Here is a 55,727-nt window from a genome sequence, read left to right on the forward strand (position 1 = left end):
CCATCCGCGAGCGCCTTTCCGAAGTGCGCTACGAGATCCGCGGAGAACTGGCCCGGCGAGCGCGGGAGCTGGAGGCGCAGGGCCGCAAGCTGATCAAGCTCAACATCGGCAACCCGGGCAACTTCGGTTTCCGCGCACCCGAGCACCTGCAGCGCGCGATCGCCGACGACATGGGCCGCACCGACCCGTACACCCACCAGCAGGGCCTGCCGGTGGCGCGTGAAGCCATCGCCGATTACTACGCCCGCCGCGGCGCACCGGATGCACACCCGGACCGCGTGTTCGTCGGCAACGGTGTCAGCGAGCTGATCGACCTGTCGCTGCGCGCACTGCTCAATCCGGGCGATGAGGTGCTGGTGCCGTCGCCGGACTACCCGCTGTGGTCGGCCTCCACCATCCTCAACGATGGCCGACCGGTGTACTACCGCTGCGCCGCCGAAAACAGCTTCCAGCCGGACCCGAGCGAGATCGAGACACTGGTGTCGTCACGCACCCGCGCCATCGTGCTGATCAACCCGAACAACCCCAGCGGCGCCAGCTACCCGCGTGAACTGCTGGAGCGCGTGGTCGAGATCGCACGACGCCACAACCTGCTGTTGCTGGTCGATGAGATCTACGACCAGATCCTGTACGACGATGCGGTGTTCCAGCCGGTCGCGCCGCTGGCCGGCGACCATCCGTGCCTGACCTTCAGCGGCCTGAGCAAGGTGCACCGTGCCTGCGGCTGGCGCGTGGGCTGGGCCCACCTCAGCGGCGACGACGCGCGCCTGGGCGACTTCCGCGCCGCGCTGGACCTGCTGGGCGCGCTGCGCCTGTGCGCCAACGTACCGGGCCAGTACGCCATCGAGGCCGCAGTGAACGGCCCGGACACCATCTCCGAACTGTGCACCCCGGGTGGCCGCCTGTATGAAACCCGCCGTGCGGTGATCGACGCCTGCGAAGCCAGCGAGCACCTGTCGCTGGTCGCGCCGGCCGGTGCGCTGTATGCGTTCCCGGCCGTGGTCGGTGCCGCTGCCAAGGGCTTTGACGACCACAACTTCGCGCTGGACCTGATGAACAACGAAGGCGTGCTGGTGGTACCGGGTTCCAGCTTCAACGTGCCCTACCGCCATCATTTCCGCGTGACCCTGTTGCCGGAAGCCTCGGTGATGCGCGATGTGTTCGCCCGCATCGACCGCGTGCTGGCCCGGCGTGCCGAGGACGCGACCAAGGTCGTGCCGCTGAAGCCGCGCCGTTCGGTGGCCTGAGCGGTGGCGCTGTCCTACCTGGCGCTGGGCGACTCGTACACCGTCGGAGAAGCCGTTGCCGTCGAAGGCCGCTGGCCGCACCAGCTGGCCGCCGCCCTGCGTGCGCAGGAGGTGGCGCTGGCCGACCCTCAGACCATCGCCACCACCGGCTGGACCACCGACGAGCTGGACGCCGGCATCGATGCGGCCGCACCCCAGGGTCCGTTCGATTTCGTCAGCCTGCTGATCGGCGTCAACAACCAGTACCGCGGCCGTCCGCTGGACGAGTACCGCGTACAGTTCCAGGCCCTGCTGCAGCGGGCGATCGGCTTTGCCGGGGGCCGCCCCGGGCGTGTGCTGGTGCTGTCCTTCCCCGACTGGGGCGCGACGCCGTTCGGTGCCGGCAGCGGCCGCGACCTGGCCACCATCGAGATCGAGACCGACGAGTTCAACGCAGCGGCCGAGGTGATCAGCACCCAGCAGGACGTGGCCTTCGTCGACATCACCGACATCAGCCGTGAGCAGAGTGACAACCCGGCAATGATCGCCGAAGACGGCCTGCACCCGTCGGCGCGGATGTACGCACTGTGGAGCGCGCGCGCGCTGCCGGTCGCCGCACACCTGCTCGGTGGCACGGACTGACACGATGGATGGTACGCCACGGAACGGCCCGCCCCTGCCCTGCACACCGCTGACCGCCCCGCAGGCCCGCGCGATCGCCGAAGCGTTCCGCCCGGCACGGGCCTGGGGCAGCCGCCGCGACTACTACTACACCCGCGGCAAGCTCGGCAGCGACCCGCTGTATGACGGCGTGCTGCAGCATCTGCCCGACGACGGGCAACCCCTGCTGGACCTGGGGTGCGGGCTGGGCCTGTTCGCCCACGTGCTGCGCCAGCGCAGCGGCACCCACCCCTACCTCGGCGTGGACGTGGATGCCGGCAAGATCACCCGTGCCCAGCGTGCCGCCGCCGGCCTGCACGCTGTGCGCTTCGACTGCCTGGACGTGCAGGCGCCACTGCCGGCGCAGCCTGGACACGTCCTGTTGCTGGATGTGCTGCAGTACCTGGACGCGGGCCCACAACTGGCATTGCTGCGTGCGGCCAGCGCGCGGGTGGCCGCCGGCGGCCGCCTGCTGCTGCGCACGCCGCTGGCCACCGGCGATGGTCGCGACCGCACCACGCGGGTGGCGGACCGGTTGGCCTGGCTGGTCGGCTGGATGGGCACGCGGCCGCGCCACTACCCCGACCCGCACGTGCTGCAAGCGACACTGGCCGAGGCCGGATTGCAGGTGACGGCGCCGCGTCCCCTGCATGGGCGCACGCCATTCAACAGCTGGTTGCTGGTGGCCGAACGCCCCGCGCTGTAGAGCCGCGCTGCGACGTTTTTCCGGTGCTTCACACCGCCGCCCGAGCATCGGCTCGGGCGCTACAGCAGCGCCCCCTTGTAGAGCCGAGCCCATGCCCGGCTGCTCTACATCACCAGGGCCGGCGTTACGGGACCGGCAGCCGCGCTTTCAGCCCGCGCTCGTCCAGTGCCTGCAGCACGCCCTCGATGATCGCCAGGTTGTGGCCGTGGGCGGCCCCCTCATGCAGCAGCACGATGGCCCCCGGGCGCAGATCCGGCAGCAGGCGGTCGAGCACCCCCTGCGCCGTGCAACCGATGCCGTCGAAGCCGCGCGCGCTCCAGCCGACCCGGACCAGGCCCAGCCGCTGCAGTACCGGCGCCACGAACGGATTGGTCATGCCCACCACCGAGCGATACCAGCGCACCGGGCGACCGCTTACCGCCTGCAGCGCGTGCTGGCAGCCCTCGATCTCGGCGCGCATCGCCGCCGGGCCCAGCCGCCAGAAGCGCGCCTGCGGGTGGCTGTGGCTGTGGTTGCCCAGGTCGTGGCCGCGACGCAGGATCTCCTGCACCAGCTCCGGCTGCGCCAGCGCGCGCTCGCCCACCAGGAAAAAGGTGGCATGGGCCTGGTGGCGGTCCAGCAGGTCGAGCACGGCACGGGTTTCCGGGCCAGGACCGTCATCAATGGTCAACCAGACGCTGTTGCCGACATCCGGCAACCGGCTCAGCACCGGCGCATAGAAGCGACTGTTGGGCAGGAACACCGGCACCATGAACAGTGCGTGGCTGGCCACCATCAGCGGCAGCCCCCAGTGCCAGCCCGCCAGGGCCCAGACCAGGATCACCAGCAGCTGCGACGCCACCAGCCAGGGCAGCCAGCGCCAGGGCCGGGTCGGGATGCGATGCAATGTTCCTGCGTTGCTCATCCCCCATGATGCCATGAGGGGTAGAATTGATGGTTCGAATTCCCGGAACCCCGACGTCCATGTCCCTCGATCCTGCCCTGCGTTCGCGCATCGAATCCATCCTCAACGCCAACCGCGTCGTGCTGTTCATGAAGGGCCAGCCGTCGATGCCGCAGTGCGGTTTCTCGGCCAAGGCCGTGGGCGCCCTGCAGGACCTGGGCGTCGAGTTCGCCCACGTCAACGTGCTGGCCGACCAGGAAATCCGTGAAGGCATCAAGGCCTATGGCGACTGGCCGACCATCCCGCAGCTGTACATCGACGGCGAACTGGTCGGCGGCAGCGACATCGTGCTGCAGATGGCCGCCAGCGGCGAGCTGAGCAGCGTGCTGGGGCTGCCGGCACCGGACCGTACCCCGCCGAGCATCACCGTCACCCCGGCCGCCGTGGAAATGCTCAAGGGCGCGCTGGCCGATGCCCCGGGCGCGGCCCTGCAGCTGTCCATCGACGCCGGTTTCCAGCCGAACTTCCAGCTGGCCCCGCACGACGAAGGCGCCATCGCTGCCGAGTCCAATGGCCTGCGCGTGCAGTTCGACCTGGCCAGCGCCCGTCGCGCCAACGGCATCACCATCGACTGGGTGGACGACATCCGCGGCAAGGGCCTGGCCATCGACAATCCGAACGCGCCCAAGCCGGTGCAGGAAATCAGCGTGCGCGATGCCGACGACCTGGTGCGTGCCGGCAACATCACCCTGGTGGACGTGCGCCCGGCCGACGAACGTGAGATCGCCGCCGTGGGCGTGCCGTTCAAGACCTTCGACGGCAACGGCCGCGCCGCGCTGGAAGCCCTGCCGAAGGACACCGCACTGGCCTTCATGTGCCACCACGGTGGCCGCAGCGCGCAGGCCGCCGAGCAGTTCCGCGCCCTGGGCTTCACCAAGGTGTTCAACGTGACCGGCGGCATCAACGCCTGGTCGGAAGACGTCGACAACGGCGTGCCGAAGTACTGATTGACGGCGCGGGGTCAGCGCCCTTTCCTGCGGGAAGCGGATCTGGCCCCCGAAAAAAAAGGGGACGGAGGGGATTAAGTCGTTTGTGGCATAAACGACTTAATCCCCTCCGTCCCCTTTTTCAGCCGGCGAATCCGCCTTCGGCCAGGTAGTCCAGTTCCTCCGGCGAGGGAATGCGCCCCAGCACGGCGTTGCGGTGCGGGAAACGGCCGAAGCGGCGGATGATGTCGCGGTGCAGCTCGGCGTACTGCAGGTATTCCTTGTCGCCCAGCACATCGAACATCGCCACCGAACGGTCCTGGTCCAACGGGTCCTCGGAGTGCTCGAACGGCAGGTAGATGAAGGCGCGCAGCTTCGGCACCAGCTGCAGGTCCAGGCCTTCCTCGATGGCGCGCATGGCGTAGTGCCGGGCCAGGCCATCGGTAGCATAGGAATGGGCAGTACCGCGGAAGCAGTTGCGCGGGAACTGGTCCAGCAGCAGCATCAGCGCCAGTGCGCCCTCGGCACTGCCCAGCCAGTGTTCACGCCCACGCGAAGCGGCGGCGAAATGCTCATCCAGGAACAACTGGCGGAACTGCGCGTCGAACGCATCGTCGCGGGCGAACCACTTCGCAGGGCCCGCTTCTTTCCAGAAATCCACCACTTGCGCGGCAACGTCCATCACCTACTCCCCAGGGCCGGCGCGCCGCGCCAGGCCATCATCATCATTCGTCGAAGCGCAGGTGGCGGACCGACTTGCCGTTGCGCCGGATAAGCTTAAGCGCCTCGATACCGATCTGGATATGATTTTCCACGAACTGGGAGCTGACCTTGGCATCGGAGGCCTCGGTCTTGACCCCGTCGGGGATCATCGGCTGGTCCGAGACCAGCAGCAGCGCGCCACTGGGAATGTGGTTGGCGAAACCGGCTGCGAACACGGTGGCGGTTTCCATGTCGATTGCCATGCAGCGCATCGCCCGCAGCCGCTCCTTGAAGGCCTCGTCGTGCTCCCAGACCCGGCGGTTGGTGGTGTAGACGGTGCCGGTCCAGTAGTCGTGGCCGAGGTCGCGGATCATGGTCGAGACTGCACGCTGCAGCGCAAACGCCGGCAAGGCTGGCACTTCCGGCGGCAGGTAGTCGCCCGACGTACCCTCGCCGCGGATCGCCGCGATCGGCAGCACCAGGTCACCCAGCTGGTTCTTGCGCTTGAGGCCACCGCACTTGCCCAGGAACAGTACCGCCTTGGGCATCACTGCCGACAGCAGGTCCATGATGATCGCGGCATTGGGGCTGCCCATGCCGAAGTTGATCATGGTGATGCCGTCGATGGTGGCACTGGCCATCGGCCGGTCCAGGCCGATGATGGGCGCACCGGTCAGCTCGGAAAAGGTGTGCAGGTAGCCGCCGAAGTTGGTCAGCAGGATGTGCTGGCCGAACTGGTCCAGCGGCACGCCGGTGTAGCGCGGCAGCCAGTTGTCGACGATTTCCTGCTTGCTCTTCATGGGCGGTCCGGTACGGCGTGGGGGCCGCCATTGTAGGCGTGCACGGGCCAGCCCACACCTGGGCCGGCAACGAAGAAGGGCGGCCCTGCGGCCGCCCTCCTGGTTTCCCTGCGGTAACCGGCGGCTCAGAAGCGCACCGACCAGCGCAGGTTGGCACTGTGGTCACGGCTTTCGTCGCCATACTGGCCGCTATAGCCCAGCTCCAGCTGCTGGCGTGCGGTCAACCATGCCGACAGCCCCAGTTCGGCCACCACCGTCCTGTCAGCCATCGGGGCACCGCTGACCACGAAGCTGTCGCTGCCGGTGGCAAAGGCGAAGCGGGCCGCCGGGTCGCGATCCCCGCTCGCATGGCGGTACCCGACGCCACCGCGCAGGTGCAGCCAGCTGTCCTGCTGGAACGAAGCCTTCAGGCCCTTGTCAAAACGCAGGCCGGCCGTGGCCACGGTGATACGGAGATCGTCCACCTCACCCTGCAGTGCAGCCGCACCGCCGCGCTCGTTGACGCGCTTCATGTCCACTTCCACACGTGCGAGCTGCAGGTAAGGTTCCAGCCCCGCCTCGCGGCCGCCGAAGCGATAGCTCGCCTCGACGAACGCCTGGCGGGTGCGGCCGTCATAGCGTGCCGCCAGCGTATCGCTGTAACCGGAGAAGGCCAGCTCGCGGGTGCTCTTCACCTCATGCTCGCTCCAGGCCAGGCCACCCCGCAGGCCGAAGGCGCCCCAGTCGTGACTGGCATAGGCCCCCAGGTGCGTATTGTCGACCTTGGCACGCGCACGGCGTCCTTCCTGCTGCTTGGCATCGGTACGGCCGGTACCGGCCAGCATGCCGACCTGCCAGCCGTTGATCTCGCGGTCCACGCCTACCAGCAGGCCGCTGCTGTTGGCTTCGGTGCGTGCGGTGTTGCCATTGCCGTCCAGCGTGGTGCTGCCACCGATGGCCTGTACCCAGACACCCGTGGCGGCGTCGCCGTCTGCTCCCGGCGCGCGTGCACCGACGCGGCGCGACAGTGCGGCATCACGCACGTAGCGGCTGCCCTCGACCAGGGCCATCGCGGTGGCCGCATGCAGCTCGCCGCTGAGGCCGTCCAGTGCAGCGCCTACCTGTTGAGGGAACAGCAGGGTCAGTGGGCGCGGCAGGCCCTGGTTGACCGCCAGCCGGTCGGCCACAGTGGCCACCGCGCGCTGGTTGTCGGTACTGGCGGCACTGGCGAGCGGATTGCCACGGGTGACTTCAATGCGCGCGCCACCGGTGCCATAGGACAGCCCGAATTTCAGGAACGGCGAGAACGCACTGAAGTCGGTGGTGGCGAACTGGCCACGGATTCCGCCGTCGGCACGGATGAAGTTGAACTGCTCACCCAGGTAATAGGTGCCTGCTTCCGGCAGGGCGATCAGGGTGCCGCCCAGGGTGGCGGTACCGGTGACGCGCAACTGGTCACTGTGCCCGCCCGGGGCCAGCTCGGCCTGGTACACACCGGTGGCGGTCTGCACGTAGTCGCCGTTGATGGTCAGCGTGCCGATCGAGTTGCCCGGTGCAACGATACCGGCCACGGTGGTATCGCCCAGCTGGCCGATGCCCTTCAGCGTGCCGTTCGGGCCAACGAGGGTGTGACCACCGCTCTGCGTGCCGTTGAACGACAGCACGCCACCGTTGACGGTCAGATCGGAGCCTGCGAGTACCCCGCCTGCATTCACACGACTGTTGCCCAGGCTGGTCAACGCGCTGTTTTCCAGCCTTCCGTTCAATTCGAACGTCCCCTGCGCGGCCACCGAGGTGTGGGCGCCGCGCTGCACACCGTCGAAGATGACCACGCCACCGTTGACGTTCAGGTCGGAGCCATCCAGCACACCGCGTGCGTTGATATGGCTGGAGCCCCCCTGACTGTTCAGCGCAGTGTTCTTCAACCTGCCATTGAGCAGGAAGCTACCGCCGGCCACGTCCACCGCTCCGGTGAGCGTATTGACGCCATCCAGTTCCAGCACGCCCTCGCGCACCAGCGCACCGTTGAAGCTGTTGTCGCCGCTCAAGCGCAGCCAGCCGATGCCGCTCTTGGTCAGCTTGCCGGGGCCGCCGATGTCGTTGGTCCAGTTGTCCCAGGCATCGCCCTCCCACACTTTCAGGCCACCGGCACGCTGGTTCATCACCACGTTGGTGTCCACGCGCAGCGAACCGTAACCCTCGATGGCCTTGGCCAGGTTCAACAGGCCCCAACCGTAGATGTCGTCGATGCCGGGCGCGCCCAGATCGGTGGTCGTGGTCAGCAGCACATCGCGCACCTGCGCGCTGTCCAGATAGGGGAAGCGTTCAAACAGCAGGCCCAGCGCGCCGGTGACGTGGGGCGCGGCCATGGAGGTTCCACTCAGCAGCGCATAGCCATAGGTAGGCACGCGCTGCTGGATGTCCAGGCTGACATTGCCGTTGGCGTCGATGCCGACGCTGCCGGCCAGGCTGGAATCATCACCATAGGCGGTCGATACGATGTCCGAACCCGGTGCGGCAAGGCACCAGTTGGCACTCAGGCCGCACTTGTTGGAGCGATTGCTCAGGGTCAGGTTGGTACCGACGTTGACCACGCTCAACCAGTACGGCTCGATGTCGGCGAATGCGCGCGGCAGCGTGGCGTAGAGGCCGGCGATGGGGCTCTGCGCAGGCGTCGGAATGAGCGAACTGGTATTGCCGGCCGCCCACACCTGGATCATCCCGCGCGCACGCGATCCGTCGGCAAAGGTGTTCAGGTACTGGCGGTCGTCCGGGTCGTTGTAGATCGCGTCCATGTCCGTCGCTGTCGTCGGTTCCGTGACCAGGCCCCAGCTATGGTTGATGGCACGCACGCCCTGCGCGTTCATCTGGGCATACAGGTCCTGGAAGGCGCTGACTTTCGGGCCGATCGCGCCCAGCGTCACGACCGAGTAGCCAGTCGCCGTACGCTGCCACTCGCGGATGCTGTCGGAGAACAGCCGGCCAACGGTCAGGTCCGAACCGAAGGACACACCGTGCATGCCGCTTCCGTCCCGGTTCGCCGCGATGGTGCCGGCAACGTGCGTACCATGGATCTCGAACTGCATCCCCGGCTGCACATAGGGGCCCGACTCGATGATCCTGCGGATGTTGTCGGGCACGTTGGCGTTGTACCCGACATAGCTGATCTGGACGTCATCGCCATCACTGGCGAAGCAGGCCGCCGGCCCACGCACTGCGGTGGTGTTGGTGCAGCGCGTGCCGTCAGCCATCAGATCGGCGATGCGGACGCTGCGGTTGTCCTTGCCGGCGAATTCCGGATGGTCCAGACCCGTGCCACTGTCGAACACGCCCAGGCGGATGCCGGCACCGGTCAGCCCGCGCGCATAGGCCACGTCGGCATTGATCGCAGCCAGGCCCCAGTCCAGTTCGAATTCACTGGTGCGCCAGCTCGCAGCATCGCCGGGCCTGCCCATGACCGGCTCCGCGGAAGCACCGACGCTGGGAGCCAGCGCCGCCACCGGAATCGCTACCGAGGGAGCGATCATCGCGGGAGCGGAGGCGCTCACTCCGCCTTGCGCGGCGAACGCCGACTGCAGGCTGCGCTGCAGCTGGTAACGGGCCAGGGCGTCGTCACTGTCCTGGGCCAGGACCGGCAGTGCGGTGGCCACCAGCAAGGAACCGACAATGGCCGACGCCAGCGGCGAGGGCAGGAAGGAACGGCGCGAAACGGTCGAACGGCGGAGCTTTGCAGCAGTCATCGGTTGCGTCCTTGATTCCATGAAAGGTACGGGGCCCGGCTCCGTCGTTGGAGCAGGTGCGTAAGCTGGTGATACAGGTCAGCGCAAGACGTAATCAGCCCATCGCTTCATCCAACGTTAATATTTCCTTCACAAATCCTCCATCAGAAAATTCCTACCCCCCCCCACGCCCCTGTCCAAGGTCACTTGGCAAGCCACATCGGCCCCGGCTAGCGTCCGTGGATTCATGTTTCTGGTGAGGGGAACTGCATGGCATCGACGTTGTTGCGCACCGGGGTGGCACTGGCGCTGCTTTCATTGAGCACGGCACCGGCGGTGGGCGCCTCGCGCTTCGTCGCCGATCCCTACCCCAGCACCTACCAGGCACACCCCGATGCACCGGTGCTGATCCAGAACGCGACCGTGCTGACCGGCACCGGCCAGCGCCTGGACAACGCCGACGTGCTGCTGCGCGAGGGCCGCATCGTTGCCGTCGGCCGCCAGTTGCAGGCCGATGCTGGTGTCACCCGCATCGATGCGCAGGGCAAGTGGGTCACACCGGGCCTGATCGACGTGCACTCGCACCTGGGCGTGTACCCCAGCCCGGGCGTCGGCGCGCACAGCGACGGCAACGAGATGACCGCGCCGGTCACCGCCAACGTCTGGGCCGAGCACTCGGTGTGGCCACAGGACCCGGGTTTCGCCACCGCACTGGCCGGCGGCGTGACCAGCATGCAGGTGCTGCCGGGCTCGGCCAACCTGGTCGGTGGTCGTGGTGTGACCCTGAAGAACGTCCCCGCCATCACCTACCAGGCGATGAAGTTCCCCGGCGCGCCGTGGGGGCTGAAAATGGCCTGCGGCGAGAACCCGAAGCGGGTCTACGGCGGAGGCAAGGGCGTCGCTCCGGCCACGCGGATGGGCAACGTTGCCGGTTACCGCGCCGCCTTCATCGATGCCGCCGACTACATCGCCAAGAACAAACCGAAGCCGGCCAAGCGCAAGGGCTGGTTCGGCAGCGACAAGGGCGACAGCGCCGGTGATGCCGGCGGCAAGCGCGATCTCAAGCTGGACACGCTGGCCGGTGCGATCGAGGGCGACATCCGCGTGCATATCCACTGCTACCGCGCCGACGAGATGGCCACCATGCTCGACCTGGCCAAGGAATTCGGCTTCAAGGTGGCCGCCTTCCACCACGGCGTGGAGGCCTACAAGCTGGCCGACCGGCTGGCCGCCGACGGCGTCTGCGGCGCGCTGTGGGCCGACTGGTGGGGCTTCAAGATGGAAGCCTTCGACGGCATTCCGGAGAACATCGCACTGGTCGATCGGCCGAAGAACAGCTGCGCCATCGTCCATTCCGACTCCCCCGAAGGCATCCAGCGCCTGAACCAGGAAGCGGCCAAGGTGATCGCCGCCGCGCGCCGCGCACGCATGCCGGAGATCCCCCCCGAACACGCCATCACCTGGATGACCGCCAACGCCGCCAGGGCGCTGGGGATTGAAGGCCAGACCGGCACCCTGGAGGCCGGCAAGATGGCCGACGTGGTGGTGTGGAACGGCAACCCCTTCAGCTCGTACGCGCTGGCCGAGCAGGTCTTCATCGACGGCCGCCGCCTGTACGACCGCAGCGCACCTGCGGCCACGCCACGTTCCGACTTCCAGCTTGGCCAGGAGGTGCACTGATGGGCGCGTTGAACAAGCGTCGCCGGGCATGGCTCGGCGCTACGGTCATGGTGCTGGCCTGCCTCTCCGCATCCGTGCAGGCGCAGGACCTGCTGGTGCGCAACGCGACCGTACACACGGCCAGCGCGCGCGGCAGCCTGCAGCACGCCGATGTGCTGGTGCAGGGCGGGATCATCCGCGCCGTCGGCAGCGGGCTGTCCGCCCCGGCCGGGGCCAGCGTGGTCGAGGCCGATGGCCGCCCGCTGACACCGGCGCTGTTCGGGGGCATCACCGAGATCGGCATCGAAGAGGTCTCCGGTGAAGCGAGCACGGTCGACAGCACGTTGAAGATCGGCGAACAACCGTTGCGCCCCGAGTTCGATGTCACCCTGGCGTACAACCCGGCCTCGGTGCTGATCCCGGTGGCGCGCCTGGACGGCATCGGCTTCACCGCCCTGGGGGCGGCCACCGGTGGCGGCTTCGTTGCAGGCCAGGGTGGCGTGATGCGGCTGGACGGCAGCGCCGATCCCCTCGGGCCGCGCGCGCTGTTCCTGCGCCTGGGATCGGCCGCAGTGGAGCTGACCGGGCATTCGCGTGCGGCGCAATGGATGCTGCTGCAGCAGATGGTGGACGAGGCACGCGGCCAGGTCGCCGCGGACTCGCCGCATGCGCTGCTGACCCCGGCCGGGCGCCGCACGCTGGGCCGCTACCTGGCCGGCCAGGGCCGCATTGTGGTGGAGGTGGACCGCGCGGCGGACATCCGCCAGCTGCTGCGCTGGGCCGCCCGCGAGAAAGTGAAGATCGCCATCGCCGGTGGCAGCGAAGCCTGGCAGCTGGCGCCGGAGCTGGCCGCCGCACAGGTACCGGTGTTCGTCGATGTGCTGTCCAACCTGCCGGCGAGCTTCGACCAGATCGGTGCAACCCTGGAAAATGCGGCACGCCTGCAGCGTTCCGGCGTGGCGGTCTCGTTCGTGCAGCGAGGCGACGCCTCGCACAACGCCCGCAAGATGCGCCAGCTGGCCGGCAATGCCGTGGCCAACGGTTTGCCCTGGGCCGACGGCCTGGCCGGCCTGACCCGGGTGCCGGCGCAGGCGTTCGGCGTGGCCGACCAGATCGGCAGCATCGAGCCGGGCAAGCGTGCCGACCTGGTGCTGTGGGAGGGCGACCCGCTGGACGTGGCGCACTATGCCGAACAGGTCTGGCTGGGCGGCCGGGCGATGCCGATGCGCTCGCGCCAGACCGAACTGCGCGACCGCTACCTGCAGCGCAACGCGCAGCCCTGACCTCCAGTTATCCAAGGAAACCCGCATGGCCACCCTGCGCTGGTACTTCGACTTCGTCTCGCCCTATTCCTACCTGCACTGGCAGAAGCTGAAGCAGCTGCCCCAGTTCGCACGGATCCAGACCGTGCCGATCGCCTTCGGTGCCGTGCTGCATCACCTGGGCAACCTCGGGCCGGCCGAGATTCCGGCCAAGCGCCGCTTCATGTACCGCCAGCTGCTGTGGACTGCGCAGGCCGAAGGAACACCGCTGCGGTTCCCGCCGGGCCACCCGTTCAACCCGTTGTCTGCCCTGCGGCTGTGCCTGGCCGCCGGTGGCAGCGTGCAGGCGGTAGACGTGCTGTTCGACTGGATCTGGCGCGACGGCAATGCCGCCGATAGCGCCGAGGCCCTGCGCGAACCGGCTGCGCGGCTGGGGATCGAGGATGTCGCCAGCGCCACCGCGGCCCCCGCGGTCAAGGAGCAGCTGCGGAGGAACACCGAGGCCGCCATTGCTGCCGGCGTGTTCGGCGTACCGACCCTGGCCATCGATGACGAACTGTTCTGGGGCAACGACGCCCATCCGTTGATGGCCGCCGTGCTGGCCGATCCCGCCCTGCTGCAGCAGCCCGAATGGCAGCGCCTGGCCGAACTTCCGGTGGCCGTGCAGCGCAGTCGCTGAACAGGGCCTGGCGCGCTTCCCTCGCGCGCCACGCCAGAATTTGAGATAGATTTCACGTTTCCGAACCTACAACCGCCCTGGAGGGGGAGCCGCGGATGCGCATCGGAATCGTCGTCGACTCGGCCTGCGACCTGCCGCAGGACTTCATTGCCGAGCACAACATCGTGCTGCTGCCGATCACCGTACGAATCGGTGAAGCGGTTCTGGCCGATCATCGCGATGAGCAGGCCACGCTGAGTTTCCTGCATGCACACGTGGCCGAGCACGGTGCCGAGGCGGAGACCATCCCCTTCAGTGTCAACCAGATCCGCGACCTGTTCCTGCAGCAGCTGGTGATCGATTACGACCACGTGTTCTGCATGACCATCACCAAGACCCGCAGCCCGATCCACGACAATGCGCTGCAGGCCAGCTTCGCCATCCTCAACGATTACAAGCCGGTGCGGCAGGCAGCGGGCTACAACTCGCCGTTCGCCCTGCGCGTGCTCGATACCCAGAACCTGTTCGCTGCGCAGGCCGTGACCGCAGTGGAGGCGGTTCGCCTGCGTGACAGTGGTGCCAGCGTGCAGCAGATCCGCGAACGGCTGGAAGAACTGGCCGGCAATGTGCACGGCTACATGATCACCCGCGACCTGTACTACATGCGCGCGCGTGCACGACACAAGGGTGACCGCAGCGTCGGCCTGCTCAGCGCCGCACTGGGCAGCGCGCTGGACATCAAGCCGGTGCTGCACGGCTACCGTGGCCAGACCGGGCCGGTGGCCAAGATCAAGGGCTTCGACAGTGCCGTGCAGAAGCTGTTCGCGGTGGTCAGCCAGCGCGTGCGTGCCGGGCTGATGACGCCGACGGTATGCGTCAGCTACGGCGGTGAGCTGGATGAGCTGCGCAGCCTGCCCGGCTACGCACAGATGAAGGAGGTCTGCGCCGGCCATGGCGTGACCGTGTACGAATCGGTGATGAGCCTGACCGGCATGGTCAATGTCGGCAAGGGCGCGGTCACGGTGGGTTTCGCCGATGGGCCACATCGGTTCGAGTGATGCCCCGACGCGGCGCGAATCTGCACACCGATTCCACCGTGGTTGTGCCAGCCTTGCCGCACTTCAAGGAGAACTTCATGCCTGCGCAGTACCACATCAGCCTGCCCGATCCGTCCAAGGCCCGCGGCAACGACCCTGACCTGTCCTTCCATTCGCAGGGCGCCGCCGGTTTCGCCGAAGAGCTGCAGGACGCCCTGCGCAGCGGCACGCTGTTCGAGCGCTGGAAAGCCAAGCAACCCGACCCGGATGCGGTGGAACCGCAGTGGGGCGTGACCGATCCGGACGCCACCGTGACCGGCGAGCAGAAGGACCTGCGCATCAACCTGGTCGCCACCACCCGTATCGACAGTGACGTGTTCAAGCAGCGCCTGCGCCTGCTGGCCGGCCACCACTGGGAACTGCGCGACGTGCGTTGAGGCCACGTCGTGGTAGTGCCGGCCGCTGGCCGGCAACCGAGGAGATGCCGGCCACCGGCCGGCACTACCCAGTGTGATGTCCCTGGACGGGCGGCACGCCATGGGCTGGTCCGCTCAACAGTCCATGGTGCCGTGCGCGTTGCCCTCGTCATCCAGCACGCGCGCATGCAGGACCACCCGGTTGCGGCCGGCACGCTTGGCGGCATACAGGCCGGCATCGGCGTCTGCCAGCAACTGATCGGCACTGGCCAGCGCCGGCGGATGCAGGTAACCCACGCCGACGCTGATGCTGACCGGGCCTTCCGGCAATGGCAGCGCTTCGACCGCTTCGCGCAGGCGCTCGGCCAGCGCCAGCACGCCCGACAGTGGGCTTCCAGGCACGATGACAGCGAATTCTTCACCGCCATAACGCGCAACGCTGTCACTGCCGCGACCTGCGACGCCCTTCAGCACCCCGGCCACCGCCTGCAGGCAACGATCACCGGCCGGATGGCCGTGCCGGTCGTTGAAGGCCTTGAAGTGGTCGATATCCACCAGCAGCAGGCCCAGCTCGGTGCCGCTGCGCCGCGCGCGATTCCACTCGGAGGTCAGCCGCGCGTCGAACTCGCGGCGATTGGCCACGCCGGTGAGGCCATCCTGCCGCGCCAGTTGATCCAGCGCCGCCTGACGCTCCAGCAGATCGGTCTGCAGCAGGACGCTGCGCAGGCCGAAACCAAGGGTGGCTACGACGAAGCCCGCGACGGCCAACGGCCGCGCATGATCGACCACCAGCGTGCCGACCACCAGCAGCAGCAACGGCAGGATGATCGGACCGGCGGCCTGCACCGTCCTCGCCAGCCGCGGGTGTGCCGTGGTGCCTGTGTCCGGCGCCGTGTCCAGCGCCATGCAGGCGATCAGCAGAAAAGGTACGTCGATCAGCAGGTCGTTGAACGCACCGAATGCATCATCGGAGGTGTAGTGGTTGATGTAGTAGGCCACCAGCAGATAGGCCAGCGCGTACAACGCCAGTGCACGGAAGAACCTGCGCCGTTCGGGCACGTCGCCGGCCAGCCATCGCACCACGGCGAACGCGGCGATACACAGGTTCTGGATGTCGAACATGCGCTGCATGTTGGACATGGCATGGGCGTCGACCTCGACACGGGCGGCGAACGATGCGGTGTGCACGAAAAACAGCACACCCAGCAGCGCCGCCATCGCCGCATCGATCAGGCTGATGCTCGGGCGCTCGCGGCGTGCCCGGGCCAGGATGAACACCAGCGGCACGCCATACAGCACGTACAACAACAGGCTGACGCGTGGGGTGAAGTCAGCCCGGCCGGCGCCCAGCGCATCCACCATGTTGAACGTCATGCCACCGGCCCACAGCAGCAGTGCCATCGCGGTAGAACGCCAGCCCAGAGCGGCGCGGTCACGTTGCGCCCGCACCAGGCACGCGGCGGCGGCCAGCAGCGGTGCGCCGGTCAGGAACAGGAAAGAGCCCACGCCCGCCGGGCTCGGCCAGAACGCCACGGCCAGCCCATGGCAGAGCACGTACAGCAGCGCCAGCACTACCGGCATGCATCCCCCCGATCCGCAAGGCCGTCTGAGCGCACGATAGCGCGCCGGCACGCCACAGCGGCGTGATCCACTGCGGCAAAACGACACTCCGCGTGCATCACCATGGTAGTGCCGGCCGCTGGCCGGCAACCCGCAGCCCTGTGATCCCCTGGGATTGCCGGCCAGCGGCCGGCACTACCGGAAAGCCCTCAGGCGTGCAGGGCGCGAGCGTGGTGGGCGACGTGCTCGCCGATGAAGCTGGCGATGAAATAGTAGCTGTGGTCGTAGCCCGGCTGCAGGCGCAGGGTCAGCGGATGGCCGGCTGCGGCGCAGGCCTCCTGCAGGCGCTGCGGCTGCAGCTGGGTCTGCAGGAACTCGTCCGCCTCGCCCTGGTCGACCAGCAACGGCAGGCGCTCGCTGGCCGTCGCCAGCAACGCACACGCGTCCCACTGCGCCCAGTCGGCTGGGTTGTCGCCCAGATAAGCCGTGAACGCCTTCTGCCCCCACGGTACGTGGCTGGGCGCGACGATCGGCGAGAACGCCGACACACTGCGGTAGCGCCCCGGGTTGCGCAGCGCGATCACCAGCGCACCATGGCCACCCATCGAGTGGCCGCTGATGCCACGCGCCCCGGTGACCGGGAAGTTCGCCTCGATCAGCGCCGGCAGTTCCTGCGCCACATAGTCATGCATGCGGTAGTGCTTCGCCCACGGTGCACGGGTGGCGTTGAGGTAGAACCCCGCCCCCTTGCCGAGGTCATAGCCCTCGGCATCGGCCACGTCATCACCGCGCGGGCTGGTATCCGGCGCGACGATGATTACGCCGTGCTCGGCTGCATAGCGCTGCGCACCGGCCTTGGTGATGAAATTCTGCTCGGTGCAGGTCAGCCCGCTCAGCCAATACAGCACCGGCAGCTTCTGCGTTTCCGCCTGCGGCGGCAGGTACACGGCGAACTGCATGTCGCAGCCCAGCGTGGTCGAACGATGGCGGTAAACATCCTGCCAACCGCCGAAACAGGCGCGGTGTTCAATACGTTCCATGGAACTCTCCTGCGTGCCGGCGTCAGCCGTCACGTGTGTTGATCAACTCATCCAGCTGCGACAGCAGGCGCAGCAGCGGTTCGACACCAGGCTGGCCGTCCAGGTTGCGGTACGCTGCGACCGCCACGTCACTGCGCGGTGGCCATTGGCCATCGGCGCGGGCTTCGTGCAGGCGCGGCAGGAACACCTGCGCCAGCCAGTGCTCGAACGGCATTTCATCAATGCCGAAGGGTGAGTCCACTGCGCGCGGCGGACCCACGACGCCTTCGACCCAACCCAGCACGCGCAACGCCTGCTCGATCGGATCAACCAGGGCCGCGCGCGGATCTTCCGCACGCGGCCTGCGCAAGGCATCGAACCAGCCCACGCTGCGGCTCAGTAATGGACCACCGAACGGATCGACTTGCCTTCATGCATCAGGTCGAAGGCATCGTTGATCTTGTCCAGGCCCATGGTGTGGGTGACGAACGGGGCCAGTTCGATGTCGCCCTTCATCGCGTCCTCGACCATGCCCGGCAGCTGGCTGCGGCCCTTCACGCCACCGAAGGCAGTGCCCATCCACTTGCGGCCGGTCACCAGCTGGAACGGGCGGGTGGAGATCTCCTGCCCGGCACCGGCCACGCCGATCACCACGCTCTGGCCCCAGCCACGGTGCGCGCATTCCAGCGCCGCACGCATCACGTTGACGTTGCCGATGCACTCGAAGCTGTGGTCCACGCCCCAGGTGGTCATTTCAACGATGACCTGCTGGATCGGCTTGTCGAAGTCCTTCGGGTTGATGCAGTCGGTGGCGCCGAATTCGCGCGCCAGTTCGAACTTGGACGGATTGGTGTCCACCGCGATGATGCGGCCGGCCTTGGCCTGGCGCGCACCCTGGATCACCGCCAGGCCGATGCCACCCAGGCCGAACACCGCCACGCTGTCACCTTCCTGCACCTTGGCGGTGTTGTGCACCGCGCCGATGCCGGTGGTGACACCGCAGCCGAGCAGGCAGACGTGTTCCGGGTTGGCGTCCGGGTTGATCTTCGCCAGCGAGACTTCGGCAACGACGGTGTACTCACTGAAGGTCGAGCAGCCCATGTAGTGGTACAGCGGCTCGCCGTTGTAGCTGAAGCGGCTGGTGCCGTCGGGCATCACGCCCTTGCCCTGGGTGGCGCGCACGGCCACGCACAGGTTGGTCTTGCCGCTCTTGCAGAACAGGCATTCGCCACACTCGGCGGTATACAGCGGAATCACGTGGTCGCCCGGCTTGACGCTGGTCACGCCCTCGCCCACTTCCACCACGATGCCCGCACCTTCATGGCCCAGCACCACCGGGAACAGGCCTTCCGGGTCATCGCCGGACAGGGTGAACGCATCGGTGTGGCAGACACCGGTATGGGTGATTTTCACCAGCACTTCGCCCTTCTTCGGCGGGGCGACGTCGATCTCGACGATCTGCAGCGGCTGGCCGGGACCAAAGGCGACGGCGGCACGGGACTTCATGATGGCTTCTCCAGGGACAGGCAATGACAGGATGGGCGGCGCCATGTTGCGCCGTCGTTTATTTCAGGTACGAGCGGATCAACGCGCTCATGTCGCGCACGCGTTCGGCGCGTTGCTCGTCGGAGGCGGCGGGCTGGCCGAATTCCTCGCGCAGATGGGCCTCCATCACCTCGGACATCAGGCCGTTGACCGCGCCACGAATGGCGGCGATCTGCTGCAGCACCGGCCCGCAGTCGGCGCCGGCTTCCAGCGCGCGGTCAAGCGCATCGCACTGGCCGCGGATGCGGCGCACGCGGACCAGGACCTTCTTCTTCTCTTCGGGGGAGTGCGGCATGGCGAACCACCCAGGAACTATACTGGGGGATAGTATACAAGCAGCCAGCAGGAACTCAATCGTGGCCAGCTCAGTCGAACAATCCCTCACCCGCCAACCGCGCCAGCTCATCCACCACGTAGCGCACCTTCGGCCGCAGGTGGCGGGTTGGCGGCCACAGCGCATGGATGTCGATATGCCGCTGCATGTGCGCATCCAGCACCGAGTGCAGCGCGCCGGATTCCAGGTGCCGGCGCACCAGTGACTCCGGCATCTGGCAGATGCCCAGCCCAGCAATGGCGCCGTCGATCACTGCATCGCCGTCGTTGAGCTGGTAGGCCGCATTCGGGATGAACGTTCCTTCGGCATCATCACTGCCAATCCGCCACGCCACCGGTTGCCCGTGGCGGAAGCCGACGATGCTGCGGTGCTGTGCCAGTTCCTCCACGGTCGCAGGCACACCATGCGCCTGCAGGTACTCCGGCGATGCGCAGGTGACCAGGCGCTGGCGACCCAGCCGGCGCGCGACCAGGTGCTCTGCGTGGTGCAGCCCGCCGAAGCGGATCAGCAGGTCGATGCCCTCTTCGACCGGATCGACGAAGTGATCGGTGAAGGTCATCGTCAGCTGCAGGTCCGGGTACTGCCGGCACAGGCGCAACAGCACCGGCAGCACCACCAGCCGCCCGAACGAGGATGGCATGTCGATGCGCAGCCGTCCGCTGGGCAGGCCGGCCGACCCCAGGCAGGCCTCGGCGGCGGAGATTTCTTCCAGCGCCGCCGCACACGATGCGTAGTACGCTTCGCCGTCGGTGGTCAGCGCGATGCGCCGCGTGGTGCGGTGAAACAGGCGCACGCCCAGCCGCGCTTCCAGCCGGGCGATGGCCTTGCCCACCGCCGAGCGCGAGATGCCCAGCGCGTCGGCAGCCTCGGTGAAGCTGCCTGAGCGGGCCGTGGTAACGAACGTGACCAGGCCATTCAATGATTCCAGCGGCAGCATCTATCGCGCTCCATTGGGGACAAATCGTCCCGCATCTAGGGAGATCGAAGCGCTTTATGCGCCTGCATGTCAACTCCATCCTGTGTGCATCGCGCCGCTGGCGCCTCCCCCCGCACCGAGATGACCGACATGACCGCCGCCCTGTTCCGCCCCTTCGATCTGGCAGGCACCGCCCTGCGCAACCGCATCGTGATGGCCCCGATGACCCGCGCCCGCAACCCCGGCGCGGTGGCCAATGCGCTCACCGCGCAGTACTACCAGCAACGCGCCAGCGCTGGCCTGATCATCAGTGAAGGCACCCCGGTCTCGCCGCAGGGCCAGGGGTACATCGACGTGCCGGGCATCTGGTCGGCCGAGCAGGTGGCGGGCTGGAAGCAGGTGACCGAGGCCGTCCATGCCGCACAGGGCACGATCTTCGCCCAGCTCTGGCACGTCGGCCGCATGTCGCATTCCTCGCTGCAGCCCGACGGTGGCCAACCGGTAAGCGCCGGTACCCGGCCGGTCGCCAGTGCACCGAAGAACACTTCGTTCGTCTATCTGGACGACGGCAGCCGCGGCCACGCCGATCCCACCCCGGCACGTGCGCTGGCCACCGAAGAGATCCCCGGCATCGTCGACGACTTCGCGCGCGGCGCCGACAACGCCATCGCCGCCGGTTTCGATGGCATCGAACTGCATGCCGCCAACGGCTACCTGTTCGAACAGTTCCTCAACCCACTCATCAACCAGCGCGAGGACCGCCATGGCGGCTCGCTGCCCAATCGTGCGCGCTTGATCCTGGAGACCGTCGATGCGATGGCCCAGCGCATCGGTGCGCAGCGCATCGGCGTGCGCCTGGCGCCGAACAACCTCACCTTCGACATGCCGTTCTACCCCGACAACGAGGCCACCTACCTGTACCTGGCCGAGGAACTGGGCAAGCGCGGCCTGGCCTATGTGCATCTCAACGACAACCTGCAGGCGGGCCAGTCGGTACTGGGCGAGGTGTTCCTGCGGCAGTTCAAGCAGGCCTACGGTGGCACCGTGATCCTGGCCGGTGGCATGACCCGCGAACGCGCCCTTGAACTGGTCGAAGCGGGCACCATCGACCTGGCCGCGTTCGGCCAGCCCTTCATCGCCAACCCGGATCTGGTCGAACGCCTTCGGCACGACGTCGCGCTGGCCACGCCTGACCGCAGCACCTATTACGGTGGCGGTGAGGCGGGCTACCTCGATTACCCACGCGCACAGTAGATCCACGCCATGCGTGGATGGGGGCATACACTGCCCACCCGCATCCACCGGATCTGATCATGGACACGCCCACCGCAGCGTTCATCGTCAACCTCGACGTCCCCGACCTCGCCGCTGCCGAAGACTTCTACATGCGAGCCTTCGGCCTGCGCATCGGCCGCCGCCTCGGCCCGGACGCCGTGGAACTGCTCGGTGGACCCACGCCGCTGTATCTGCTGCAGAACGAGGCCGGCAGCGCCGCCACCGAGGACGGTGACGTGCGCGACTACGAGCGCCACTGGACGCCGCTGCACCTGGACTGGGTCGTGGATGACATCCAGGCCGCACTGGCCCGTGCGGTTGCGGCCGGGGCCACGCTCGAACAATCCGTGCGCGAACGTCGCTGGGGCAGCATTGCCGTGCTGGCCGATCCATTCGGCCACGGCTTCTGCCTGATCCAGTTCAGTGCTGAAGGCTACGACGCGCTGGTCGAATGACCGGCGCGTCGTTCACCATGGCAGTGGCACCGCCTCGCCATTGGCGCGTTCGCCGTAGTACAGCGATGGCAGCAGACGCGAAAGGAAGCTGAACTCCGTATAGCAGTGCTTGAGCAGGCCAAGGCCGACCTCATCGCTGGCATCGCGGTGCGGATCGGCGCTGTCCAGGCCGAGCACAAAGCGGCTGCGCAGCACGCAGCCAAACGGCGTATCGCGCGCCACGTGCAGCATCTGCCCATCGCAGGGATCACCGTTTGCATCCAGGCGCACGTGGTCACCGAAGCCGATGCGCGCGGCGATCACCGCCGACAGGTCACCTGCATCCTGCGCCGCCTGCAGGCGCTCGGGCACCAGCAACGTGCGCGGGTCATGGAACTTCAGGCGTGCCGCCACCGGCGGGATGTCAGCCAGCGATTCCACCGCATGGATGCTGGCGCCGTGGTAGCTGCGCCCTCGCTGCCAGGCCGCGTCCCAGCCGCGGTGCTCGACATGATCGACCGGATGCCACCAGCGGATGTGCTGGGTGGTTTCGAAGAAGGTGAACCACCAGTCCAGCATGCGGCCCTTGCAGCCGTGCAGGTCGGTGCGCACCGCCACCAGCAGGGTGCCGTCTTCGCGACGCTGGATACCCGTCTCCAAGTGCATCGGTGCCGGGTCCAGCAGATCGTGGTGGTCCAGCCAGGCACGGGCGTTCACAGCGGTATCCATGGGGGTCTCCTGCGGTTGGGAGACTCGATAATACGGAAACGCTAAACGTTTCGCAATTGATCGGGTGCGGTAAGATGGGTGCAATGAACAGCACCGCCCTGCCCGATCCAGTCGCCCCCGCCCGCCGCCGTGGACGTCCCGCGCGACCGGAAGCCGAAGTCCGCCACGCCGTGCTGCAGGCCACGCTGGAGCTGCTGCTGGCACAGGGTTACGAGGCCACCACCATCGAAGCGGTGGCGGCGCATGCCGGGGTGGCGAAGAAGACCGTGTACCGCCACGCCAGCAACCGCGAGGAACTGGTCGGGTTGGCGGTGCGCGAATGGACCGATGGCTTCGCGCCGCAGCTGCAGCGCGATGCGCACGACACCGACGAGGTGCTGCCGTTGCTGCAGGACATCCTGCAGGCGGTGTGTGCGCAGGCGCTGTCGGCGCAGGCGGTGCAGGTGTTCCGGCTGCTGGCCACGGACTTTCCCGGCAAGCAGGCGCTGCTGCAGGCCTACCTGGACAACGGCATCGAGCGCGGCCGTGCGCTGCTGGCCGACTGGCTGAAACGGCAGCAGCAGCGTGGGCTGCTGCGTGAGGGGGATTCCGCGCGCATGGCGCGACTGATCCTGGCAATGGCCGTGGCCGAACCGCTGCGCGAGCGCGTGATCGGGGTGGTGGCCGAGGATACGCCGGTGGATGTGCACCTGCGTGAGTGCCTGGCGTTGTTGGCGCGGGTATTGCAGGGGCCGTAGCAGAACCCATCCACGCATGCCTGACAGCGGCGCTGCATCATCTACTGCAACTCACTCCCGCAACATGTCCATGAACGCGCGCAGCGCGCCGGCTATCTGACGCTGCTTCGGAGAACGCGACGCGCCCCGCCTCGTCAATCGAAACTGATGTTGACGTCACCAAGATCTCCGCCTTCGGTTGACAACCCTACACTGACCGTCGTTGTAGTCGAATTGGACCTTCCACCTCCAATACATGAAAGCACATTCATATCAATCTCCACGGCCATCTCAAGGCCTAGGGGCTTCAACTTCCTATCTCCGCTAGACATCCTCGTTCTCCCTTCCGTTCTTCATCAATGGATACAGCAGTTACGGAGAGCGCCGATGAGATTCAGCAAGCAGATTGATGGACCCGATCAGTCCAGTGCAAATATCGGCCAGTGCCAGCCGTCATCCTGCACCATCTGCGAACTGTTGAATTCCCTGCCTTCAACGGGCGCTTCTGTACAGCTGATCGCTGATACAGCGATAGTCCTCCAGGCTCATCAGACCAAGCGCAGTTCGCTCACGCTCGACCGATGCAGGACTATCCAACTTCAGTGGCTCGCCTGTTTCCAGAGACCGTAACTGGGTTCCGAAACGCTGGGGCTTACCGGAAGCGAGAAGCACTCTGTCTGAGAGGAGAGCAAACTTGCTCGCGTCCAGTTCACCTCGCTTCACCAAAGGCTCGAAATTCGCCAACGCTTTTGCTTGCAACGACGGATCATCATCTGCATGCTGAACAAGCAACCAGAGCGCAGCGAGGCCATCCCTCCCCACTTCCCCCACAGATGGGATTGCCACTGAATCACCAAGTTCCTGACGCAGATAGCTCAGGTGTCGCTCCTTCACCGGCATCAATGCAGTTACATCAATAGATCCGGACGCCAATCTCTCATAGAGTCTTTGGTCCTCATCCTGCAACGCCAGCAGCCGCTCCCGCCTAACGTTGTCCGACACTACAGAAGGCCCCACAGACAATGCGGCCCGCTGCTGAGCAACTTGAGCTTCAATGAAAGCCGCCGCCCCGGGGCACGCATGCATCGCCTGACTTAGGTCAACAGCCCAGACAGGGCTGCTGCTGAGCACAAGTACCCACCCCAACAGACCAAACCGCCTCATGCGGCCTCTGCTGCGCTCGTGTCCACACGAGTAATCATGCGGTCGCTTTGCCCGAAACGGCGCACCGCTGAACAAAGTTCAGCGCAACGATCACTGCTTTCGAAAGCAGCAAGATTCGCCACCGACGATGGTACAGCTTCGTACTCCATGGAACCGGCCAAGAGGAACCCCGCCATCTCTCCTAGTAGATTCATCTCGGGAATGTAGTCATCGATGAACAGGAACTGGCCACCAGTATTGATCTCGAAGAAGAACGTGTCCCCCCGGGAATCAACCGCCAAGTCCACACAACCATAGCGCAAATCCAATTTGTCCATCAGCAAACCGATCGCCGCCTGGGTCCGTTCATCCAGCTCATACCGATCCATGACCAACTCACCCGGCCTCACTGAACCCGGCCTCCAGTCAAGTGGCGAAACACCATCGTGGCGAACAATTCTCGCGGTGAACATGCGCCGTCCAATCACTGTAACCCGCAGATCGAACACTTTGTCGACCACTGCCTGGTAGATCGCCGGGCAGACTCGAACGCCAGCATCATCAAGCGATCGATCTCGAGGAATGATCACGGGTCCGCATTGCCAGCCTTTCCGCTCCCTATCACTGGACCAGAAGTGTGGGGTGAAGTGCTTCACCAGAACCGCAGGCTGCCTTGTACGAAAGTCTGCGACTTCTACCGGATCGTTCGTGATCAAGGTATCTGGAATGCGAAAGCCGCAAGATAAAGCAACTTCAAGCTGGAGCCCTTTGGTTGAGGCGTCGGTAGGATGCCAGTCACCTATCGTGAGCGAAGATCTCAAACGAAGCGCCGCTGCCAATGAGCCGTGTGCGCTTTTCAGTTCATTGTCCACGAATTTTACGGAAGCCGGATCGAGATCAGCCAAGGGCTGGTACGGTACGGGCCTCCTGAACCACAGCGACTTCACATCGCGAACGGTGTCCCCACCTATCCTTAGAATGGATCCTGAGTCGCCGATCGTATGGACCATGACAGCCTCATCATGCATGCCGATCCCATCCCACAACAGAACGCGCGCACCGGCGCGTTCAAGCGCCCATGCCACGGACACGGCATGGATGTCCTCCGAATTTCCAATGATGACGTGAACCGGTTCCATCATTACAGCTCCTCAGTGTCCCCGCCCCCCCCCCACCATCTGGCAGGGGGAGTGCTTTTACCAAGAACTCAGAAAGCGATTACCAGTCGATACCGACGTTGACTTCCCAGTCGCCGCCGCTGGTAACTTTGCCGCCAGCACTGCCAGTCGATGCCGGAGCAGCCTCCAAGGCACCACCGCCGACATTCATCAACTCTTCGGTGCTCAGTTCGCGTGCCATTTCCAGACCCAGCGGCTTGATCGAAACGTTCTTGTCAGACATGGTCAGTTCCTTTTCTGGTTGCGGTGGTATTGAAATCCCCCCATCCGCAAGGGGAGCACGTCTACACAGGCATCATGCCCGCGAAGATCGTCTTGGTCCGCAGCTAACTCCTGCGGGAAACTCAATTACGCGATCAGCACTCCGAATGGTCTCCGGACGATGCGCAACGATAATTCGAGTAATACGCAGACCAGCGATGGCGCGGTTGACCTCCGCCTCACGATCAACATCGAGGTGACTAGTCGCTTCATCCAGGATCAGCACCCTGGGACGTCGGTACAGCGCGCGCGCGAGCAGAATCCGTTGCTTCTGACCACCGGAAAGCGCCGATCCCATATCCCCTACCAGGCTGCCGTATCCCATCGGCATGCGCACTATGTCCTCGTGAACGGCAGCCAAGCGCGCGGCCTGCTCCACTCGCTCGGGATCTGCCGAATGACTGAAGAATCCGATGTTGTCGGCAATTGAGCCAGCAAACAGCTGATCGTCCTGCATGACCGCACCAACGAAGCTTCGATATTTCTGAAGGCCAATATGCCTGATATCGATCCCACCAAGCAGAACCTGACCATCTTCAGGCTGAATCAAACCAAGCATGATGCGCGCCAGCGTCGACTTGCCGCAACCGGAAGGACCCACCAACGCGACCGACTCCCCCTCCTCGACATAGAGATCAAGCCCGTCGAGAACACGTGGCTCAGCGGGCGCGTAACGGAAACCAACTGATCGCAGTTGTAGCGAAAAATCTGGAATGCTACCGGCGTGCTCAGTGACCAGATCTGCCTCAGGCTCAGAGAGCACTACGTCTGCGACCCGCTCTGCATGCAGACCGAGCATGCGCCATTCCATGATCCGATCAATCAGCTGCGACACGCGCGTCGCGAAGATGTCTGCGTAGGCGACAAACGCAACCAGCATGCCTGTACTGAAGCTGCCGTCCAGAACCTGCGTCGCAGCAATCCAGATGATAAAAATTCTTGACGCCATAATCAGCCATTGGCGTACGGAATTGTAGATCACCCCGATCTTCTGAACCTCGACATCACGATTCGTCGTCGCTACAAGAACATTGGCAAATCTGGAACGCCTTTCGGCGTAACTGCCATTCAACTTGATTGATTGAGCTCCACGCACGGCTTCCATCAGCTCGGACTGCAGTCTTGCGGCTTGAACGACCTGCTCCTCCGTCGCCCGCCTCATCCATCCGAAAATTCCATAGCGCAATAGCAAGTAGATCGCAAAGAAGCCCACAACAACGGCGGTCAACTTGATGCTGTACACCATCAGGATTGCCAGGATTGCGAGCGACATCACTCCATCCAGAATGCCCTCGACAAACTGAGTGGATATAGTCCGCTGAATCGACTGCATAGATGCAAATCTTGACATGACGTCACCGACATGGCGCCTGGAAAACCATGACAACGGCAACTCCAGAAGCTTCCCGAAAACGCGGCCACTCCATTGCAGATTCAAATTGGCGCCAAACCAGACTACCGCCCAGCTCCGCGCGGCAAAGAAGACCACCTGGAACAGCGAAAGCAATATGAATGAAACAAACAGGACCGTCAGCAAGTCCCTATCGGCACTCAGAAGCACCTGATCCACAACCCATTGCGCGTAGAATGGCGCCGCGATCACACAAACTTCAAGAACTAATGCAAGCAGCGCGATGAATCCCAGCGCACGCTTGATTCCCGCAACTCTTCCCACCAGAGCAGCGATGGAAATATGTACGCGATCACTGATCGCCTCGAATGACGTGGATGGCTGAACGTCCAGAGCAATCCCAGTAAAGGACCGCGACGCCTCATCCCATGTCAGTGAACGGACTCCGAAACCTGGATCATGGATGACAATCCCGGATCGTGTGGCCTGCTTGAGGACCACAAAATGGTCAAGATCCCAGTGCAGAATACAGGGCCCCTGCACCCGCTTCAGATCGTTGAGCTCGATGCGCAGTGCTCGGGCGGAAAGATCCAGCGCCGCAGCCATCTCCACAAGTCGGGCAAGATCAACCCCCTTGAGCGATCCAGGGAATTTTCGCCGAAGTGCGAGCATGTCAACGTCATGCCCGTGATAGCGCGCGATCATTGCGATGCATGCAAGACCACATTCGGCTAATTCTGATTGCATGATCTGCGGCAGAACACCTCGTGTTCGACTCAGTAGGCGCAGATCGATAGGCGGCATGACCGTCATCGCGCTTCGCTACCATTTGCCATGCGCTTCTGCATCCCTGCCAGGGGATCAAGCAGCCACGACACGATCTTCCGTCGTTCAATCAGCAGATCTGCTTCGACCTGCATACCAGAGCGCAAGGCGAGATGGCCTCCACCTGCTGCGATGCTCTGGTCATCAAGGGCAACAACCACTTGATAGAGCGGAGCCATCTTCTCACGCTGACCGGGATTGTCAGTGAACACTGCTGACTCGGCCGCACGCAACCCTTTGGTCGAGACTGATTTTATTGTCCCCCACTGCTGTCCGAACTTCTGATATGGGAATGCGGGATAGCGCATGACAACGCGCTGCCCTGCCTGCAGAAGACCTACTGCGCGACTTTCAACGAACAGCCGTGCCTCAAGCGGCGAGCCCGGACGCACAATCTGGAACAAAGGTTGCCCCGCAACAACCGATACGCCATCAGCAATCAACAAATTGACGACCATTCCATCCCGGGCAGCACGAATAACAACTTCGCGCTGCGCTTCGTTCTTGGCCAACTCCTGTTCGAGGCCAATCAATGTCCGCTCGACTTCACTACGATCATTACGACTCTGCTGTGGATACTGTCGAATCTGGCTGTTTACCGTGGCCAGATCCTGGCCAGACTGAAGGCGCTCACGCTGCAACGAGGACAAGCTTGTCTTGGCCTGGACGACAGCAGCTTCCTGCTGTTCCATCTGCATTCCGGATACATACCCTTCCTTCACCAACGGCTTGAACCGTTCTAACCGTGCGCTGGCACTGGCTATAAGGCTTTGCTGCAACTCAATTTCTCTGTCGAACGCAGCAATACGTGAAGAGATATTGCGAGCACGCTGCCGCAACGCTTCCTGCTCCCCTTTCTGAAGCTGGACCTTATCGTCGATTTCTGCCCTAAGGCGCTCATGCTGCTGTTGCAGCTTCCGCCGTACCTCAGCATAGGCGCCGATGCCTCCATCACCACCGACGTCTAATGAAATACGCGCTATTTCCTGCCCGCTTTTCACCGCCTGCCCTTCACGGGCAAGAACATGCGTCACAACGCCTGAAACGCGCGACAGCGCGTTCTGCCCTTCATCCGAGGATGCAAGCTCACCGCCAACCCTCTCACGCCTGGTGTAGTCCGCAAAAAAAAGGACGGCGACGATGGCGGCAAGAAAAACCACACCAGCAATGGCGATCCATCGAACTGAAGGTGGCGTCGCGACGAGCAGAGCACCTCTCTGCTGCATTCGCTTTGCTGCAATGACTTCGTCCCTGAAAAGCGCCATTCGTACAGTCCATGCCGAAGGTTCGTATGGAGTAGATCAAGACACTCATGGCAAGTCAATACATCTTTTGATATTTGAAAGTGAACAATTTCCAGCAGCGCCGCTTACACCACGCGAGCTATGACGCGCGATGACGTCCATACATCTTGCCTGCTTCGCCCCACTTTGATCGTATGTGGGCTACGTTGCGAGCGATTCCCAACTCCGACAACGAAGGACTTGTTAGCCACTCTGCTTCAGTTCAAGCGGATATTTTCGAGTGACCTTCCGAGTACACGTCCTGGCCAGTACTGGAACCTAACCCTAACCCTCACTCGCAAACACAAACGCGCAGACAGGTGACCCGACCGGAAACGCGCTCGATAGCCGAGAGCGTGCTTGTGAATGCCAAGGTGAATCTGTCTCGGGATTCGCACATTGCATCCCAGCAAGAATCTCCTCCACGCCTTTCACATCACTCCCGCAGCATATCCACGAACGCACGCAGCGCACCAGGCATCTGCCGCTGCTTCGGGTAATACAGCGCGAAGCCGGCGAACGGTTCGCTCCAGTCTTCCAGCACCGCCACCATCTGCCCCGATTCGATGTAGGGCCGTGCGGTGTCTTCCAGCACATAGGCCAGGCCGATGCCATCGAGCACTGCGCCGACCACGGTGCCCTGCTCGCCCAGTGTCAGCCGCCCCGGCACGTCGATTTCCAGCGCCTGCCCAGCACGCTCGAACTGCCACTTGTACAGATGCCCGCTGGCGAAGCGGAAGCGGATGCACTCGTGTGCCGCCAGATCACGCGGATGCTGCGGTGCCGGCCGGCGCCGCAGGTACTCGGGCGAACCGACGATCAAGCCGCGCAGCGGCGGCCCCATCGGCACCGCCACCATGTCCTCGGGCACGAACTCATGCAGGCGCACGCCGGCGTCGTAACCCTCGGCGACGATGTCGACCAGGCCATCGTTCTCGGTCAGCTCCACCCGCACGTCCGGATGGGCGTGCAGGAAGCGCGCCAGCCGCGGCCCCAGCTGGGTCGCCACCGCCGCCCGCGTCGCATTGATCCGCAGCAACCCCGCCGGCGCAGCGCGGAACTGGTTCATCTCTTCCAGCGCGTCATGCACCTGCCCCAGCGCCGGCTGCAGGCGTTCCAGCAGGCGCTGCCCTGCCTCGGTCAGGGCCACGCTGCGGGTGGTGCGATGGAACAGGCCGACCCCCAGCCGTTCCTCCAGTGCGCGGATCGCATAGCTCACCGCCGAGGTCGACAGGGCCAGCTCAGCACCGGCACGGCGGAAACTGCGATGACGGGCAACCGCGGCGAACGCGGCCAGGTGGGTCAGGTTGTCAGTGGCCATGATTGTGCAGTTCCACTTGATGAATCATGCCGATATCCGCGCTTCTTGCCGCTGGGAACGGGGCGTATTGTAAAACGCCTTTCGACAAACCCTGCCAAGGATTCCCCATGTCCCTCGCCCGTGGTTACGCCGCCCATTCACATACCGACCCGCTGATTCCGTACGAGTTCGAACGCCGCGCGGTCGGCCCTGACGATGTGCGCATCGAGATCCTCTACAGCGGCATCTGCCACTCCGACCTGCACCAGGCCCGCGACGACTGGGGTGGCTCGATCTATCCGATGGTGCCGGGCCACGAGATCATCGGCCGCGTCACCGAAGTCGGCAGCAACGTCACCCGCTTCAAGGTCGGCGACCACGCCGGCGTCGGCTGCATGGTCGATTCCTGCCGCCACTGTGATGCCTGCGAGCACGACCTGGAGCAGTACTGCGCCGAAGGCGCGACCTGGACCTACAACGGCCGTGAACGCGAAAGCGGTGCACCGACCTACGGCGGCTATTCCGACCACGTGGTGGTCGAGCAGCGCTTCGTGGTGAAGGTGTCCGACACCCTCGACCTGAAGGCCGCCGCGCCGCTGCTGTGCGCCGGCATCACCACCTGGTCGCCGCTGCGCCATTGGAAAGTCGGCCCGGGCCAGAAGGTCGGCGTGATCGGCCTGGGTGGCCTCGGCCACATGGGCGTGAAGTTCGCCAAGGCGCTCGGTGCGCACGTGGTGATGATCACCACCACGCCTGAAAAGGGTGCCGACGCCAAGCGCCTGGGCGCCGATGAAGTGCTGGTCTCGCGCGACGCCGCGCAGATGAAGGCGCACGCTGGCAGCTTCGACTTCCTGCTCAACACCATCCCGGTCGGCCATGACACCAACCCCTACATGGGCCTGCTCAAGCGCGAGGCCACCATGTGCCTGGTCGGCGTGCTGACCGAGCTGGACCCGCCGCTGACCGGTGGCAGCGTGATCTTCGGCCGCAAGCACCTGACCGGCTCGGCGATCGGCGGCATGGCCGAAACCCAGGAAATGATGGACTTCTGTGCCGAGCACGGCATCGTCAGCGATGTGGAGATGATCGACATCAAGAACGTCAACGAAGCCTGGGAACGCATGGCGAAGAACGATGTGCGCTACCGCTTCGTGATCGACATGGCGACGATGAAGAACGCGGCCTGATGTAGGGCAGATGCGAAAAAGAAAAACCCCGGCAATGCCGGGGTTTCTTTCTGGTAGTGCCGGCCGCTGGCCGGCGCCCCCGCCTGGCTGCCGGCCAGCGGCCGGCACTACCGCAATCCACTCAGTACGCGAACTCGCGGAACACCGGATCGACGTCACCATGCCAGCGGCCATGGAACAGCGCCAGCTTGCGCTCGGCCGGGGTCAGGCCGGATTCGACGATCTCCTGCAGCACGTCCAGGAACTTGCTCTCGTCCTGGCCATCGGCATTGCGCGCCGCACGGCGCTTGAGGCCTTCCACCGAAATATTCACCGCCTCGCGGGCCAGGTCGCGCACCGTGCCGTTGCGGAACGGCAGATTCATCGCATGCTTCGGTACACCATCGCGCAGCGCATGGCGCTCGGCCAGGGTGAAGTCGCGCACCAGGTCCCAGGCGGCATCCAGTGCGGTGTCGTCGTACAGCAGGCCCACCCAGAACGCCGGCAGCGCACACAGGCGGCTCCACGGGCCACCGTCGGCACCACGCATTTCCAGGTACTTCTTCAGGCGCACTTCCGGGAACGCAGTGGTCATGTGGTCCGACCAGTCGCGCAGCGTCGGCAGCGCGCCCGGCAGCACCGGCAGCCTGGCCTGCATGAAATCACGGAAGCTCTGCCCGCTGGCATCGTGGTAGATGCCATCGCGGTAGGAGAAATACATCGGCACGTCGAGCAGGTAATCGACATAGCGCTCGTAACCGAAGCCGTCCTCGAACACGAAGTCGAGCATGCCGGTGCGATCGACGTCGGTGTCGGTCCAGATGTGCGAGCGATAGCTCAGGTAGCCGTTCGGCTTGCCTTCGGTGAACGGCGAATCGGCAAACAGCGCAGTGGCAATCGGCTGCAGCGCCAGCGACACGCGGAACTTCTTCACCATGTCCGCCTCGGTCGCGTAGTCCAGGTTCACCTGCACCGTGCAGGTGCGGGTCATCATGTCCAGGCCCAGCGAACCGACCTTGGGCATGTACGAACGCATGATCTTGTAGCGGCCCTTGGGCATCCACGGCATCTCGTCGCGCTTCCACTTGGGCTGGAAGCCCATGCCGAGGAAGCCCAACTGCAGTTCGCCAGCCACCTGCGCCACTTCGTTGAGGTGGGTGCCGGTCTCCACGCAGGTCTGGTGGATGGTCTCCAGCGCCGCGCCGGACAGTTCCAGCTGACCGGCCGGCTCCAGCGTCACCGAGGCCCCATCGCGCAGCAGGGCGATGGTGTTGCCGTTCTCCTGCACCGGCTCCCAGCCGAAGCGGACCAGGCCGTTGAGCAGCGCTTCGATGCCACGCTCGCCCTCGAAGGTCGGCGGCCGCAGGTCATCCAGGCGGAATCCGAACTTCTCGTGCTCGGTACCAATGCGCCACTGCGCACGGGGTTTCTCGCCGGAGGCGATCACCTCCACCAGCTGCGAGCGGTCGGTAATGGGGGTATCGGCGACGTGGCTGGGGCTCGACAAGGGGGTGGCTCGCTGGACAGTGGCAGGGGATGTGGGGCCCGGGGCCTTCCATCGCAAGGGCGCACTATAGCGTGGCCCCCCGTTGCGTCATGCGACGGTGACGGGTTTCAGCATCCTACCGACGCCCTCTTGACCCTCGTACACTCAACGACATGAGCCGCCATTCACGACATCCCGAACTGCACCGCTCCGAGCGCGTCGGCTGGCTGCGTGCCGCCGTGCTGGGCGCCAATGATGGCATCGTCTCGGTGGCCGGCCTGGTAGTCGGCGTGGCCGCCGGCGGCGCCTCCGCTACCACCATCCTCGCCACCGGCGTGGCCGGCACCGTGGCCGGCGCGATGTCGATGGCCGCCGGCGAGTACGTCTCGGTACAGACCCAGGCCGACACCGAGGACGCAGACCTGGCAATGGAAAAGCGCGAGCTGCGCGAAAATCCGCACAGCGAGCTGGAGGAGCTGGCCGCGATCTACCGCCACCGCGGCCTGGAGCCTGCGCTGGCACGGCAGGTGGCCGAACAGCTCACCGCCCATGATGCGCTGGGTGCCCACGCCCGCGACGAACTGGGCATCACCGATACCCTGCGCGCCCGCCCGCTGCAGGCAGCGCTGGCCTCGGCCGGTGCGTTCACCTGTGGCGCGGCGCTGCCGGTGCTGACCGCCCTGCTCGCGCCGGTCGACAGGGTCGCACTGATGACCACGGCCAGTACCCTGCTCGGCCTGTGCCTGACCGGCGCAGTGGCGGCCAGGGCCGGCGGCGCACCGCCGGTTCGCGGCGCGATCCGGGTGATGTTCTGGGGCGCATTGGCGATGGCCGCGGCGGCCGGCGTCGGTCGCCTGTTCGGTGCCCACGTGTCATGACCGCCATGCTGCCACCGGCCACCGCACTGCTGGCCGAGATGGCCAGCCTGGCCGGCTGCGCACGCGCCGAAGGTTATGCGTGCATCACCGCTCGGCGCGAACATGGCGCCAGCTCGGTGGAGATTCCACAACCACAGTTTGCGATCCTGCTGGAAGGACGCAAGCAGGTGCGTACCGCGCACCAGTCGCTGGAGTTCATGCCCGGCGACATCCTGCTGCTGACCCAGCGCTGCCGCATCGATGTGGTCAACACCCCCGACCCACGCAGTGGCCGCTACCTCAGCGCCATCGTGCCGCTGTGTGCCGAAGTGCTGGCGGCCGCACGCACGCTGTGGAGCGGGGAGCTTCCCGCCGCCGGTCATGCGATGGCGCGGCTGCCGTTGATCGATCATGGCGCGGTGCTGCGCCAGTGGCGGCAATCGCTGCAGGACGGCCGTTACAGCGAAGCGCGGCTGGCCCTGGCCTCGTTGGTACTGACCCTGTGCCGGCAGGGCCACGGCAACCTGCTGCTGCCGCAGGCGCCGAGCCTGGGCGAACAGATCCGCGACCGCATCGCCGCTGAACCCGCTCGCGACTGGCAATCGCGCGATGTGGAAGCGCTGTTCGCGCTGAGCGGCGCGACCTTGCGCCGTCGGCTCGCCGCCGAGGACACCAGCCTGCGCCAGCTGCTCACCGAGGCCCGGCTGGCGCATGGCATGCAGCTGCTCTACACCACCGACCTGCCGCTGAAGACCGTGGCCGCACGCGCGGGCTACCGCTCTGCGGCCAGTTTCAGCAAGCGCTTTGCCGAGCAGTACGGGCTGGCTCCCACAGACATTTGAGGGGGGTCGGCAGGGCTGCGCCCTGCACCCGCTACGAGCCAGAGCAACGGCCGAAGCAACAGCAACAGCGGCTATCCGTGGGACGGCGGAGCGGTGTGGGTGGGCAGGACACGCCGTAAACCCATCCATGGGGGCTCGATGGCGCCATCCATGGCGCCAACGGCCCTGCCCACCCACACCGCCCCACCTCTGACAGATTCCTGCTGCTGTTGGTAGGTGTCGACCTTGGTCGACACGATTTTTCTGTCAGATATCGAAATCGATCTGGGGTCAGATCCGTTTTCCTGCGGAAAACGGATCTGACCCCAAGAGCATCTCCAACAGTTCGCGGAAAACTGTCGAAGGCGGGGTGGGTCCGGTTGCGGGAGTGTCCGCGGCATGGATGCCGCGGCCAAGCCCCCATGGATGGGTTTACGGCGTCTCCCGCAACCGGACCCACCCCGCCATCCCACGGATAGATCGCTGTTGCTGTTGCTGTTGCCTCTGCGGGTGCAGGGCGCAGCCCTGCAGACAACACCCCCTTCCCTGAGCATTCCACGCAGTGGTTTGAGCGCCGTGCGCACGCCAGTCACGGCACGCTAGGCCAACGGAACCGCCCATCATCCACCGAGAACCCTCATGACCCTGCGCCAACTGCCCCTACGCACCGCCCTGCTGCTGGCCCTGTCCGCCCTGCCACTGGCGGCGCTGGCCGAAGCCACCTCGCCCGCGCCCACCCAGCAGGTGCCCGGCGTCTACCACCAGCGCGTCGGTGCGCTGCAGGTCACCGCCCTGTTCGACGGCGTGGTCGCGCTGGGCCGGCAGGAAGTGGTCGACGTGCCGCCGACACTGGTCAGCCGCCTGTTGGAAGGCCGCTACGTACCGGAAGACAAGAAGGGCCTGCAGACCGCAATCAACGCGTTCCTGGTGCGCCAGGGCAACCACCTGACCCTGGTCGATACCGGCACCGCACAGTGCTTCGGCCCCGGCCTGGGCCAGGTGCTGGGCAACCTGCGCGCCTCCGGCGTGGACCCGGCCGAGGTGGACGAGGTGCTGCTGACCCACGCCCATCCGGACCACCTGTGCGGGGTGCTCGATGCGCAGGGCAAGCCGGCCTACCCGAATGCCACGGTGTGGCTGTCCAGGGCCGATGCCGACTACTGGCTCAACCCGGCCAGCGAGGCTTCCGCGCCGAAGGGTGTGCGCTTCGCCTTCCCGCTGGCGCGCAACGCGGTGGCGCCGTACCAGGCCAGTGGCCACCTGCGCACGTTCAACCCCGGCGATGCCCTGCCCGGCGGCGCGGTGGCGATGGACACCCATGGCCATACCCCCGGCCACGTCTCCTACCGGTTCGACAGCCAAGGCCAGTCACTGCTGGTGTGGGGCGACGTGCTGCACTTCCATGCGGTGCAGTTCGCGCACCCGGAGGCCGCGTTCGAGGCCGATTCGGACCGCAAGGCGGCCATCGCCAGCCGTCGCGGGCTGCTGCAGCAGGCCACCGCCAACGGCTGGTGGGTGGCCGGTGCGCACCTGCCGTTCCCGGGCCTGGGCCATGTGCGCAGCGAGAGCCAGGCCTATGCGTGGGTGCCGGCGGAGTATTCGCCGTTGTGAGGGTGTGCCGACCAAGGTCGGCACCCACCCGATCGGGTAGCGCCCGGCTGCCAGCCGGGCGACCGGCAATACCTTATTCCAGCCCCAGCCAGCCGCCGATCACGCCGCGGGCTTCGTCCACGCCGGTGCGGTCCTCGCCGGAGAACACCTGCACGCTGACGCTGTCGCCGTAGGCCGAGTGCAGTTCCTTGCGCACCTTCTGCAGGGTCTGCATCTGCTGGCTGCGGCTGAGCTTGTCGGCCTTGGTCAGCAGGGCGTGCGCCGGCATGCCGCGCTGTACGGCATAGGACAGCATCTGCCGATCGTAGTCCTTCAGCGGGTGGCGGATGTCCATCACCACCACCAGCCCCTTCAGGGCCTCGCGGGTGCGGAAATACCGGTCGATGAAGGCCTGCCAGTGCGCCTGCAGGTCCAGCGGCACCTTGGCGTAGCCGTAACCGGGCAGGTCGACCAGATGGGCTTCCGGGGTGATCTGGAAGAACACCAGCTGCTGGGTACGGCCGGGCGTCTTGGAGACACGGGCCAGCGCGTTCTGGCGGGTCAGCGCGTTGAGCGCACTGGACTTGCCGGCGTTGGAGCGGCCGGCAAAGGCCACTTCGGCCCCTTCATCGGGCGGCAGCTGCCGCACGTTGTGGGCCGAAAGGTGGTAACGGGCGCGTTCGATGAGCAATGACATGTGCCTAGGATCGCATGTTGCGGCGCCGCGCGCCCGTGCCGGCGGCCGTGGCGGGCATTTTGCTGCACTGCTGCGTTGACCGTGCGCGGAAACGCCGTTGATAATCCGGGCGATGCCGGCGGCCACCGCCCGGCCCGGTCCATACGGAGCTTTAGCATGCGCCACGCTCGCGTTCTTGCCGTATCCGCCCTTGCCACTGCCGTAGTCGTTGCCGCTGCTGCGTTCGCGCAGACCACGTTGACCCCGCTGCCCGACAACGGGCCGATCAACACCGCCTCGCTGGAGGTGGACTTCAGCAAGACCCATTGGGGCGATGCCAAGGCTGGCCAGACCAAGGCTTCGGCCTGTGCGGCCTGCCATGGCGCCGACGGCAATTCCACGGTCGAGATGTATCCGTCCATCGCCGGCCAGAGCGAACGCTACGTGGCCCAGCAGATGGCCCTGATCGCCAACGGCCAGCGCAGTTCCGGCGCGGCGGTGGCGATGGTGCCGTTCGTGCAGAACCTCACCCCGCAGGACATGCGTGATATCGGCGCCTACTTCGCCACGCAGAAGGCCAACGCCGGCATCGCCGATGACACGGCGGTCGCCGACGGCCCCTACAAGGGCATGAAGTTCTACGAGATCGGCCAGCAGCTGTACCGCGGCGGCGATGCCAAGCGTGGCCTGCCGGCCTGCATGGCCTGCCATGGCCCCAGCGGTGCCGGCAATCCCGGCCCGGCCTATCCGCATCTCGGTGGCCAGCACGCCAGCTATGTCGCGCGCCGCCTGCAGGAGTACCAGGCCGGCCAGACCAACGAGACCGACAAGGCACACTTCCAGATCATGGCCACGGTCGCGCAGAAGCTCAGCGAGCAGGAGGTGCAGGCGCTGTCGAGCTACCTGCAGGGCCTGCACAACAAGGCCGACGATGTGGCCACCACGGCCACGCCAACACAACCGGCTGCCGCCCCCTGACCACCACTGGTCGGCCCGGGCCGCGACGCCGGCCCACGGCTGCGGTATGTTTCCTTCACGCCGGCGGCTGCGCCGGCGTTGCTTTTTTCAACGGAGATGCGTGTCGATGAGGTTGATTTCCCGCCTGCTGTTGTCCGTGCTGGTGCTGCTGCCGCTGGCAGCCTGCGCCGCCACCCCCGCCAATGCCCCGCTGGTCGAGGGCAAAGACTACGAGCGCATCGCCCAGCCGGGCCCGTTCCAGCCGCTGGCCGGCAAGATCGAGGTGGTCGAAGTCTTCGGCTACACCTGCCCGCACTGCGCCCATTTCGAACCGCAGCTGGAAGCCTGGGCGGCCAAGCTGCCGGCCGACGTGCGCTTCACCCCGGTCCCGGCGGCCTTCGGCGGTGCCTGGGATGCCTGGGCACTGGCCTACTACGCCGCCGACGAAGTCGGCGTGGCCAAGCGCAGCCATGCCGCCGTGTTCAAGGCCCTGCACGAGCAGGGTTCGCTGCCGATGCAGAACGTCTCCGCCGATGAGCTCGCCACCTTCTACAAGGCCTACGGCGTGACCCCGGACCGCTACATCCAGGCCCTGCGCGGCGATGCCGTGCAGAAGAAGGTCGAGGCCGCGCGCGCGTTCGCCCAGCGCACCAAGATTCCGGGCACCCCGGCCATCATCATCAATGGCCAGTACCTGGTGCGCGGCAACAGCTTCGACGACCAGCTGCGCATTGCCTCGGCGCTGATCGCGCAGGCGCGCGCCGCCCGCGGCCGCTGAACCAACACCCACCACCGACACGGCGTTGTCGCCGCCGCGTGTCATCATTTCCCCTTGGCCGGCGCCTGCCGCCGGCCCCACCTTTCCAGATGCTGGAGACGTTTCCATGAAGATCCGTTACGCCCTCGCCCTCGCAGCGCTGCTGCCGATCCTGGCCGCCTGCAAGGCCGACGACGGCAGCACCAACACCACCGCGGCCCCCGCCGAACCGGCAGCAACCCCGGCCACGACCACCGAACCGGCTACCGCACCGGCGGCGGGCAGCGAAGGCGCCGCGCCGGCTGCCGCTGAAGGCGAGAAGACTCCGGCCGAAGCAACTCCGGCCGCCGCGCCGGCCCCGACCACCGCCGCACTGACCGGCCCGGCTCCGGTGGAAGGTGCCGACTACCAGGTGATCCCGAACGGTCAGCCGTTCCAGCCGGCCGCCGGCAAGATCGAAGTGACCGAGATCTTCGGCTACGTCTGCCCGGCCTGCGCCGCGTTCCAGCCGCTGGTCGGCCCGTGGAAGGCCGGCCTGCCCAGCGACGTGAACTTCGTCTACGTGCCGGCCATGTTCGGCGGCACCTGGGATGACTACGCCCGTGCCTTCTACGCCGCGCAGACCCTGGGCGTGCAGGAGAAGACCCACGAAGCGCTGTACGCCGCCATCCACTCGCAGAAGACCCTGAAGGGCGAGCGCGGCCGTGACTCGGTGGAAGACATCGCCAAGTTCTACGCCGCCTACGGCGTCGATCCGAAGCAGTTCGCGGCCACCATGGGCAGCTTCGCGGTGAACGCCAAGACCAACTCGGCCAAGCAGTTCGCCCAGCGCAGCCAGATCAGCGGCACCCCGTCGATCATCGTCAACGGCAAGTACCTGGTTAAGGGCAAGAGCTTCCCGGACATGCTGCGCATCGCCGACCACCTGATCGCCCGCGAACGCGGCGCGGCCCAGGCTCACTGATCCAAGAGAAGCATTTCCCGGCCGTGAATTCCCCCCGTACACGGACCCTGCGCTTGCTGACGGCCAACATCCAGGCCGGCTCAAGTACCCGCCGTTACAGCGACTATGTGACCCGCAGCTGGTCACATGCGCTGCCGGCGGGTCGCAAGCGCAGCAGCCTGGACGCGATCGCCACCCTGGCGCGCGAACATGACATCGTCGGCCTGCAGGAGGCCGACCCGGGCAGCCTGCGCTCGGGCTTCACCAACCAGACCCATTACCTGGCCCAGCGCGCCGGCTTCAACTACTGGAGCCACCAGCCGAACCGGCGCATGGGCGGGGTCGCCTCCAGCGCCAATGGCCTGCTGAGCAAGCTGGAACCGGTGGAAGTGCAGGACCACGCCCTGCCCGGCCGCATCGGCGGGCGCGGCGTGCTGCTGGCCAAGTTCGGCGATGGTGCCGACGGCCTGGCGGTGGCGGTGGCCCATCTGTCATTGGGCGCGGGATCGCGGATGTCGCAGCTGGGCTTCATCGCCGAGCTGCTGTCCGACCACCCCAACGCGGTGCTGATGGGCGACTTCAACTGTCTGGCCGAACGCCCGGAAATGCAGGTGCTGTACCAGAAGACCCGACTGCAACCGCCCGGCTGCATCGTGCCGACCTTCCCCAGCTGGCGCCCCGACCGCGCCATCGACCACATCCTGGTCAGCAGTGGCCTGCAGACCCGCACCGTGGAAGCCGTGCCGGCCGCGTTCTCCGATCACCTCGCCCTGGCGATGCAGATCGACGTCCCGGCCGACGCCCTGCGCTGAACCGCCCCCCTGGTAGGTGCGGACCGTTGGTCCGCACGCCGCTCTGGTGGGTGCGGACCGTTGGTCCGCACGCTCTCTGCCGCTACCCGGCCTGGACCACCGGCACCTTCAATCGCCGCGCGGTCATCGTGCTGCCCACCGAAGCCAGCACCGTGCAGCCGATCGCCAGCCACTGCAGCCCGTGCAGGTGTTCGTGCAGCAGCAGCATCGCCCACAGCGCGGCCACCGCCGGCTCCATGCTGATCAGGATGCCGAAGGTCTCCTTTGGCAGGCGCTTGAGCGCCATCATCTCCAGCGACATCGGGATCGCGCTTGAGACCAGCGCCACCAGCAGGCCGGCGGCCAGGATCTCCGGATCGAGCAGCGCGGTGCCGGCATGCACCACGCCCACCGGCACCACCACCAGCGAAGCCGCCAGCAGCCCCAGCGACACCGAATGCCCGGCGTGCAGGTGTCCGGCACGCTTGCCGAATACGATGTAAAGCCCCCAACACGCCGCTGCGCCCATCGCATACAGCACGCCGGCCGGATCCAGCGCCGGGCCGCCGCCCAGCGGCAGCAGCAGCAACAACCCCACCACTGCGCAGCCCACCCAGACGAAGTCGATCGGTCGCCGTGATGACAGCATCGCCACCGTCAGCGGCCCGGTGAACTCGATGGCCACCGCGATGCCGAAGGGAATCGTGCGCAGGGCCATGTAGAACAGCAGGTTCATCAGGCCCAGGGTGAGCCCGTAGCGCAGGAGGGTGATCGCATCCGCGCGGCCGGTCTTCCAGCGCCACGGCCGCCAGAACAGCAGCAGCAACAGCGCCGAGAAGCCCACGCGCAGCGCGCTGGTGCCCTGGGCGCCGATCAGCGGGAACAGGTGTTTTGCGTAGGAGGTGCCGATGGCCAGCGAGGTGACCGAGCCAAGCACCGCCAGCGCCGGCAACATCGGCGCGAGTCGTGAGGTCTGCATGGGCAAAGTCTATTGCGCCCGCGCCGAGCACTTGGCTCAATTGACAGCCCGTTCGTGCAACTTCTGCTCACCATGGCTACCGCCCCCGTGCTCGACAGCTTCGACCGCGCCATCCTCGGCCTGCTGCAGCGGGACAACACCCTGCCGCAGCGCGAGATCGCCGAGGCCGTGCACCTGTCCACCCCAGCCGTGCAGCGCCGCATCAAACGCCTGCAGGACAGCGGTGTGATCGCGGCCAACGTGGCGGTAGTCGCCGCAGCCAAGGTCGGGCGACCGCTGACCATCATCGTCGAGGTGCGCGTGGTCAGCGAGCAGCGCGAACGCGTGGCGCCGTTCAAGCGCCGCGTGCAGGACGACCCGGCGGTGCAGCAGTGCTACTCGATCACCGGCGACGGCGATTTCCTGCTGCTGGTGTCGGCCGCGTCGATGGAAGAGTACGAGGCGATCACCGAGCGGCTGTTCGGTGGCGATGACAACATCGAGCGCTTCCGCACCTCGGTTGCACTGGGAACGTTGAAGCGCAGTTTCGAAGTGCCACTGGACCCGGTTCTGTAGCGCGGAGCCATGCTCGACTGCGCTTTGACCGCAAAGCAACAGCCGCCGAGCATGGCTCGGCGCTACAGTCGGAGACCATGAACACATCGCCCTCCCCCGCCCGTCGCCTGCGCCGCTGGCTGCTGCGCGGCCTGTGGCTGGTCATCGCGATCGTTGCCGCCATGGCACTGTGGAACAGCCCATGGGCCGCTGCACCGAAACTGCTGTGGGCACTCTCGCGGATGCCTCCGGCCACCGAGCTTCCGGTGCCGGTGGAAGGTGTGCGGCCCCGCCAGATCGCCGATACCTTCGGCGCCCCACGCGGCCGTGACCGCTCCCACGCCGGCATCGACATCTTCGCCAGGCGCGGTACCCCGGTGCGCAGTGCCACCGCCGGCGTCGTCGTGGATGTCAGCGACCGCGGCCTCGGTGGCCGCCAGGTGTGGGTGATCGGGCCCGGGCGCGAACGCTACTACTACGCGCATCTGGAGGGCTGGGCCGAGGGTCTGTCGCGCGGCCAGGTGGTCCAGGCCGGCGACCTGCTTGGCCACGTCGGCGACAGCGGCAATGCCAAGGGCACGCCGCCGCACCTGCACTGGGGCATCTACGGCGCCGACGGCGCGCGCGATCCACTGCCGCTGCTGCGCTGAACACCATATGCTGCGTCGAGTCCTGCGTGAGCGCCTCCCTCGTTCATGATTTGTAAATAGGAATGGTTCGTATTACCATTTCTTTCGTTTCCGGTGGTGCCAGGACGGCCTGCCCGCCCGTTTCCCACCCGTAGCGCCTCGCCTTCTGGATGCTGGCCGAGCGCGCGTGCTCGTCCAGGACCCCCATGAACCGTTCCGCCTTCCGTACCCCGCAGCCGCAACGGCTGTCCGCTGCCGTGCTCGCCGTTCTCTGCGCCGTGGCCCCGGCCGCCTTCGCCGACACCGCCGCCGATCCGACCACCCTCGACAAGGTGGTGGTCAAGGGCGAACGCGCCGAAGGCTATTCGGTGCGCCGCACCTCGGCCGGCACCCGCTTCGACCTGGCGCCGCGCGAGATCCCTCAGTCGATCAGCATCATCAGCCACCAGCGCATCGAAGATCAGAACCTGGACGACATCATCGACGTGCTGGCCAACACCACCGGCGTGACCAGCACCCAGTCCGACAGCGAGCGCACCGAGTTCTACGCGCGCGGATTCTACATCGATGCCTACCAGTTCGACGGCCTGCCGACGCAGATGGTGCAGAACTGGAGCTACGGTGATTCCGGCCTGGATCTGGCGCTGTACGACCGCGTGGAAGTGGTGCGTGGTGCCACCGGCCTGCTCAGTGGTGCCGGCAATCCCTCCGCCTCGGTGAACCTGATCCGCAAGCACGCCGACAGCGCCGAACTGGCCGGCAGCGTGTCGGTGAACGTCGGCAGCTGGGGCCGCACCCGCACCACGGTGGATGTGGGCAGCGCACTGAACGCCAGCGGCAGCGTGCGCGGCCGCGTGATCGGCAGCTATCTGGACACCGACGGCCAGATGGACCGCTATAACCAGCGCAAGACGCTGGGCTACGCCGTCATCGACGCCGACCTGACCCCGGACACCCAGCTGAGCGTGGGCTACGACTACCAGCAGAAGCGCGCCAATGGCGCGACCTGGGGTGGCTTCCCGATGCTGTACTCCGATGGCTCGCGCACGGGCTACGACGAATCGTTCAACGCGAGCCCGAAGTGGACCTACTGGGACACTGCCAGCAAACGCGCCTTCGCCACCCTGCAGCACGCCTTCAGCAATGGCTGGAAGTTCAAGGTCGGTGCCACGCACGATGAGACCAAGGCTGACGACAAGCTGTTCTACCCGGCCTACAACGACTGGACCACGGGCGCATCGAACTTCGACAAGACCACCGGCGCGGGCATCTCGCCGTCCGCGGGCTTCTACAACACCGAGCGCAAGGTCACCGGCGTCGATGGCTACGTTGATGGTCCGTTCCAGCTGTTCGGCCGCGAGCACCAGTTCATGGCAGGCCTGAGCTACAACAAGCGCGAGTACGCCAACTACGGCGACTACCAGGTCGGCGGTGCCGGCCAGACTTGGGATCCGTTCGCAAGCTATTTGAACTGGACCGGCAACATCAGCGAGCCGAACTGGAACCCGCTGGCACTGGCCAGCGAGGGCACCATCACCCAGAAGGCCGGCTACGCGGCCGCGCGCCTGTCGCTGGCCGATCCGCTGAAGCTGATCATCGGCGCCCGCTACACCGACTGGAAAAGCGAGGGCGAAGGCGCCGACCGCGCGCACAAGGTCACCACGCCGTACGCCGGGCTGGTGTTCGACATCAACGGCACGTACTCGACCTACGCCAGCTACACCGAAATCTTCCAGCCGCAGACGCTGAAGGACCGCAACGGCAGCTACCTCGATCCGGTCGATGGCAAGAGCTACGAAGTGGGCGTCAAGGGGGCGTGGTTCGACAACCGCCTGAATGCCTCGCTGGCGGTGTTCCGCATCGAACAGGACAACGTCGGCCAGGCCACCGGTGAACCCGTGCAGGGCAGCCAGAACGAGTTCGCCTATCGCGCCGCGCGTGGCACGGTCAGCCGCGGCTTCGAATTCGAGGTGAACGGCGAGCTGGCACCGGGCTGGAATGCCACCTTCGGCGCATCGCGCTACGTGGCCAAGGACATCAACGGCGCCGACATCAACACCAACCTGCCGCAGACCGCACTGAAGCTGTTCACCAGCTACACCCCGCAGTCGCTGCAGGCGTTGACCGTCGGCGGCGGTGCCAACTGGCAGAACCGCATCTATTACGCCGCGCCGGTCGTCGGCCGCTTCGAGCAGGAAGGTTACGCACTGGTCAGTGCCTTCGTGCGCTACCGCATCTCGCCGGAGTTCAGCGTGCAGGCCAACCTCAACAACCTGCTGGACAAGAAGTACTACTCGCAGATCACCGGTTACGGTGCCTACGGCGATGGCCGCAATGGCTCGCTGACGTTCACCTGGGCATTCTGACCAGACGCGGGGTACGACCACCCCGCACCTGTAGCGCCGATCCCATGCCCGGCTCAGAGAATCAGCCGAGCGCGGGCTCGGCGCTACATCCGCAAGGCAGCGCCGGAACTGACCGGCGCTGCCCCCCTCACATCAGAACCGCAGGTCCGCGCGCAGGTACCAGTAACGGCCACGCGGGATGTCGTAGGTCGAGGCGTCATACCCGTTCAACGAGCACGACAGGCAGATCGGCGGATCCTTGTCGAACACATTGTTCAGGCCCGCGGTCAGCTGCAGCCCCTTCATCCAGTCGATCTTGTAGCCCACCTGCATGTCGTGGAAGGTGGTGGCCGAGAGCGTGTTGGTGCCGTCGGCCTGGTTGCTGCACACCGGGAATGCCACGGCATCGCCGCAGTTCTCGGTCAGCTCGGAGATGTGCCGCACCGTCCAGTTCGCACTCCAGCGGTCCATTGTCCAGGCGATGCTGGCGTTGCTGGTCCACTCCGGGATGGAGCTGTCGGCCACTTCCACGCCCGGCTTCTGCGGCTGCTTCTGCCCGGCCGCGCCGGTGGCTTCGTAACGACCGACGAACGTGTTCTTCCAGGCCAGCTTGAACTGGCCGAAGGAGGTCTGCGGCAACGTCCAGAACAGGTCCACGTCCCAGCCGTCGGTCTTGATCGAGCCCAGATTGGTCAGGCGGTTGTTGAAGCTGCTCACCGCACCCGTGCTGGCGCGGGTGATGCCATCGCAGTACACCGGGTCGAGCGTGTCCACGCACAGGTCCAGCTGGGTCTGCGCGTTGATGGCCTGGATCGCACCATCGATGGCGTGGCGGTAGAAGGTCACCTCCACATCGAAGCGCTCCGACCACGACGCGTTGTTGCCGAACCACGGGCTCCACACGAAGCCAGTGCTGAAGCTGCGCGAACGCTCCGGTTCCAGATCACGATTGCCGCCGGTGGTCACCGAGATCTGCGAGTTGGCCTGCTGGAAGCCGGCCGGCACGCCCAGCGCGGCACAATTGGCGGCACTGCCACGTGGCGGCGTACCGCCCAGGCCCACCGAGCATGGATCGAACAGCTGCAGGTCGGCACGTGCGGCCGAGCCGTACAGTTCGCCGATGGACGGTGCGCGGAAACCCTCGGCGTACGTGGTACGCAGCACGAAGTCATCGGTCACCTGCCAGCGCAGGCCGTACTTGGGCGTGAACTCGCCACCGAAGGTGGAGTAGTCCGAATAGCGGCCGGCCAGGCTCAGGTCCAGCTTCTTGCCCAGCGGCGAGTCGGCGAAGATCGGAACGCTCAGCTCCAGGTAGGCCTCGTTGACGTCGTAGGAACCGGAGGTCGGCTGCGACGGTACGCCGTTGTAGTGGCCGATCACGGTCAGCGGATCCGGCTGGTACCAGCCCTTGTACTTGCGGTACTCGTAACCGCTGGCGAACGATACCGGACCCGCCGGCAGGGTAAACAGGTCGCCGGACAGGTTGGCGGTGAACAGGCTCAGCTCGTTCTGGCTGCGGTCGCGCACCACCGGCTGGATCCACTTCAGCATGTCCGGGGTGATCGAACCGACGCCACCGAAGATGTTCAACGGCACGCAGCCCGGGGTTGCCGCGCACACCGCCGGGTCACCCAGGGCCATGTTGACGTTGTAGATGTTGTAGCTGCCGTAGTTGGTCTGTTCGGCCTTGTTCTTGCTGTACATGCCGTTGACGTCCCAGTACCAGCTGCGGTCGGCGGCCTGGAAGTTGCCGACCAGGCCGGTGGCCACGTAGGTGGTGTTGACTTCCTGCTTGAACACGCGCGCACCGCCTTCCACCGGGCGGCGGCCGATCAGGCTCATGTTGTCGCCGGAGACGAGATCGAAGCCGAACGGGTTGTACGGATTCAGGCGCGAGACCACGATGTTGTCGGCCAACGGATTGCCGGTGGCGCCATCGGGGCCGAAGAACAGCGGCTCGGGGCCGGCCTGGTTGGTCGACTCGCGGCGGTTGCCCAGTGCCTTGATGTACCACTGCACGTTGTCGGTGATGTCAAAGCGGAACTGGCCGAACAGGCCCTTGCGCTCGGACGGCGTGAGCACCATGTTGTATTCGGCGAAGTTGAAGCGGTCGGCGCTGGTGAAGCAGTGGTAGTCATCGCTGCGGTTGCAGCCGGCGCTGCCGTCGTAGCGCGGGTTGGGCACGCCACTGTTGGGCACGATGTCCTGCTCTGCACCGGTGTTGGGGTCGACGAAGGCGAAGCGGCCCTGTGGAATGCCGCCGCTGCCGAAGGCCAGGCCGGTGCCCGGAATCGGGAAGCGCGACTGCTCGCGATCCTTGGCGAATACCGGGTCCTGCTTGGTCCAGCTGGCGCCCAGGAACAGGCTGAAGCGATCACCGCTCTTGCCCCACGCCAGGTCCACGCCCTTCTGGGTGCCGTCGCCCTTGCTGTACTCACCATAGTTCAGGGTCACCTGCCCGCCATCGAAGTCGCGGCGGGTGATGATGTTGACCACGCCGGCGATGGCATCGGAGCCGTACAGCGACGACGCGCCGTCTTCCAGCACCTCGATGCGTTCGACGATGGCCAGCGGAATGGTGTTGAGGTCGGTGGCCGCACCGACGCCCGATGCGGACGACTCGTTGACCCAGCGGATGCCGTCAACCAGCACCAGCACGCGCTTGGCACCGAGGTGGCGCAGATCGACCTGCGCCGAGCCGGCACCCACGCCACTGCCATCGGGCGGGAAACCGAAGTTGCCGGACGAGTTGAACTTGGCGTTGAGCGCAGAGCCGGAACCGGTGAGCTGCTGCAGCACTTCGCCGATCGAGGTCAGGCCGGTGCGTTCGATGTCGCCACGGGTCAGGGTCTGGATCGGGACCTGGCCCTCGACTTCAGCGCGCTTGATGCGGGTACCGGTCACTTCCACCGCGTCCAGGTTGGTGGTGGATTGTGCAGCGGCACCCAACGGGGCCAGGGCCATCACGCACAGCGTGACGGCAACCGCCAACGGGCGGTGGTGCAGGTGATTCATTCGCTCTCTCTCCAAAGGAATGTCGGGACATGGACTGCCGCGCCCCCCTGCATGGCGGCAGCGTCTCCTTTGTAAACAAGCGGTAAAAATCACGGCGTGACGATCGACACTCTTTCACGCGGAATTGACGCAATTGACGGCCATTTGCGTCAAATGGGGGCCGTTTAGAACCGGACGGTGCTGTTCAACGCCCTTCGCTGTGATGCCGGTGGCGACAGCGCGCGCCGAGATCCGCCAAAGCTCATCAAGGGGCCTTGTCGATGCCGGCGCTAGTGACCGGGCGCGTCGACGCGCAGCCCATGCTGGCTGACAGCCAGCAGCACGCGCGCCATATCTTCATAGTCGGTGTCGTCGGCGGTCGCCAGATGCACCGGGGAGCGATGCTGCTGCGGCATCTGCTGCGCCTGCACCAGCGGTGCCAGATTGGGAGTGGCCATCAAGGAAGTGGCGCGCAGTGTCCCGTATCGCATGCCACGTTCCCCGGCAGGAAGCGCGGCCCGCCGATGGCAGACCGCCCGTTGCCGGACTCAACGCACGAAGGCGATGCGCTCCATGCCGGTGGCCTCGGCGGCGGCCAGGATCCGCGCCATGCCTTCGTACTCGGCCGACGGATCGGTGGCGATGCGCAGCTCCGGCAGGCTGCCAGCATGTTCACCGGCCTGTGCCTGCAGGCGCGCCTGCAGATCGCCGATGGCCATCGGCTGGCCATCCCAGCTCAGCTGGTTCGAGGCATCCAAGCGCAGCTCGATCGGCGGGGGCGGTTCGGGGCGATCGACCACGCGATCGGTGTCCTGTGGCAACTGCACGGCAATCGGCCGGGCCACGATCGGCGCGGTCACGATGAAGATGATCAAGAGCACCAGCATCACATCCACCAGTGGCGTGACGTTGATGTCCGCCAGCGGGCCGCTTCTTCCTGCGCAACTGAACGCCATGTGCCGCTCCCTGCAGCCGGGCCGTTCGCCCAAGGCCGACGTTACGACGACCGTCACCCGCTGCGGCAGGGGCTTCTACGGATTCATTCAGCTGTCGTTGCCGACGCCGGGCGTGCACGAAATGCGAAACTGAATTCAGCCATCGCCCGCTATGCTGGTCGCCATGACCCGACGCACTTCGACCGCCCTGTCCCTGCTGCCCTTGGCCACCACGCTGCTGATCGGCTGCGCCAATGCCCAGTCCCTCGATGCCCAGAACGCGCAGCTGAAAGCCGCGATCGCAGCCGCCGAACGCGGCCAATACGATCCTGGCCAGGCCGCTGCGCTCAGCCGCCATCCGGCCTATGGCTGGCTGGAGTACGCCAACCTGCGCCGCAACATCGACACCGTCGATACCGCGCAGGCCCAGGCCTTCCTCAAGCGCTACGACGGCCAGGCCGTGGCCAGCACCTTCCGCAGCGTGTGGCTGCCCTCGCTCGCACGCCGCCAGGACTGGCCGACCCTGCTGGCCAACTGGGCGCCCACCGACAACACCGGCCTGCGCTGTGCGCAGCTGACCGCGCGCCAGGTGACGGGCAAGGTCGATCCGCAGTGGATCAGTGAAGCGCAGGATCTGTGGCGCAAGAACGGCAAGTCGCTGCCGGACGGCTGTGATGCCGTTTTTGCCGTGCTGCAGGCACAGGGTGGCCTGAGCGACGCCCTGCGCTGGGAACGCATCGATGCCGCCGCCGATGCCCAGCAACCGGCGGTGATGCGCAGCGCCGCACGCGGCCTGCCCGCCGCCGACCTGGCGCTGGCGAACAATTACGCAGCCTTTGTCGACAAGCCCAATGCCAGCGCGTTGAACTGGCCGCGCAACGAGCGCAGCCGGCGCATCGCCACCGATGGCCTGGCCAAGCTGGCCAAGGCCGACCCCGGCGCCACCGAGCAGCAGCTGCCGCAGTACGCCCAGGCGCTCGGCCTGAGTGCCGACCAGCAGGGCCAGGTGCTGTACCAGATCGCGCTGTGGACGGTGGCCTCCTACCTGCCCGATTCGGCACGCCGCCTCAACGCGGTACCCGAATCGGCCTACGACGAGCGCCTGCACGAATGGCGCGTGCGCGAAGCGATGTCGCGCCGCGACTGGCCGGCAGCGCTGGCCGCGATCCGCAAGATGGGCAGCAAGCAGCGCAGCGACCCGCGCTGGCGCTACTTCGAAGGCCGCATGCTGGAAAAAACCGGCCAGGCCCAGCAGGCGCAGCCGCTGTTCCGCGAAGCCGCACGCGCACCGACCTTCCACGGTTTCCTGGCCGCCGACAAGCTGCAGCAGGGCTACACCCTGTGCCCGTGGAAGCCGAACGACAGCGCACAGGCACAGGCGGTGATCGCGCGCGACCCGGCCATCCAGCGCGCGATGGCGCTGTACCAGATCGACCGCGCTGGCTGGGCCGTGGCCGAATGGAACAGCGCGCTGTCGCGCTTCGATGACACCCAGCGCCGCCTCGCCGTGCGCGTGGCGCAGGACAATGGCTGGTTCGACCGCGCCGTGTTCGCGCTCGGCAAGCAGCCGCAGGAACAGCGCCTGTACGACCTGCGCTTCCCGCTGCATCACGACGCCACCATCCGCCGCGAATCGGCACGCAACGCGATCGACCCGGCCTGGGTGGCCGCGGAGATCCGCGCCGAGAGTACCTTCACTCCGCGTGCGCGCTCGCCTGCCAATGCCATGGGCCTGATGCAGGTGCTGCCGGCCACCGGTGCCAGCGTGGCCAAGTCGATCGGGCTGACCGGCTACGGCGGCGCCGACAGCCTGTACGACCCGGACACCAACATTGCCATCGGCACCGCCTACCTGCGCCAGCTGATGAACAAGTACGACGGTCTGCCGTACGTGACCATCGCCGCCTACAACGCCGGCCCGACCCCGACCGCACGCTGGCAGGGCCAGCGCCCGGGCTTCGATCCGGACCTGTGGATCGAGACCATCAGCTACAAGGAAACCCGCGAGTACGTTGCCCGCGTTCTGGCCTTCAGCGTGATCTACGACTGGCGCCTCAATGGTGATGCCCTGCCGCTGAGCGACCGCCTGATGGGCCGCCTGGTCGACAAGCGCAAGAACTTCAGCTGCGCCGCCAACGCCGAGCAGGGCGGCGATTGATCGCACAGCGGTCGTGCCGGCGGCTGGCCTCGATCGGAATATGCACCGCCTGGGTGCTGCTTCGGGCTGGCGCGGCCTGCCGTGATGCCTCTGTATTGGTAGTGCCGGCCGCTGGCCGGCAACCGCAGCCATTCCGAAGCTGCCGGCCAGCGGCCGGCACTACCGGAACATCTGCGCCTACCGTGCGATCATTCCCCCATGAAGATCTATCTTGTCGGCGGCGCCGTGCGCGACCGCCTGCTGCAGCGCCCTGCCGGCGACCATGACTGGGTGGTGGTTGGCGCCACGCCCGCGCAGATGGAAGCGCAGGGCTACACTGCGGTTGGCCGTGACTTCCCGGTGTTCCTGCACCCGAACACGGGTGAGGAATACGCACTGGCGCGCACCGAGCGCAAATCCGGCCGCGGCTATCGCGGCTTCGTGGTGGATGCTGATCCGGCCGTAACGCTGGAAGAAGACCTGCAGCGCCGCGACTTCACCATCAACGCGATTGCCTGCGACGAAGACACCGGCACGCTGGTCGATCCCTACGGCGGTGTGCGCGATATCGAGCAACGCGTGCTGCGCCATGTCGGTCCTGCGTTCGTCGAAGATCCATTGCGCGTGCTGCGCGCGGCCCGTTTCATGGCGCGCTTCGCACCGCTGGGCTTTACCGTCGCCGAAGAGACCATGGCGCTGATGCGCGAGGTCGCCGCCAGTGGCGAGCTGGACGCGCTGGTGCCGGAGCGCGTCTGGCAGGAACTGCGCAAGGCGCTGGTCAGTGAGCGGCCCTCCGCCTTCCTGCGCACGCTGCACGATGCGCATGCCCTGGGCCCGATCCTGCCCGAGCTGGAAGCGCTGTACGGCGTGCCGCAACGTGCCGAGTTCCACCCCGAGGTCGATACCGGCATCCACCAGGAAATGGTCAGCGACATGGCGGCGAAGCTGGCGCCGGGTGATGACCTGGTCGGCTTCGCCGCGCTCACCCACGATCTCGGCAAGGGCCTGACCCCGCCGGAGGAATGGCCGCGCCACATCATGCACGAGCAGCGCGGCATCAAGCCGCTGAAGGCACTGTGTGCGCGGTTGAAGATTCCCGCCGAGCACCAGCAGCTGGCTGAAGCGGTGTGTCGCGAGCACTTGAACGTGCACCGCATCGACGAACTGCGCGATGCCACCGTGCTGGAACTGCTGGGCCGCTGTGATGCGCTGCGCCGGCCGGAGCGCGTGGCGCGCATCGCACTGTGCTGCGAAGCCGACAAGCGTGGCCGTCTCGGCTTCGAGGACGCCGACTACCCGCAGGGCGAAACGCTCAAGCGACTGCACCAGGCGGCGTTGTCAGTGCAGGCGCGGGATCTGGATACCACCCATCTGAAGGGCCCGGCCATCGGTGAAGCGCTGGCCAAGGCGCGGGTGAAGGCGATTGCCGCCGCCCGCTGAAGCACCTGGTAGTGCCGGCCGCTGGCCGGCACCCCTATATCTCTGGCTTCAATGCGCCATCCCACGGGTAATCGCCGCCGCACGCTGCTTCAGCTGGGCCACGGCATCGGGAATCATCTCCATGCCCACGTCCAGGCCCGGGTTCAGCACCAGGCCGACGCCCTCGCCGATGCCGGCCAGCAGCGCGTGCACCGCGATCGGCATGGCATGCGCGAACTGCGGCAGCTGCTCGTGCCACAGGCCCGCGCGCTCGGGGGCAGTGAACACCGCGAACATCGGCTCACCGCTCTCGCTGGTCAGCACCAGCGGCGAGATGCTCTCGTCCCAGGCGCCATCTTCGCCGATGGCCTTGTCCAGCAGCACGAACGCCGTCGAGGTCAGCAGGCCGTCGAGGAACTGCGCTGCGGTCAGCGTACCGTCCTGGGCCTGCAGCAGGCGCACCTCGAGGTCGTTGAGGGGTTCGAACGGGGTGTCGTGGTCCATGGTCGGTTCCGGTACGTGGTTGCAGGGCAGACTTTAACAGGCCCGGTCCTCAACCGAGGAATCCATGCCGCCACAGCCAGCCCAGCGCGGCCAACCCGGCCACCCCCACCAGCATCAGCGGCAGGCCGAAGCGGTGCCACCACGGGATCGGTACCCCGCCCAGCTGCTGGTCCATGGTCTCGGTATCGAGCACCCAGCCGTGCTCGCACCGGGTGCAAGCCAGTTCGTAGCGGCGCTGGTAGGTGAACCCGAACAGCAGGTCGATGCGCGCCATCTTGTAGCGCAGTTGCGGAGCGAACTCGGTTTCCGTCTGGCAGCGCAGGCAGTGGTGCGCTTCGGTGGGGCCGACGATCAGCACCCGTTCCTGTTGGCCGATCAGGATCATGACCGGGTGCCCTGGCAGGCGGGCTGCGCCAGCAGCCAGGCCTGGGCGGCGGCGACGGTGGCCGCGTCACCCTCCACGCGCTGGTCGGGCTCGATCTTCAAGCCATCACCACGATCATTGCGGTCCCGCATCACGCTGGTGGTCAGCAGCAGGCGACTGCCATCGGCAAGCGTGTGCACGACATTGCCAGTGGAGACACCCGCAGTAGGCTGACCGAAACTCCGCGTCTGCGGACGACCACGCCACGCCAGCACCGAGGCCTCGCCCGAACTGCCGGTGCGCGGCCCGAACAGCACCGCCACCGGCGCGCCGGGCTGCCGCAGCACATAGCCGGACTGGCCGAAGTCCAGCACCGACTTGCCTGCACGCTGTACAGCGGTCGCGGTCAACGTCCAGCGCTCCGGCCCCTGTGCGGCTTCGAACGCTCCCACATCTTCGTTGTTCACCACCGAGGTGCGCAGCAACGGTGCCATGCCCAGCAGCATCGGCCACATGTTGCCACCGCTGTTGTCACGCAGGTCGACGATCCAGCCACAGCGCATGCCGTCGTCCTTGCTACGGATGACCTGCTGCCACCGCGCGGCACGCTGGATGTCCTGGCGGAATTTCTCCTGCGGCGTCGCGCCGGGCATAGGGGCATAGCCCTCGATGACCACCCAGCCGATGCGCGCATCCACCGCATCGACGGCCTTGGCCCGGTCCACGGCGGCGGCACCTGCCTGCTGCGCGCGCGCAAGGGATTCACGCTGGCGCTGGGTCGTGGTCCATGCACCATGGTGGCCGGTGCTGAGCGCAATGGCTTCGCGCAGAACGGCCAGCCGTTGCGCGGGGTCGCCCTGCGCCGATTGCAGACGGATGCGGATGGCGGGCCAGTCCACCCGATCGCGATACAGCGCCTGGCGTTCAAGCAGGCTGAGGATCTCGGCCAAGGCCTCCGGCGAGGGCACCTCGACCGTGCTTGGCGTATCGGCCATGGCGCCGGTCGCCAGCAACACGAACATCAGCGCGCCGATGCGACGCACTCCCTTGCGAACCTGCATGCGACGCTTCCTTGTCGTTGAGTCAGGACCGCAGCATAACCGGGGCATGATCGCTTGCGCCACGCGCGAACTGTCGTATCCGGCCCGGTCGCTGGTTGCAGCAAGGCGGCTTGCGTGCAGTCACCACATTGCAACTTTGCCCATGTCATCGCGGCGCACAACGCGCCAAGGTGGCCCCCGTCGGCGCTTCCTGCGCTGACCGGGATTGGCGTCCTGAATGAAGCTTTTCACGAGCGGGCTTGCAACGTCGTTGCCGGCCCGAACAATGCACCGTCCGTCGTTCTGCGGCGGGCGGTGCGTGGGGATCCCCGGATCCGCCGGCGTCATTCCTCGTGAAGAGCTTCACCGGCACGCCAACCCGCACCGCCCGCCACCTTGCATCCCGCAGGTGGCCTTGCCTTGTGAGGTTGCTGCCATGAACACGCCCTACCCCACCTATCCACGCCTGCAGGCACTGCTCGGTGCTGCATTGCCCGACCTGCAGCTGTCCACTACGGCAGCCGAAGCGTTGGAAGATGCACTCGCCGAAGCCAACGAACAGGCGCCGCCGTCGGCGTTCTTCGCCCGGTTGCGCGGCATCGCACACAGCCACGGAGCCGACGGCCAGGCGTGGCGCGAGCGGCAACTCAGCGAGGCACGCGGTCGGGAACTGGCCGAGGCGACGCGCTGTCTTGCCGCATTGTCCGCCTGCGGCGGTGTGTTGCTGGCCGCACAATCGGCGCGCGAGATGGAGGACGCGGCGGCACAGTGTCCGCCGCAGGTGGAGGAAGGCCTGCTGCATGCAGTGGTGGTGTTGGCCGATCATGCCGGGGCGTTGGTTGCGCCCGAGCTGCTGCCGATACGAGCCAACGAATGCTGCTAGATGTTGCAACCCTGCTGGAAAAATCGACCCATGAGAAAGCCATCAGATCAAGCCATGGACGACAAGAGATATGAATTACTTCGGAAATTCGTGCAGGCGATATCAGATCGGGATAGCAGCACACTGGAGGAGGACTTTGGCCTGACCTCAGTCATGATTCTGGAAATCTACGAGCTTCTGCCGGTGTACTTCCTAGAAGGTGCCGCCATTTCCATCCCTCTACCTACGTACGGCGCAGCAGACGACTTGATACCGCTGATGACCACATATGACCGTGGAGATGGTGACAGTGCAGTTGAGTGCTACCTCCTCGAGGACGGCGAGCCCAGCGAAGCCATTCTTCATGTCCATTTCGAGA

General features: G+C 66.1%; 54 protein-coding genes (2 of these 54 cut by a window edge). 28 read left to right on the forward strand and 26 right to left on the reverse strand.

The annotated features are described in order from the left end of the window. The 3 genes in view from PEM_RS14415 to PEM_RS14425 are tightly spaced (at most 4 nt apart) and all read left to right on the forward strand, a layout consistent with a single transcriptional unit that may run on beyond the window. Window positions 1-1,247, forward strand: the 3' portion of a protein-coding gene (locus tag PEM_RS14415; protein WP_111127545.1) for a pyridoxal phosphate-dependent aminotransferase. The gene continues 28 nt to the left of window position 1, outside the view; only the last 1,247 of its 1,275 coding nucleotides appear in the window; its start codon lies off the left edge, out of view; the stop codon is at window positions 1,245-1,247. Window positions 1,248-1,250: 3 nt separating this feature from the next. Then, entirely contained in the window at window positions 1,251-1,868 is a 618-nt protein-coding gene (locus PEM_RS14420) for an SGNH/GDSL hydrolase family protein (protein ID WP_111127547.1), read from the forward strand. A 4-nt stretch (window positions 1,869-1,872) separates the two neighbouring features. Next, complete coding sequence (locus PEM_RS14425; RefSeq protein ID WP_005419203.1) at window positions 1,873-2,592, forward strand: methyltransferase domain-containing protein; 720 nt, start codon at window positions 1,873-1,875, stop codon at window positions 2,590-2,592. Window positions 2,593-2,716: 124 nt separating this feature from the next. Here PEM_RS14425 and PEM_RS14430 read toward each other — a convergent pair whose 3' ends face one another. Beyond that, entirely contained in the window at window positions 2,717-3,496 is a 780-nt protein-coding gene (locus PEM_RS14430; RefSeq protein ID WP_032954516.1) for a polysaccharide deacetylase family protein, read from the reverse strand. Window positions 3,497-3,555: 59 nt separating this feature from the next. Here PEM_RS14430 and grxD point away from each other — a divergent pair, with 59 nt between their 5' ends. Then, window positions 3,556-4,482 (forward strand): Grx4 family monothiol glutaredoxin, encoded by a 927-nt coding sequence (grxD, locus tag PEM_RS14435; RefSeq protein ID WP_005419209.1) that lies wholly within the window; start codon window positions 3,556-3,558, stop codon window positions 4,480-4,482. Between the two features lie 121 nt (window positions 4,483-4,603). Here the strand turns inward: grxD and PEM_RS14440 are convergent, their stop codons facing one another. The 3 genes from PEM_RS14440 to PEM_RS14450 form a co-directional block, all read right to left on the reverse strand. Continuing rightward, window positions 4,604-5,143, reverse strand: a complete 540-nt coding sequence (locus PEM_RS14440) for a DUF924 family protein (RefSeq protein WP_005419210.1) — start codon at window positions 5,141-5,143, stop codon at window positions 4,604-4,606. Between the two features lie 43 nt (window positions 5,144-5,186). Further along, window positions 5,187-5,963 (reverse strand): AMP nucleosidase, encoded by a 777-nt coding sequence (locus tag PEM_RS14445; RefSeq protein ID WP_049415280.1) that lies wholly within the window; start codon window positions 5,961-5,963, stop codon window positions 5,187-5,189. Window positions 5,964-6,088: 125 nt separating this feature from the next. Beyond that, a complete protein-coding gene (locus PEM_RS14450; protein WP_111127549.1) occupies window positions 6,089-9,682 on the reverse strand; it encodes an autotransporter serine protease in 3,594 nt (1,197 codons plus the stop codon). A gap of 249 nt (window positions 9,683-9,931) precedes the next feature. Between PEM_RS14450 and PEM_RS14455 the strand changes: the two genes are divergently transcribed. The 5 genes from PEM_RS14455 to PEM_RS14475 all read left to right on the forward strand — a co-directional run bounded on the left by PEM_RS14455 (window position 9,932) and on the right by PEM_RS14475 (window position 14,714). Then, on the forward strand, window positions 9,932-11,341 hold the full coding sequence (locus PEM_RS14455; RefSeq protein WP_065185374.1) for an amidohydrolase: 1,410 nt from the start codon (window positions 9,932-9,934) through the stop codon (window positions 11,339-11,341). After that, the gene (locus PEM_RS14460; RefSeq protein WP_069139211.1) at window positions 11,341-12,603 is read left to right on the forward strand and encodes an amidohydrolase family protein; all 1,263 of its coding nucleotides are present in this window, start codon (window positions 11,341-11,343) and stop codon (window positions 12,601-12,603) included. Before PEM_RS14455 ends, PEM_RS14460 begins: the two co-directional genes overlap by 1 nt. Before the next feature lie 25 nt (window positions 12,604-12,628). Beyond that, window positions 12,629-13,261 carry a 2-hydroxychromene-2-carboxylate isomerase gene (locus PEM_RS14465; RefSeq protein WP_065185376.1) on the forward strand — a complete coding sequence of 211 codons (633 nt, stop codon included), beginning with the start codon at window positions 12,629-12,631 and terminating at the stop codon, window positions 13,259-13,261. A gap of 95 nt (window positions 13,262-13,356) precedes the next feature. Further along, complete coding sequence (locus tag PEM_RS14470; protein ID WP_053501128.1) at window positions 13,357-14,298, forward strand: DegV family protein; 942 nt, start codon at window positions 13,357-13,359, stop codon at window positions 14,296-14,298. Between the two features lie 77 nt (window positions 14,299-14,375). Then, on the forward strand, window positions 14,376-14,714 hold the full coding sequence (locus PEM_RS14475) for a hypothetical protein (RefSeq protein WP_006469105.1): 339 nt from the start codon (window positions 14,376-14,378) through the stop codon (window positions 14,712-14,714). 114 nt (window positions 14,715-14,828) lie between these two features. Here the strand turns inward: PEM_RS14475 and PEM_RS14480 are convergent, their stop codons facing one another. The 6 genes from PEM_RS14480 to PEM_RS14505 form a co-directional block, all read right to left on the reverse strand. Next, window positions 14,829-16,274 (reverse strand): GGDEF domain-containing protein, encoded by a 1,446-nt coding sequence (locus tag PEM_RS14480; RefSeq protein WP_065196463.1) that lies wholly within the window; start codon window positions 16,272-16,274, stop codon window positions 14,829-14,831. Window positions 16,275-16,462: 188 nt separating this feature from the next. Next, complete coding sequence (gene fghA / locus PEM_RS14485) at window positions 16,463-17,293, reverse strand: S-formylglutathione hydrolase (protein WP_005419242.1); 831 nt, start codon at window positions 17,291-17,293, stop codon at window positions 16,463-16,465. A gap of 22 nt (window positions 17,294-17,315) precedes the next feature. Then, a complete protein-coding gene (locus PEM_RS14490) occupies window positions 17,316-17,660 on the reverse strand; it encodes a YqcC family protein (RefSeq protein WP_005419244.1) in 345 nt (114 codons plus the stop codon). 8 nt (window positions 17,661-17,668) lie between these two features. Beyond that, window positions 17,669-18,778 carry an S-(hydroxymethyl)glutathione dehydrogenase/class III alcohol dehydrogenase gene (locus PEM_RS14495; RefSeq protein ID WP_111127551.1) on the reverse strand — a complete coding sequence of 370 codons (1,110 nt, stop codon included), beginning with the start codon at window positions 18,776-18,778 and terminating at the stop codon, window positions 17,669-17,671. Between the two features lie 58 nt (window positions 18,779-18,836). Next, the gene (gene frmR, locus PEM_RS14500) at window positions 18,837-19,112 is read right to left on the reverse strand and encodes a formaldehyde-responsive transcriptional repressor FrmR (protein ID WP_111127553.1); all 276 of its coding nucleotides are present in this window, start codon (window positions 19,110-19,112) and stop codon (window positions 18,837-18,839) included. 70 nt (window positions 19,113-19,182) lie between these two features. Continuing rightward, the gene (locus PEM_RS14505; RefSeq protein WP_111127555.1) at window positions 19,183-20,088 is read right to left on the reverse strand and encodes a LysR family transcriptional regulator; all 906 of its coding nucleotides are present in this window, start codon (window positions 20,086-20,088) and stop codon (window positions 19,183-19,185) included. A gap of 129 nt (window positions 20,089-20,217) precedes the next feature. On the opposite strand from PEM_RS14505, the gene PEM_RS14510 reads away from it, so the two are divergent. Both PEM_RS14510 and PEM_RS14515 read left to right on the forward strand, forming a co-directional pair. Next, complete coding sequence (locus tag PEM_RS14510; RefSeq protein ID WP_111127557.1) at window positions 20,218-21,321, forward strand: alkene reductase; 1,104 nt, start codon at window positions 20,218-20,220, stop codon at window positions 21,319-21,321. Between the two features lie 59 nt (window positions 21,322-21,380). Then, entirely contained in the window at window positions 21,381-21,797 is a 417-nt protein-coding gene (locus PEM_RS14515) for a VOC family protein (RefSeq protein WP_005419256.1), read from the forward strand. Window positions 21,798-21,809: 12 nt separating this feature from the next. Here the strand turns inward: PEM_RS14515 and PEM_RS14520 are convergent, their stop codons facing one another. Beyond that, entirely contained in the window at window positions 21,810-22,505 is a 696-nt protein-coding gene (locus PEM_RS14520) for a hypothetical protein (RefSeq protein WP_005419258.1), read from the reverse strand. A gap of 74 nt (window positions 22,506-22,579) precedes the next feature. On the opposite strand from PEM_RS14520, the gene PEM_RS14525 reads away from it, so the two are divergent. Further along, complete coding sequence (locus PEM_RS14525) at window positions 22,580-23,242, forward strand: TetR/AcrR family transcriptional regulator (protein WP_032954519.1); 663 nt, start codon at window positions 22,580-22,582, stop codon at window positions 23,240-23,242. A gap of 471 nt (window positions 23,243-23,713) precedes the next feature. On the opposite strand, the gene PEM_RS14530 is transcribed toward PEM_RS14525, so the two are convergent. From PEM_RS14530 to PEM_RS14555, 6 genes are all read right to left on the reverse strand, one after another. Next, complete coding sequence (locus tag PEM_RS14530) at window positions 23,714-24,385, reverse strand: DUF6624 domain-containing protein (RefSeq protein ID WP_005419262.1); 672 nt, start codon at window positions 24,383-24,385, stop codon at window positions 23,714-23,716. Next, window positions 24,382-25,506, reverse strand: coding sequence for a hypothetical protein (locus PEM_RS20325; RefSeq protein ID WP_005419264.1), 1,125 nt, complete (start codon window positions 25,504-25,506; stop codon window positions 24,382-24,384). Before PEM_RS20325 ends, PEM_RS14530 begins: the two co-directional genes overlap by 4 nt. A gap of 76 nt (window positions 25,507-25,582) precedes the next feature. Then, window positions 25,583-25,765: a hypothetical protein gene (locus PEM_RS14540; RefSeq protein ID WP_005419266.1), complete on the reverse strand. Its 183-nt coding sequence runs from the start codon at window positions 25,763-25,765 to the stop codon at window positions 25,583-25,585. Window positions 25,766-25,837: 72 nt separating this feature from the next. Then, window positions 25,838-27,958, reverse strand: a complete 2,121-nt coding sequence (locus PEM_RS14545) for a peptidase domain-containing ABC transporter (protein WP_111127561.1) — start codon at window positions 27,956-27,958, stop codon at window positions 25,838-25,840. Between the two features lie 5 nt (window positions 27,959-27,963). After that, on the reverse strand, window positions 27,964-29,244 hold the full coding sequence (locus PEM_RS14550) for an HlyD family efflux transporter periplasmic adaptor subunit (protein ID WP_005419270.1): 1,281 nt from the start codon (window positions 29,242-29,244) through the stop codon (window positions 27,964-27,966). Between the two features lie 454 nt (window positions 29,245-29,698). After that, window positions 29,699-30,583, reverse strand: a complete 885-nt coding sequence (locus PEM_RS14555) for a LysR family transcriptional regulator (protein WP_005419273.1) — start codon at window positions 30,581-30,583, stop codon at window positions 29,699-29,701. Window positions 30,584-30,690: 107 nt separating this feature from the next. Between PEM_RS14555 and PEM_RS14560 the strand changes: the two genes are divergently transcribed. Beyond that, a complete protein-coding gene (locus PEM_RS14560) occupies window positions 30,691-31,749 on the forward strand; it encodes an NAD(P)-dependent alcohol dehydrogenase (protein ID WP_005419275.1) in 1,059 nt (352 codons plus the stop codon). A gap of 121 nt (window positions 31,750-31,870) precedes the next feature. Here the strand turns inward: PEM_RS14560 and PEM_RS14565 are convergent, their stop codons facing one another. Further along, a complete protein-coding gene (locus tag PEM_RS14565; RefSeq protein ID WP_005419277.1) occupies window positions 31,871-33,235 on the reverse strand; it encodes a glutamate--cysteine ligase in 1,365 nt (454 codons plus the stop codon). A gap of 152 nt (window positions 33,236-33,387) precedes the next feature. On the opposite strand from PEM_RS14565, the gene PEM_RS14570 reads away from it, so the two are divergent. The 3 genes from PEM_RS14570 to PEM_RS14580 all read left to right on the forward strand — a co-directional run bounded on the left by PEM_RS14570 (window position 33,388) and on the right by PEM_RS14580 (window position 36,503). After that, window positions 33,388-34,092, forward strand: coding sequence for a VIT family protein (locus PEM_RS14570; RefSeq protein WP_005419279.1), 705 nt, complete (start codon window positions 33,388-33,390; stop codon window positions 34,090-34,092). Then, entirely contained in the window at window positions 34,089-34,913 is an 825-nt protein-coding gene (locus PEM_RS14575) for an AraC family transcriptional regulator (RefSeq protein WP_065185384.1), read from the forward strand. The genes PEM_RS14570 and PEM_RS14575 overlap by 4 nt, the downstream gene beginning before the upstream one ends. Window positions 34,914-35,531: 618 nt before the next feature. Continuing rightward, window positions 35,532-36,503 carry an MBL fold metallo-hydrolase gene (locus PEM_RS14580; protein WP_095377932.1) on the forward strand — a complete coding sequence of 324 codons (972 nt, stop codon included), beginning with the start codon at window positions 35,532-35,534 and terminating at the stop codon, window positions 36,501-36,503. Between the two features lie 73 nt (window positions 36,504-36,576). Here the strand turns inward: PEM_RS14580 and yihA are convergent, their stop codons facing one another. Then, complete coding sequence (yihA, locus tag PEM_RS14585; RefSeq protein ID WP_111128274.1) at window positions 36,577-37,179, reverse strand: ribosome biogenesis GTP-binding protein YihA/YsxC; 603 nt, start codon at window positions 37,177-37,179, stop codon at window positions 36,577-36,579. A gap of 156 nt (window positions 37,180-37,335) precedes the next feature. Here yihA and PEM_RS14590 point away from each other — a divergent pair, with 156 nt between their 5' ends. The 4 genes from PEM_RS14590 (at window position 37,336) to PEM_RS14605 (ending at window position 40,627) form a co-directional block, all read left to right on the forward strand. Continuing rightward, a complete protein-coding gene (locus PEM_RS14590; RefSeq protein WP_005419283.1) occupies window positions 37,336-38,136 on the forward strand; it encodes a c-type cytochrome in 801 nt (266 codons plus the stop codon). A 106-nt stretch (window positions 38,137-38,242) separates the two neighbouring features. Then, window positions 38,243-38,893, forward strand: coding sequence for a thiol:disulfide interchange protein DsbA/DsbL (locus tag PEM_RS14595; protein ID WP_005419285.1), 651 nt, complete (start codon window positions 38,243-38,245; stop codon window positions 38,891-38,893). A 106-nt stretch (window positions 38,894-38,999) separates the two neighbouring features. Further along, complete coding sequence (locus tag PEM_RS14600) at window positions 39,000-39,836, forward strand: thiol:disulfide interchange protein DsbA/DsbL (RefSeq protein WP_005419290.1); 837 nt, start codon at window positions 39,000-39,002, stop codon at window positions 39,834-39,836. Window positions 39,837-39,889: 53 nt separating this feature from the next. Beyond that, window positions 39,890-40,627 (forward strand): endonuclease/exonuclease/phosphatase family protein, encoded by a 738-nt coding sequence (locus PEM_RS14605; protein WP_005419292.1) that lies wholly within the window; start codon window positions 39,890-39,892, stop codon window positions 40,625-40,627. Between the two features lie 82 nt (window positions 40,628-40,709). Here the strand turns inward: PEM_RS14605 and PEM_RS14610 are convergent, their stop codons facing one another. Beyond that, window positions 40,710-41,585: an EamA family transporter gene (locus PEM_RS14610; RefSeq protein ID WP_080375111.1), complete on the reverse strand. Its 876-nt coding sequence runs from the start codon at window positions 41,583-41,585 to the stop codon at window positions 40,710-40,712. 72 nt (window positions 41,586-41,657) lie between these two features. Between PEM_RS14610 and PEM_RS14615 the strand changes: the two genes are divergently transcribed. From PEM_RS14615 to fhuE, 3 genes are all read left to right on the forward strand, one after another. Further along, the gene (locus tag PEM_RS14615; RefSeq protein ID WP_032954522.1) at window positions 41,658-42,140 is read left to right on the forward strand and encodes an Lrp/AsnC family transcriptional regulator; all 483 of its coding nucleotides are present in this window, start codon (window positions 41,658-41,660) and stop codon (window positions 42,138-42,140) included. Between the two features lie 77 nt (window positions 42,141-42,217). After that, complete coding sequence (locus PEM_RS14620; protein ID WP_095377928.1) at window positions 42,218-42,769, forward strand: M23 family metallopeptidase; 552 nt, start codon at window positions 42,218-42,220, stop codon at window positions 42,767-42,769. A 185-nt stretch (window positions 42,770-42,954) separates the two neighbouring features. After that, window positions 42,955-45,114 carry a ferric-rhodotorulic acid/ferric-coprogen receptor FhuE gene (gene fhuE / locus PEM_RS14625; protein WP_111128272.1) on the forward strand — a complete coding sequence of 720 codons (2,160 nt, stop codon included), beginning with the start codon at window positions 42,955-42,957 and terminating at the stop codon, window positions 45,112-45,114. 132 nt (window positions 45,115-45,246) lie between these two features. On the opposite strand, the gene PEM_RS14630 is transcribed toward fhuE, so the two are convergent. The 3 genes from PEM_RS14630 to PEM_RS14640 form a co-directional block, all read right to left on the reverse strand. Next, entirely contained in the window at window positions 45,247-48,108 is a 2,862-nt protein-coding gene (locus PEM_RS14630; RefSeq protein WP_119706119.1) for a TonB-dependent receptor, read from the reverse strand. Window positions 48,109-48,377: 269 nt separating this feature from the next. Further along, window positions 48,378-48,545, reverse strand: a complete 168-nt coding sequence (locus tag PEM_RS14635) for a hypothetical protein (RefSeq protein WP_005419301.1) — start codon at window positions 48,543-48,545, stop codon at window positions 48,378-48,380. A gap of 90 nt (window positions 48,546-48,635) precedes the next feature. Beyond that, complete coding sequence (locus PEM_RS14640; RefSeq protein ID WP_111128269.1) at window positions 48,636-49,043, reverse strand: biopolymer transporter ExbD; 408 nt, start codon at window positions 49,041-49,043, stop codon at window positions 48,636-48,638. On the opposite strand from PEM_RS14640, the gene PEM_RS20330 reads away from it, so the two are divergent. The 3 genes from PEM_RS20330 to PEM_RS14650 all read left to right on the forward strand — a co-directional run bounded on the left by PEM_RS20330 (window position 48,955) and on the right by PEM_RS14650 (window position 52,599). Continuing rightward, entirely contained in the window at window positions 48,955-49,176 is a 222-nt protein-coding gene (locus PEM_RS20330; protein ID WP_181453486.1) for a hypothetical protein, read from the forward strand. The two genes, PEM_RS14640 and PEM_RS20330, sit on opposite strands and share 89 nt — an antisense overlap. 18 nt (window positions 49,177-49,194) lie before the next feature. After that, window positions 49,195-51,180 carry a transglycosylase SLT domain-containing protein gene (locus PEM_RS14645; RefSeq protein ID WP_111128268.1) on the forward strand — a complete coding sequence of 662 codons (1,986 nt, stop codon included), beginning with the start codon at window positions 49,195-49,197 and terminating at the stop codon, window positions 51,178-51,180. Between the two features lie 198 nt (window positions 51,181-51,378). After that, on the forward strand, window positions 51,379-52,599 hold the full coding sequence (locus PEM_RS14650; protein WP_111128266.1) for a multifunctional CCA addition/repair protein: 1,221 nt from the start codon (window positions 51,379-51,381) through the stop codon (window positions 52,597-52,599). Between the two features lie 48 nt (window positions 52,600-52,647). Here PEM_RS14650 and PEM_RS14655 read toward each other — a convergent pair whose 3' ends face one another. The 3 genes from PEM_RS14655 to PEM_RS14665 are packed head-to-tail and all read right to left on the reverse strand — an operon-like array spanning window position 52,648 to window position 54,507. Next, complete coding sequence (locus tag PEM_RS14655; protein WP_072167163.1) at window positions 52,648-53,082, reverse strand: SseB family protein; 435 nt, start codon at window positions 53,080-53,082, stop codon at window positions 52,648-52,650. 49 nt (window positions 53,083-53,131) lie between these two features. After that, entirely contained in the window at window positions 53,132-53,467 is a 336-nt protein-coding gene (locus tag PEM_RS14660) for a hypothetical protein (protein WP_005419311.1), read from the reverse strand. Further along, window positions 53,464-54,507 (reverse strand): S41 family peptidase, encoded by a 1,044-nt coding sequence (locus tag PEM_RS14665; protein WP_069139187.1) that lies wholly within the window; start codon window positions 54,505-54,507, stop codon window positions 53,464-53,466. The genes PEM_RS14660 and PEM_RS14665 overlap by 4 nt, the downstream gene beginning before the upstream one ends. A 415-nt stretch (window positions 54,508-54,922) precedes the next feature. Between PEM_RS14665 and PEM_RS14670 the strand changes: the two genes are divergently transcribed. Together PEM_RS14670 and PEM_RS14675 are read left to right on the forward strand one after the other, a co-directional pair. Continuing rightward, the gene (locus PEM_RS14670; protein ID WP_111128265.1) at window positions 54,923-55,369 is read left to right on the forward strand and encodes a hypothetical protein; all 447 of its coding nucleotides are present in this window, start codon (window positions 54,923-54,925) and stop codon (window positions 55,367-55,369) included. Window positions 55,370-55,423: 54 nt separating this feature from the next. Next, window positions 55,424-55,727, forward strand: partial view of a hypothetical protein gene (locus tag PEM_RS14675; RefSeq protein WP_111128263.1) — the 5' portion only. It continues 35 nt past the right edge of the window; the window shows 304 of its 339 coding nt (coding positions 1-304); it begins with the start codon at window positions 55,424-55,426; its stop codon lies beyond the right edge, outside the window.

The organism is Stenotrophomonas sp. Pemsol (genome assembly GCF_003586545.1).
Lineage (GTDB): Bacteria > Pseudomonadota > Gammaproteobacteria > Xanthomonadales > Xanthomonadaceae > Stenotrophomonas > Stenotrophomonas sepilia.

What these genes read in the sequence shown, in the direction of transcription:
- PEM_RS14560 (WP_005419275.1), top strand. Translation starts at nt 30,691, where the DNA reads ATGTCCCTCGCCCGTGGTTACGCCGCCCATTCACATACCGACCCGCTG.
- PEM_RS14580 (WP_095377932.1), top strand. Translation starts at nt 35,532, where the DNA reads ATGACCCTGCGCCAACTGCCCCTACGCACCGCCCTGCTGCTGGCCCTG.
- PEM_RS14510 (WP_111127557.1), top strand. Translation starts at nt 20,218, where the DNA reads ATGACCGCCGCCCTGTTCCGCCCCTTCGATCTGGCAGGCACCGCCCTG.
- PEM_RS14460 (WP_069139211.1), top strand. Translation starts at nt 11,341, where the DNA reads ATGGGCGCGTTGAACAAGCGTCGCCGGGCATGGCTCGGCGCTACGGTC.
- PEM_RS14615 (WP_032954522.1), top strand. Translation starts at nt 41,658, where the DNA reads ATGGCTACCGCCCCCGTGCTCGACAGCTTCGACCGCGCCATCCTCGGC.
- fhuE (WP_111128272.1), top strand. Translation starts at nt 42,955, where the DNA reads ATGAACCGTTCCGCCTTCCGTACCCCGCAGCCGCAACGGCTGTCCGCT.
- PEM_RS14645 (WP_111128268.1), top strand. Translation starts at nt 49,195, where the DNA reads ATGCTGGTCGCCATGACCCGACGCACTTCGACCGCCCTGTCCCTGCTG.
- PEM_RS14475 (WP_006469105.1), top strand. Translation starts at nt 14,376, where the DNA reads ATGCCTGCGCAGTACCACATCAGCCTGCCCGATCCGTCCAAGGCCCGC.
- PEM_RS14665 (WP_069139187.1), bottom strand. Translation starts at nt 54,507, where the DNA reads ATGCAGGTTCGCAAGGGAGTGCGTCGCATCGGCGCGCTGATGTTCGTG.
- PEM_RS14515 (WP_005419256.1), top strand. Translation starts at nt 21,381, where the DNA reads ATGGACACGCCCACCGCAGCGTTCATCGTCAACCTCGACGTCCCCGAC.
- PEM_RS14540 (WP_005419266.1), bottom strand. Translation starts at nt 25,765, where the DNA reads ATGTCTGACAAGAACGTTTCGATCAAGCCGCTGGGTCTGGAAATGGCA.
- PEM_RS14575 (WP_065185384.1), top strand. Translation starts at nt 34,089, where the DNA reads ATGACCGCCATGCTGCCACCGGCCACCGCACTGCTGGCCGAGATGGCC.
- fghA (WP_005419242.1), bottom strand. Translation starts at nt 17,293, where the DNA reads ATGGAACGTATTGAACACCGCGCCTGTTTCGGCGGTTGGCAGGATGTT.
- PEM_RS14600 (WP_005419290.1), top strand. Translation starts at nt 39,000, where the DNA reads ATGAAGATCCGTTACGCCCTCGCCCTCGCAGCGCTGCTGCCGATCCTG.
- PEM_RS14570 (WP_005419279.1), top strand. Translation starts at nt 33,388, where the DNA reads ATGAGCCGCCATTCACGACATCCCGAACTGCACCGCTCCGAGCGCGTC.
- PEM_RS14640 (WP_111128269.1), bottom strand. Translation starts at nt 49,043, where the DNA reads ATGGCGTTCAGTTGCGCAGGAAGAAGCGGCCCGCTGGCGGACATCAAC.
- PEM_RS14505 (WP_111127555.1), bottom strand. Translation starts at nt 20,088, where the DNA reads ATGCTGCCGCTGGAATCATTGAATGGCCTGGTCACGTTCGTTACCACG.
- PEM_RS14465 (WP_065185376.1), top strand. Translation starts at nt 12,629, where the DNA reads ATGGCCACCCTGCGCTGGTACTTCGACTTCGTCTCGCCCTATTCCTAC.
- PEM_RS14525 (WP_032954519.1), top strand. Translation starts at nt 22,580, where the DNA reads ATGGGTGCAATGAACAGCACCGCCCTGCCCGATCCAGTCGCCCCCGCC.
- PEM_RS14450 (WP_111127549.1), bottom strand. Translation starts at nt 9,682, where the DNA reads ATGACTGCTGCAAAGCTCCGCCGTTCGACCGTTTCGCGCCGTTCCTTC.
- PEM_RS14425 (WP_005419203.1), top strand. Translation starts at nt 1,873, where the DNA reads ATGGATGGTACGCCACGGAACGGCCCGCCCCTGCCCTGCACACCGCTG.
- PEM_RS14660 (WP_005419311.1), bottom strand. Translation starts at nt 53,467, where the DNA reads ATGATCCTGATCGGCCAACAGGAACGGGTGCTGATCGTCGGCCCCACC.
- PEM_RS14495 (WP_111127551.1), bottom strand. Translation starts at nt 18,778, where the DNA reads ATGAAGTCCCGTGCCGCCGTCGCCTTTGGTCCCGGCCAGCCGCTGCAG.
- yihA (WP_111128274.1), bottom strand. Translation starts at nt 37,179, where the DNA reads ATGTCATTGCTCATCGAACGCGCCCGTTACCACCTTTCGGCCCACAAC.
- PEM_RS14620 (WP_095377928.1), top strand. Translation starts at nt 42,218, where the DNA reads ATGAACACATCGCCCTCCCCCGCCCGTCGCCTGCGCCGCTGGCTGCTG.
- PEM_RS14655 (WP_072167163.1), bottom strand. Translation starts at nt 53,082, where the DNA reads ATGGACCACGACACCCCGTTCGAACCCCTCAACGACCTCGAGGTGCGC.
- PEM_RS14610 (WP_080375111.1), bottom strand. Translation starts at nt 41,585, where the DNA reads ATGCAGACCTCACGACTCGCGCCGATGTTGCCGGCGCTGGCGGTGCTT.
- grxD (WP_005419209.1), top strand. Translation starts at nt 3,556, where the DNA reads ATGTCCCTCGATCCTGCCCTGCGTTCGCGCATCGAATCCATCCTCAAC.
- PEM_RS14470 (WP_053501128.1), top strand. Translation starts at nt 13,357, where the DNA reads ATGCGCATCGGAATCGTCGTCGACTCGGCCTGCGACCTGCCGCAGGAC.
- PEM_RS14440 (WP_005419210.1), bottom strand. Translation starts at nt 5,143, where the DNA reads ATGGACGTTGCCGCGCAAGTGGTGGATTTCTGGAAAGAAGCGGGCCCT.
- PEM_RS14590 (WP_005419283.1), top strand. Translation starts at nt 37,336, where the DNA reads ATGCGCCACGCTCGCGTTCTTGCCGTATCCGCCCTTGCCACTGCCGTA.
- PEM_RS20325 (WP_005419264.1), bottom strand. Translation starts at nt 25,506, where the DNA reads ATGATGGAACCGGTTCACGTCATCATTGGAAATTCGGAGGACATCCAT.
- PEM_RS14635 (WP_005419301.1), bottom strand. Translation starts at nt 48,545, where the DNA reads ATGGCCACTCCCAATCTGGCACCGCTGGTGCAGGCGCAGCAGATGCCG.
- PEM_RS14595 (WP_005419285.1), top strand. Translation starts at nt 38,243, where the DNA reads ATGAGGTTGATTTCCCGCCTGCTGTTGTCCGTGCTGGTGCTGCTGCCG.
- PEM_RS14520 (WP_005419258.1), bottom strand. Translation starts at nt 22,505, where the DNA reads ATGGATACCGCTGTGAACGCCCGTGCCTGGCTGGACCACCACGATCTG.
- PEM_RS20330 (WP_181453486.1), top strand. Translation starts at nt 48,955, where the DNA reads ATGATCAAGAGCACCAGCATCACATCCACCAGTGGCGTGACGTTGATG.
- frmR (WP_111127553.1), bottom strand. Translation starts at nt 19,112, where the DNA reads ATGCCGCACTCCCCCGAAGAGAAGAAGAAGGTCCTGGTCCGCGTGCGC.
- PEM_RS14455 (WP_065185374.1), top strand. Translation starts at nt 9,932, where the DNA reads ATGGCATCGACGTTGTTGCGCACCGGGGTGGCACTGGCGCTGCTTTCA.
- PEM_RS14530 (WP_005419262.1), bottom strand. Translation starts at nt 24,385, where the DNA reads ATGAGGCGGTTTGGTCTGTTGGGGTGGGTACTTGTGCTCAGCAGCAGC.
- PEM_RS14670 (WP_111128265.1), top strand. Translation starts at nt 54,923, where the DNA reads ATGAACACGCCCTACCCCACCTATCCACGCCTGCAGGCACTGCTCGGT.
- PEM_RS14430 (WP_032954516.1), bottom strand. Translation starts at nt 3,496, where the DNA reads ATGAGCAACGCAGGAACATTGCATCGCATCCCGACCCGGCCCTGGCGC.
- PEM_RS14650 (WP_111128266.1), top strand. Translation starts at nt 51,379, where the DNA reads ATGAAGATCTATCTTGTCGGCGGCGCCGTGCGCGACCGCCTGCTGCAG.
- PEM_RS14630 (WP_119706119.1), bottom strand. Translation starts at nt 48,108, where the DNA reads ATGAATCACCTGCACCACCGCCCGTTGGCGGTTGCCGTCACGCTGTGC.
- PEM_RS14480 (WP_065196463.1), bottom strand. Translation starts at nt 16,274, where the DNA reads ATGCCGGTAGTGCTGGCGCTGCTGTACGTGCTCTGCCATGGGCTGGCC.
- PEM_RS14555 (WP_005419273.1), bottom strand. Translation starts at nt 30,583, where the DNA reads ATGGCCACTGACAACCTGACCCACCTGGCCGCGTTCGCCGCGGTTGCC.
- PEM_RS14445 (WP_049415280.1), bottom strand. Translation starts at nt 5,963, where the DNA reads ATGAAGAGCAAGCAGGAAATCGTCGACAACTGGCTGCCGCGCTACACC.
- PEM_RS14550 (WP_005419270.1), bottom strand. Translation starts at nt 29,244, where the DNA reads ATGGCGCTTTTCAGGGACGAAGTCATTGCAGCAAAGCGAATGCAGCAG.
- PEM_RS14545 (WP_111127561.1), bottom strand. Translation starts at nt 27,958, where the DNA reads ATGCCGCCTATCGATCTGCGCCTACTGAGTCGAACACGAGGTGTTCTG.